Annotated in this window: 58 protein-coding genes and 3 pseudogenes (2 of these 61 only partly in view); 21 read left to right on the top strand and 40 right to left on the bottom strand. The window is 24.6% G+C overall.

The genetic code is table 4. The features are described 5' to 3' along the window. From AAHM98_RS01275 to AAHM98_RS01225, 11 genes are all read right to left on the bottom strand, one after another. Positions 1-1,699 carry the 5' portion of a hypothetical protein gene (locus AAHM98_RS01275; RefSeq protein ID WP_342276701.1) on the bottom strand. It extends 506 nt beyond the left edge of the window, so only the first 1,699 of its 2,205 coding nucleotides appear in the window; it begins with the start codon at positions 1,697-1,699; its stop codon lies beyond the left edge, outside the window. Position 1,700: 1 nt separating this feature from the next. Next, positions 1,701-3,398 (bottom strand): hypothetical protein, encoded by a 1,698-nt coding sequence (locus tag AAHM98_RS01270; protein ID WP_342276700.1) that lies wholly within the window; start codon positions 3,396-3,398, stop codon positions 1,701-1,703. 14 nt (positions 3,399-3,412) lie between these two features. Beyond that, on the bottom strand, positions 3,413-4,600 hold the full coding sequence (locus AAHM98_RS01265) for a hypothetical protein (protein ID WP_342276699.1): 1,188 nt from the start codon (positions 4,598-4,600) through the stop codon (positions 3,413-3,415). 15 nt (positions 4,601-4,615) lie between these two features. Further along, positions 4,616-4,999, bottom strand: a complete 384-nt coding sequence (locus AAHM98_RS01260; RefSeq protein WP_342275836.1) for a hypothetical protein — start codon at positions 4,997-4,999, stop codon at positions 4,616-4,618. Continuing rightward, positions 4,999-5,256: a hypothetical protein gene (locus AAHM98_RS01255; RefSeq protein ID WP_342275837.1), complete on the bottom strand. Its 258-nt coding sequence runs from the start codon at positions 5,254-5,256 to the stop codon at positions 4,999-5,001. The genes AAHM98_RS01260 and AAHM98_RS01255 overlap by 1 nt, the downstream gene beginning before the upstream one ends. Before the next feature lie 2 nt (positions 5,257-5,258). After that, positions 5,259-5,471 carry a hypothetical protein gene (locus AAHM98_RS01250; RefSeq protein ID WP_342275838.1) on the bottom strand — a complete coding sequence of 71 codons (213 nt, stop codon included), beginning with the start codon at positions 5,469-5,471 and terminating at the stop codon, positions 5,259-5,261. Positions 5,472-5,489: 18 nt separating this feature from the next. Next, positions 5,490-6,302, bottom strand: coding sequence for a hypothetical protein (locus AAHM98_RS01245; protein WP_342276698.1), 813 nt, complete (start codon positions 6,300-6,302; stop codon positions 5,490-5,492). A 13-nt stretch (positions 6,303-6,315) separates the two neighbouring features. Further along, positions 6,316-6,552 (bottom strand): hypothetical protein, encoded by a 237-nt coding sequence (locus AAHM98_RS01240; protein WP_342276697.1) that lies wholly within the window; start codon positions 6,550-6,552, stop codon positions 6,316-6,318. Between the two features lie 2 nt (positions 6,553-6,554). Next, positions 6,555-6,848 carry a hypothetical protein gene (locus AAHM98_RS01235; protein WP_342276696.1) on the bottom strand — a complete coding sequence of 98 codons (294 nt, stop codon included), beginning with the start codon at positions 6,846-6,848 and terminating at the stop codon, positions 6,555-6,557. Positions 6,849-6,852: 4 nt separating this feature from the next. Beyond that, positions 6,853-7,275 carry a hypothetical protein gene (locus AAHM98_RS01230; protein WP_342276695.1) on the bottom strand — a complete coding sequence of 141 codons (423 nt, stop codon included), beginning with the start codon at positions 7,273-7,275 and terminating at the stop codon, positions 6,853-6,855. 155 nt (positions 7,276-7,430) lie between these two features. Next, the gene (locus AAHM98_RS01225) at positions 7,431-7,940 is read right to left on the bottom strand and encodes a hypothetical protein (protein WP_342275842.1); all 510 of its coding nucleotides are present in this window, start codon (positions 7,938-7,940) and stop codon (positions 7,431-7,433) included. Between the two features lie 415 nt (positions 7,941-8,355). Between AAHM98_RS01225 and AAHM98_RS01220 the strand changes: the two genes are divergently transcribed. From AAHM98_RS01220 to AAHM98_RS01120, 20 genes and pseudogenes are all read left to right on the top strand, one after another. Continuing rightward, complete coding sequence (locus AAHM98_RS01220; protein WP_342275883.1) at positions 8,356-8,892, top strand: IS1595 family transposase; 537 nt, start codon at positions 8,356-8,358, stop codon at positions 8,890-8,892. Positions 8,893-9,438: 546 nt separating this feature from the next. Continuing rightward, entirely contained in the window at positions 9,439-9,627 is a 189-nt protein-coding gene (locus tag AAHM98_RS01215) for a hypothetical protein (RefSeq protein WP_342276694.1), read from the top strand. A gap of 70 nt (positions 9,628-9,697) precedes the next feature. Next, entirely contained in the window at positions 9,698-10,180 is a 483-nt protein-coding gene (locus tag AAHM98_RS01210) for a hypothetical protein (protein ID WP_342276693.1), read from the top strand. Positions 10,181-10,386: 206 nt separating this feature from the next. Then, the gene (locus tag AAHM98_RS01205; protein ID WP_342276692.1) at positions 10,387-10,566 is read left to right on the top strand and encodes a hypothetical protein; all 180 of its coding nucleotides are present in this window, start codon (positions 10,387-10,389) and stop codon (positions 10,564-10,566) included. 188 nt (positions 10,567-10,754) lie between these two features. Next, positions 10,755-11,699, top strand: a complete 945-nt coding sequence (locus AAHM98_RS01200) for a hypothetical protein (RefSeq protein ID WP_342276691.1) — start codon at positions 10,755-10,757, stop codon at positions 11,697-11,699. Positions 11,700-12,173: 474 nt separating this feature from the next. Further along, positions 12,174-14,093, top strand: a complete 1,920-nt coding sequence (locus tag AAHM98_RS01195; protein ID WP_342276690.1) for a hypothetical protein — start codon at positions 12,174-12,176, stop codon at positions 14,091-14,093. 351 nt (positions 14,094-14,444) lie between these two features. After that, positions 14,445-15,407, top strand: coding sequence for a hypothetical protein (locus AAHM98_RS01190; protein WP_342276689.1), 963 nt, complete (start codon positions 14,445-14,447; stop codon positions 15,405-15,407). Between the two features lie 71 nt (positions 15,408-15,478). Continuing rightward, complete coding sequence (locus tag AAHM98_RS01185; RefSeq protein ID WP_342276688.1) at positions 15,479-15,613, top strand: hypothetical protein; 135 nt, start codon at positions 15,479-15,481, stop codon at positions 15,611-15,613. A gap of 170 nt (positions 15,614-15,783) precedes the next feature. Next, the gene (locus tag AAHM98_RS01180) at positions 15,784-17,397 is read left to right on the top strand and encodes a hypothetical protein (protein ID WP_342276687.1); all 1,614 of its coding nucleotides are present in this window, start codon (positions 15,784-15,786) and stop codon (positions 17,395-17,397) included. A gap of 14 nt (positions 17,398-17,411) precedes the next feature. Then, positions 17,412-18,446 carry a hypothetical protein gene (locus tag AAHM98_RS01175; RefSeq protein ID WP_342276686.1) on the top strand — a complete coding sequence of 345 codons (1,035 nt, stop codon included), beginning with the start codon at positions 17,412-17,414 and terminating at the stop codon, positions 18,444-18,446. Positions 18,447-18,593: 147 nt separating this feature from the next. Further along, the gene (locus AAHM98_RS01170; protein ID WP_342276685.1) at positions 18,594-19,331 is read left to right on the top strand and encodes a site-specific DNA-methyltransferase; all 738 of its coding nucleotides are present in this window, start codon (positions 18,594-18,596) and stop codon (positions 19,329-19,331) included. Positions 19,332-19,370: 39 nt separating this feature from the next. Then, positions 19,371-19,838 (top strand): hypothetical protein, encoded by a 468-nt coding sequence (locus AAHM98_RS01165; RefSeq protein WP_342276684.1) that lies wholly within the window; start codon positions 19,371-19,373, stop codon positions 19,836-19,838. Positions 19,839-19,855: 17 nt separating this feature from the next. Beyond that, the gene (locus tag AAHM98_RS01160; RefSeq protein WP_342276683.1) at positions 19,856-20,161 is read left to right on the top strand and encodes a hypothetical protein; all 306 of its coding nucleotides are present in this window, start codon (positions 19,856-19,858) and stop codon (positions 20,159-20,161) included. Positions 20,162-20,374: 213 nt separating this feature from the next. Further along, the gene (locus AAHM98_RS01155; protein ID WP_342276682.1) at positions 20,375-21,586 is read left to right on the top strand and encodes a plasmid recombination protein; all 1,212 of its coding nucleotides are present in this window, start codon (positions 20,375-20,377) and stop codon (positions 21,584-21,586) included. A 1-nt stretch (position 21,587) separates the two neighbouring features. Then, on the top strand, positions 21,588-23,645 hold the full coding sequence (locus tag AAHM98_RS01150) for a VirD4-like conjugal transfer protein, CD1115 family (RefSeq protein ID WP_342276681.1): 2,058 nt from the start codon (positions 21,588-21,590) through the stop codon (positions 23,643-23,645). 413 nt (positions 23,646-24,058) lie between these two features. After that, positions 24,059-26,127 (top strand): annotated as a pseudogene (locus AAHM98_RS01145) (type I restriction endonuclease subunit R). A gap of 65 nt (positions 26,128-26,192) precedes the next feature. Then, on the top strand, positions 26,193-26,831 hold the full coding sequence (locus tag AAHM98_RS01135) for a type I restriction endonuclease subunit R, EcoR124 family (protein ID WP_425289590.1): 639 nt from the start codon (positions 26,193-26,195) through the stop codon (positions 26,829-26,831). A gap of 27 nt (positions 26,832-26,858) precedes the next feature. Continuing rightward, a complete protein-coding gene (locus AAHM98_RS01130; protein WP_342276678.1) occupies positions 26,859-28,412 on the top strand; it encodes a type I restriction-modification system subunit M in 1,554 nt (517 codons plus the stop codon). Then, on the top strand, positions 28,405-29,571 hold the full coding sequence (locus AAHM98_RS01125) for a restriction endonuclease subunit S (RefSeq protein WP_342276677.1): 1,167 nt from the start codon (positions 28,405-28,407) through the stop codon (positions 29,569-29,571). The genes AAHM98_RS01130 and AAHM98_RS01125 overlap by 8 nt, the downstream gene beginning before the upstream one ends. Before the next feature lie 207 nt (positions 29,572-29,778). Continuing rightward, on the top strand, positions 29,779-31,032 hold the full coding sequence (locus AAHM98_RS01120) for an Mbov_0401 family ICE element transposase-like protein (protein ID WP_342276676.1): 1,254 nt from the start codon (positions 29,779-29,781) through the stop codon (positions 31,030-31,032). A 219-nt stretch (positions 31,033-31,251) separates the two neighbouring features. On the opposite strand, the gene ribF is transcribed toward AAHM98_RS01120, so the two are convergent. The 24 genes from ribF to AAHM98_RS01000 form a co-directional block, all read right to left on the bottom strand. Then, a complete protein-coding gene (gene ribF / locus AAHM98_RS01115) occupies positions 31,252-32,193 on the bottom strand; it encodes a riboflavin biosynthesis protein RibF (protein WP_342276675.1) in 942 nt (313 codons plus the stop codon). After that, the gene (gene truB / locus AAHM98_RS01110; protein ID WP_342276674.1) at positions 32,117-33,064 is read right to left on the bottom strand and encodes a tRNA pseudouridine(55) synthase TruB; all 948 of its coding nucleotides are present in this window, start codon (positions 33,062-33,064) and stop codon (positions 32,117-32,119) included. The genes ribF and truB overlap by 77 nt, the downstream gene beginning before the upstream one ends. Positions 33,065-33,072: 8 nt before the next feature. Further along, complete coding sequence (gene topA / locus AAHM98_RS01105) at positions 33,073-35,031, bottom strand: type I DNA topoisomerase (protein ID WP_342276673.1); 1,959 nt, start codon at positions 35,029-35,031, stop codon at positions 33,073-33,075. A gap of 213 nt (positions 35,032-35,244) precedes the next feature. Beyond that, entirely contained in the window at positions 35,245-35,514 is a 270-nt protein-coding gene (locus AAHM98_RS01100) for a hypothetical protein (protein ID WP_342276672.1), read from the bottom strand. A 141-nt stretch (positions 35,515-35,655) separates the two neighbouring features. Next, positions 35,656-35,841 carry a hypothetical protein gene (locus tag AAHM98_RS01095; RefSeq protein ID WP_342276671.1) on the bottom strand — a complete coding sequence of 62 codons (186 nt, stop codon included), beginning with the start codon at positions 35,839-35,841 and terminating at the stop codon, positions 35,656-35,658. A gap of 84 nt (positions 35,842-35,925) precedes the next feature. Further along, a complete protein-coding gene (locus AAHM98_RS01090; RefSeq protein WP_342276670.1) occupies positions 35,926-36,192 on the bottom strand; it encodes a hypothetical protein in 267 nt (88 codons plus the stop codon). A 116-nt stretch (positions 36,193-36,308) separates the two neighbouring features. Continuing rightward, positions 36,309-36,461, bottom strand: coding sequence for a hypothetical protein (locus AAHM98_RS01085; protein WP_342276669.1), 153 nt, complete (start codon positions 36,459-36,461; stop codon positions 36,309-36,311). A 1-nt stretch (position 36,462) separates the two neighbouring features. Continuing rightward, complete coding sequence (locus AAHM98_RS01080) at positions 36,463-36,612, bottom strand: hypothetical protein (protein WP_342276668.1); 150 nt, start codon at positions 36,610-36,612, stop codon at positions 36,463-36,465. An 821-nt stretch (positions 36,613-37,433) separates the two neighbouring features. Beyond that, positions 37,434-38,396 carry a hypothetical protein gene (locus AAHM98_RS01075; RefSeq protein ID WP_342276667.1) on the bottom strand — a complete coding sequence of 321 codons (963 nt, stop codon included), beginning with the start codon at positions 38,394-38,396 and terminating at the stop codon, positions 37,434-37,436. A gap of 120 nt (positions 38,397-38,516) precedes the next feature. Then, positions 38,517-39,137 (bottom strand): leucine-rich repeat domain-containing protein, encoded by a 621-nt coding sequence (locus AAHM98_RS01070; protein WP_342276666.1) that lies wholly within the window; start codon positions 39,135-39,137, stop codon positions 38,517-38,519. 139 nt (positions 39,138-39,276) lie between these two features. Beyond that, positions 39,277-39,603, bottom strand: a complete 327-nt coding sequence (locus AAHM98_RS01065) for a hypothetical protein (RefSeq protein WP_342276665.1) — start codon at positions 39,601-39,603, stop codon at positions 39,277-39,279. Position 39,604: 1 nt separating this feature from the next. Further along, complete coding sequence (locus AAHM98_RS01060) at positions 39,605-40,291, bottom strand: hypothetical protein (RefSeq protein WP_342276664.1); 687 nt, start codon at positions 40,289-40,291, stop codon at positions 39,605-39,607. A gap of 427 nt (positions 40,292-40,718) precedes the next feature. Further along, positions 40,719-41,114, bottom strand: a complete 396-nt coding sequence (locus AAHM98_RS01055) for a hypothetical protein (protein ID WP_342276663.1) — start codon at positions 41,112-41,114, stop codon at positions 40,719-40,721. A gap of 24 nt (positions 41,115-41,138) precedes the next feature. Next, a complete protein-coding gene (locus tag AAHM98_RS01050) occupies positions 41,139-41,369 on the bottom strand; it encodes a hypothetical protein (RefSeq protein WP_342276662.1) in 231 nt (76 codons plus the stop codon). Then, a complete protein-coding gene (locus AAHM98_RS01045) occupies positions 41,359-41,547 on the bottom strand; it encodes a hypothetical protein (protein WP_342276661.1) in 189 nt (62 codons plus the stop codon). Before AAHM98_RS01045 ends, AAHM98_RS01050 begins: the two co-directional genes overlap by 11 nt. A 416-nt stretch (positions 41,548-41,963) precedes the next feature. Beyond that, complete coding sequence (locus AAHM98_RS01040) at positions 41,964-42,998, bottom strand: MSC_0882 family membrane protein (protein WP_342276660.1); 1,035 nt, start codon at positions 42,996-42,998, stop codon at positions 41,964-41,966. 20 nt (positions 42,999-43,018) lie between these two features. Further along, on the bottom strand, positions 43,019-43,324 hold the full coding sequence (locus AAHM98_RS01035; RefSeq protein WP_342276659.1) for a hypothetical protein: 306 nt from the start codon (positions 43,322-43,324) through the stop codon (positions 43,019-43,021). A gap of 141 nt (positions 43,325-43,465) precedes the next feature. Next, positions 43,466-44,668, bottom strand: coding sequence for a prolipoprotein diacylglyceryl transferase (locus AAHM98_RS01030; protein WP_342276658.1), 1,203 nt, complete (start codon positions 44,666-44,668; stop codon positions 43,466-43,468). Between the two features lie 229 nt (positions 44,669-44,897). Beyond that, a complete protein-coding gene (lepA, locus tag AAHM98_RS01025) occupies positions 44,898-46,703 on the bottom strand; it encodes a translation elongation factor 4 (protein ID WP_425289597.1) in 1,806 nt (601 codons plus the stop codon). A gap of 112 nt (positions 46,704-46,815) precedes the next feature. After that, on the bottom strand, positions 46,816-47,403 hold the full coding sequence (locus AAHM98_RS01020; protein ID WP_342276656.1) for a hypothetical protein: 588 nt from the start codon (positions 47,401-47,403) through the stop codon (positions 46,816-46,818). A gap of 106 nt (positions 47,404-47,509) precedes the next feature. Beyond that, complete coding sequence (fmt, locus tag AAHM98_RS01015; protein WP_342276655.1) at positions 47,510-48,457, bottom strand: methionyl-tRNA formyltransferase; 948 nt, start codon at positions 48,455-48,457, stop codon at positions 47,510-47,512. A 384-nt stretch (positions 48,458-48,841) separates the two neighbouring features. Continuing rightward, positions 48,842-50,599, bottom strand: a complete 1,758-nt coding sequence (locus AAHM98_RS01010; protein WP_342276654.1) for a DUF2779 domain-containing protein — start codon at positions 50,597-50,599, stop codon at positions 48,842-48,844. Positions 50,600-50,626: 27 nt separating this feature from the next. After that, positions 50,627-51,238: a hypothetical protein gene (locus AAHM98_RS01005; RefSeq protein WP_342276653.1), complete on the bottom strand. Its 612-nt coding sequence runs from the start codon at positions 51,236-51,238 to the stop codon at positions 50,627-50,629. Between the two features lie 18 nt (positions 51,239-51,256). Further along, entirely contained in the window at positions 51,257-51,538 is a 282-nt protein-coding gene (locus AAHM98_RS01000) for a hypothetical protein (protein ID WP_342276652.1), read from the bottom strand. A 168-nt stretch (positions 51,539-51,706) separates the two neighbouring features. Here AAHM98_RS01000 and rpsT point away from each other — a divergent pair, with 168 nt between their 5' ends. Then, a complete protein-coding gene (gene rpsT, locus AAHM98_RS00995) occupies positions 51,707-51,967 on the top strand; it encodes a 30S ribosomal protein S20 (protein ID WP_342276651.1) in 261 nt (86 codons plus the stop codon). 51 nt (positions 51,968-52,018) lie between these two features. Here the strand turns inward: rpsT and ilvA are convergent, their stop codons facing one another. From ilvA to AAHM98_RS00975, 5 genes and pseudogenes are all read right to left on the bottom strand, one after another. Beyond that, on the bottom strand, positions 52,019-53,269 hold the full coding sequence (gene ilvA, locus AAHM98_RS00990) for a threonine ammonia-lyase (protein WP_342276650.1): 1,251 nt from the start codon (positions 53,267-53,269) through the stop codon (positions 52,019-52,021). Between the two features lie 202 nt (positions 53,270-53,471). Next, a pseudogene (locus AAHM98_RS08985) lies at positions 53,472-53,621 on the bottom strand (transposase); the annotation flags it as partial. Positions 53,622-53,916: 295 nt separating this feature from the next. Next, positions 53,917-55,359: a hypothetical protein gene (locus AAHM98_RS00985; RefSeq protein ID WP_342276649.1), complete on the bottom strand. Its 1,443-nt coding sequence runs from the start codon at positions 55,357-55,359 to the stop codon at positions 53,917-53,919. A gap of 39 nt (positions 55,360-55,398) precedes the next feature. Then, positions 55,399-56,310: a DNA polymerase III subunit delta gene (gene holA / locus AAHM98_RS00980; protein ID WP_342276648.1), complete on the bottom strand. Its 912-nt coding sequence runs from the start codon at positions 56,308-56,310 to the stop codon at positions 55,399-55,401. Positions 56,311-56,335: 25 nt separating this feature from the next. Then, a pseudogene (locus AAHM98_RS00975) lies at positions 56,336-57,671 on the bottom strand (ComEC/Rec2 family competence protein); it runs 127 nt beyond the window's last position.

The following is a 57,671-nucleotide window of genomic DNA, read 5'->3' as shown; positions in this document are numbered from 1 at the left end:
TTCACATAAAAATTAAATATTTACTACTTCCATTACTTTTAAGATATGCTCATGAATAAGCAACTCTATATAAAGTATTTAATTTAAAATTATATTCAATATTTTCATTTTCATTACTAATAGTACCAACTGATTTTCATGTAATAAAATTTAATTTATTAATTTTTTCATCAATAAATTTTTTAACAAATTTAGTAGGTGGAATATCTAATTCTCCGGTAAATTGTCCATTTCCTAATTCATTATATTGTAAAACTTTATAAGTAGTATCTTCTTTAATTAAAGTTAATTTATCTTGTTTTTTATCTATATTAGATTTATTTTCATTAATACCACCACTAATTGTTTTATTAGTAGTTTCTAAATTTTCGTCATTAATATTTTGTTTTTTATCTAATAGTTCATTAGTTTCTTGTTTAGTATAATAGTTATCATCATTATTAGTTTCTGCTATAAATTCAGTTGGAGTGCCAAAACCTTGATATTCATAAACTTCAATAATAACAGATGTATATTGATGATTAGTTGCACCAGACTTATCATCAACATCTATAAAAAACTTAAATCCTAAATAATTGTAAAATAATGATACTATAATATTTTCGTTGATAATTAATTTATCAATTATAATAAATTCTTGTGGTTTGCTAGATTGTATTGGAGGATAAATTAAGGTTTTTGTTAGTTTATTAATTCTATTATTATAGTTTCCATTATTAATATAAGAAAAGTATCAAGAAACAACATATCATTTATCTTGATTAATATTATGGTTATTTGTTTTCGTTCATAAAGGACTTGTTTCAATATTAAATCAATTATTTTTAATACTTTCAATTTCTTTATTTGCTAACTTAATATTATTTTCATTACTAGTAATACGTTTTTGTTGTTTAGCAGAAAAATCAGCAGTTGCAGCATGGGTAAAATCATTCTCTTGTGGATTATTTTGTAATGCTTCGGGTGGTAATGTACCAATTTCACTTGGTCAATTTAAAACCATTGTTTCAGTTTCGGGGTCATATTCAGTTGCTACATAACTTTTATTTACAAGTTTAGTAACTGCCCCACGAAATACTTCATGTTCATTTTTGCTTATAACATCATCATATAATTTTATTTGTTTAGTTAATGTAAAATCATGATTATCTTTATCACCACTAATTCTTTGTTCTTTTTCATTATCAATTAATTCATCTACTTGATTTCTTGTATAAAATGTTTCTAAATCAATTTTATCAACAGCAATTTCTTGTTCATCATAATTCATTAGTATTTCTTTTAATTGCGTTAATTGAGATAGAATTTTCATTCTACTTGGTGCTAAATCTCACACATTAATTGTTGGAATACTACTAGCACTAAATTGTGTACCATTATTAAATTGAATATTAGCATCAACATTAAATTCAATTGGAGTACGATTAAATACTCAATGTTCCACCATTACATAAACCATATCTCTTAATGTTTCTTGAAGTAATTTATCTTTAAAACTATCAAAAGGAAATTTATATAAAATAAAATTAATATAAGCATTAATATCATTTTGTGCGCGAATAGCAAATGTAGTAAATCATTCATTAGCGTTTGGTCATGTATTTACATATTGTTGTGGAGTGTCATCAATTGTTCCAGTTAATGGATATCACTTATTATAATTTTCTAAACTAATACCAGTTCAAAGTTCTTTTATCATGTTATCATTCCTTAAAAAATGCTTTTTTATAATGTTTAGTACGTTTTTTAGTTTTTCTATGTGCTATATGTATAATTTCTTTTTGTAATTTTTTCTTACCTTTTTCAACCACTTGACTATAAGCAAATTTTTCTAAATGATGTAATAAACCAGTACCAAACAACGTATAAACTCCAAATTTTAAACTAACACTTTTAAAAGATTTAGTAACATTTTCCATCGGATTATTAATAACATTAATAACTTTATGATAAGTTCTTACTATTCTTAATATTTCGCGATGTACCTTAAAAGCATCTCTTATAATCTGTTGAACAACTGGTGGAGCAAATGCAATTGTTTTTAATCATTTATTAGTATTAACTCCATAACCAATATATCAACCACTATTTCAACGATATCAATGAAAAGGATGTACTTGTGTAACGAAAGTTTCTGCTTTAATAATAGTATCAATAACAACAAATGGTTTATATTTAGGATTACGATGATAAATAGTAATAGCACATTTATCTAGTGATAATGGTTGAATTTTACATCCCATAAATACTGGTGAATTTAATGGAATTAATTGTGCATGTTTAATTGCTTTTTTCTCAGTACTAGTAAATAAATCACTTGCTTTTTCTTTTAATTTATTAATTTTTTCGATTGCTTTTTCTTCTAATTGTTCAAATTTTTCTTGTAATTTATATATCTTTTCACGTAATTTTTCAAAATAAGGTGTATCTTTTCAAAATTTATTTAATCCTGTTCTTAAATAAAATCTAATGTCAAAGTATTTAAAAGTTTGATTTGTTTTTAAAACAAGTTTATGAATAACACTATTTTTAAAATTGAACTTAATAGCATTAGCACGAATTTTTTGTAAATCTAAAATTAAAGTTTTTCCATATCTATTTTCTGCATGTATTGTATAAACTAAATTTAATCAATCATGTTGGTTCATTTTTAATACTTCTTTTAAATCAGTATTATATTTTTTTAAAAAATTATTTGCTTTTTCAATATCTTTAATTTTAAATTTAGGAATTAATTGTGGACTTAACTTTATTAATGTATTTTGTAACAATAAGTAATCTTTTAACTCTTGTTCTTCTAATTTTTTAAAATTATTATGAAATTGTCTTTCTGCAACATAACCTAAGTTTTGCAATATTGTTTCACGATTAGGTGCAACTGAATAGTTAAATAAATATCGTTGTTTACCAATAATTTTATCTGTTAAAATTTCTTTACCTGTTACTTGATTAATAACATCTTGTAAATTTTTTGCTTCTTTAATGCCAATTTTTTCTAATGTTTTAGTTTTTTGTGCTAGTTTAATAAATTTAGTAGTACGAATACCACGAGTAATTTTATTAAGTCCGGCAAACGCTGGTAATATATTAAAAAAAGTATTTAATTTTGTTACATTTCCTTTTAAATAATCATAAACTTGATTTATAGTAAAATCAGTTGCAAATTCAATACTTGTTGCGCTAATACTAGCAAGCAAGTCACTTGCACCTAATCCAAGTGCTAGTTCTTCACTTAAACTACCAGTAAAAGGAGCAAGTGCAACTGCTATTACTTGTACACCAATCATTTCTAAAATTTCTCATCATAAACTTTTATTTTCTTGTTGTTTACTTATTCTAGTATGTTTTGGTTTATTTATGTTTAAAATTATAGCAGTGCTAGTAGTACCAATTGGCATAGTATTAATTTTCCTTATTTAAGATTAATTTTAATAGGATTTGTTGAACCTTTATAATTTGGGTCATTTATATTTGTTCTAATAATTACATATAAATCACCAGTTTTTTGTTTATTATTACTTATAATATTTTTACCTTGGTCATCACTAAAATATTTAATTGTAGGAGTTTCTAAACTTGGATTTAAACCATTAATTACTTTTGTATATAAAATATTTGTGTCTAAATCTCTATTATTTTTATCTGTTCTTGCCGTAGTATCTAATGTTAAATTTGTAATTTTAGATTTTAAGTCAGTTTTTACTTCACTTTTAATTACACCACACATCATTCAACGAGATGTTGTTTCTTTTTTTGACATATAAGGAATTGATTGACCCAATACTTCACCACCAACTTTATATGCTCTACCAACTTTACCGTCAGTAATCTCTTGCACATAAACAACTGTATTTTCTAACATATATCTTTTCATTGCTTTTGGTGTTGCTAAAATAAATGACATAATTTCATTTTCATTTTTATCATTAGTAAATGTCATATAATCATCAAGTACAATTTGACATAATACTCCTTTTACATATAAATCATTACCGTTTAATCTTAATTGTTGTGCTAATTGATTATCAGTAATTATTCCTTTATTATCTGCTAAATAAACTAAACTATCATAAAGATTATTAGTAATAAAGAAACGAGAATTAGCACCATTTCTTAATTGAAATAAAGTATTTCATGCCGATAACATTGCTTTTAAATAACCAATTGGAGTTGTATCATTAATTAATACCTTAGTAGCAAATTGTGAAATTACATTAGTGTCATCACTTGCTAATTTATCTGTTAAATCATTTGCAACTTCATATTGCATAGTATCTAATAAATTTTGACCATTTTCTGCTAATAAATCAACAGCTGCAATAGTTTCACCTGCAACGTATAATTTTTCAATAATTTTGTCAATTTTATCAGTTTGAGCATAACTAATATCAAGTCTTGTACTTTTATCATTTCATTCAAGTACTTTAATTTTAGGGTCTTTTGGTAATTTAATAATGAATTCAATTTTAGTAGAATTAACCATTTCAATAGGAAAAAAACTTGCTCATGGACTATTTGATTGTTTAAAAAATTCAATAAATTCAGGAGCTTCTACTAATTTTTCTGTATTATTTAAGTTTGTTTGAATATTTACTGCCATTTTAATTTTCCTTTTCTATAAATAATTTTTCTTTTTATAATCCAATAATGGATTAATTTTTGTTGGTATTTGGTTATTAATAATTGTTTGTTGATTACCACCAGTATTCAGTGGTGTTCTTAACACTGGCTGTTCTTTAATTAATTGTTTTATAGTATTTTCTATTTCTTCACTTTTAGTATCTTTTGTTTTAAACTTTAAATAATCATGAAATTCTTGTTTAATTTGATATTTATTAAAAATATTAACCATTTGTTGTTCTTTAATTTCTTGATTAATTTTATTTAATTTATTTTCTGCTTCACTAATTTTTTGATTAATTTCATTTTCTTGTTGTTCTTGTTCAACATTATTTTCAGCTAAGTTTTGATTTACTATAGTAGTTTCATTTTCTAACATTATGACACTTCCTTACTTACATTTAATATTTTACTTTCATCTAAATTAAATGGAATTGCCAAAATTTGATAATGAATAATTTCACGATTAGAATAGCCAATTTTAGCAACTACTTCTTTAAATCTTAAATGAAATAATGTTGCTAATTCTAATGTTTCAAATGATTTATATTTCATATCATCACTTTGATTAGTTTTATACATTAACAAATAAATTTGTTTCATGTTAGTAGTCATTCCAATTTTATTATTTTCCATAGTTATTTCACCTCCTTACTTTTTCCTTTTTCCATAAGTTTTTCTAATTTTATTTGTTGCTTATTTAACTTATTTTCTTGTTTTGTCATTTTATTATAAGAACGTATATGTTTTGGAGTTGTAATATATTTTTTTAAAATTACAATAATTTCTCTACAAATTAATGTTCCTACAGATGTTCCAATAATAATTAATTCATGTATAAATTCTTTCATTTTATATTTCCCTTCCTTTTATAAATGATAATAATTTTCATCAAAAGTTAATTGTGCATTAATATTAACTTCACTCATATCACTACCATAACTATTAATACTTGCATTATCATTAATAAGATTTGCTATTTCATTTGTAAATGAAGTTTCTTGCATTTCAGTATTATGATGTGTAATTTCCATAGGTAATAAATTATGTATAATTTCACTAGCACCCGCTATTATTGTAGGAATAGCATAAGCATTATTAAAATCATTATTAATACCCATTGCTACACCAGTTGAAATTAAACAACCACCAGTTGCCATATTTCAAATCTTTCTTATACTCTCAAAACGATTAGGTATTAATTCAGTAATTCCACTAATAAGGTTTGAAATACCATAAGCATTTAATGAAATATAAGTATCTCAATCTATTAAATTATTAAGATTGTTATTTTCATTCACCATTAATGGTCATGGTGGTGTTTCTGTGGTAGTAGTTGGAATTGGAGTTGTCGTAATTGGTAATGGACTAGGATTTGGATTAATAGTAGTATTAAAAAACTTAGTATAATTTGCTAATCCAATTGTTCCTAAACCTAATAATATTTTTTTAGAACTATTAATAACTTTATTTCTAGTAGTTGGTCTTTGATTTAAATTTCATATATCTAAACCTAATTTTTTACCAAATAATAAACTATTAATTGAACCTAATATTGGATTACCTATTAATTGACCATAATAAGCACTGGTTCCAATCATTGCTAAAATTGGACTTATACCTGTTCTTATTAATTTTAATAATGTATAGTTATTTGTTTGTGGTGTTTCTGTATTTGACATATTTTTCTCCTTTTTAATTTCCTTGTTTTTTAATTCAAACTTTAACTCATCCTTTATAGACTTCATTATCGCCAACTATTAAAGCTTCATTATCTTCAGGGTCAGAAATAACTATATGTTTTGATTTAACATTAGGATATTTCATTAGAATAATTGCTCTAATATCATTATGTGTATGAAGTGCCTGCGGAGATGGTGATAATATTTCAATTTCATCTTTATTTCCAAATAAAGTAGGTAGTATAATCATATTTATTCCTTTCATTTTTTAAATCATTTAACATTAATGGAACAAAATGCACGATTTTTTGGAATATTTAAAGTATTAAAGATTTGTCCAGTTACCATAATTTCATCATTTTTGTTTAATAAAATACATCGTTTATAAAGTTTTGGATTATTAAAAATTAAGGTAATATAGTTTAATCCATTTCATTGACCACGAACAGTATAATATAAATCTTTATTACCTTTCTCATGATATTTTGCTTCTATACTGTTACTAAGTTTTACTGTTAATTTAATGTAATTCGCTTTATCTTTCATTTTTTTAGTTCCTTAAATAATATTGAATATGCTTATAAGCATATTGTTCATGTTTTGTTAAAATGATATTTCCTTGATAATTTTCTATTTTACTTTTATTTTTTGGTTCACTTTCTTGATAATCTCAATTTATAACATCTTGTACTAGTACCATTAAAGCACCAATAACTTTTGGAGTTGCTAATGGATTAGTTAATAGTTGTTTTGAAGTTAAAAAGAAATTTTCTACAATAACTAAGATTTTTTCATTTTTAAAATGTTGTTTAATTATTAAAAAGTATTCTTTAAATAGATTTTTACTTTCTAGAACAGTTTTTGTTTTAAATGTTTCATTAAAAATAATATTATTAGTTTCATTTGAATATATAACAATTCCACTTGTACCAATACCCGCGGGGTCAATACCAATAATTAGTTCATATTTCATGTTTTTTCTCATAATGTAAAACCAGAATTGTTTATACTTGGGTCTACTGATAATAAGTAGTTATTCATTATTCAAATTCTCCTTGTTCTAATTCTATACACATACAACCATAATCACGTTGACAATAAAATTTATTCATTATTCAAATGATTTTTTTAATTAACATAAAATGTATTTTTACTATGAGTATTAATATCTTTATATGGAGTAATTAAATAATTAGTGGGTAAATCATTATGATTGTATTCAATAATCTTGTATGCTTTATTATTTTCAACTCATTTAACATTGTATTTAAAACATGAATTAATAATGTTTGTTTTTGGGTCTTTTATTTCTCCAATAAATCACCCATTATGTTCTTCATAAAATGTAAGTTCTTCTAATTTAATTTTATTAATATAATATTCTTTTTTAGCAGGGGGTTGATTAATAGTTATTTTTTGACTATTAATATATGGTTTTAATAATTCTTTTAATTCCATACCAATTAATTCTTTTTTAATATTTTCTAAATTAAAAACTCAATATGTATATTTATCATCAACAATAAAACTATTATTTTTAATCATTCAATTTGGAACAGATAATTTATATTCGCCATAATTAATCATAATAGAATTTGATTTTTCAGTAATTTGTTCTTTTTGAAATTCTATTTGCATTTTAACAATCCTTTCTTTTTTTTATATATCCTGTCGCTATAAGCGTAAAGGATATATATGTTATTTATTTTGTTAACACTAATATAATTAATATTCGGACTTCTCCCCACATGTACTTGTGGAGGAAAAAATGAATTGAAATGAATTCAACAGAATATTTCAAACTGAAAAACAATGTCTTGCATATATAGCAAGTTTGAAACAAAGCAAATGTATTAGGTGTTCTAGTTTTAATTTGAATACTTCTGATTTAAAAAGAATGAGATGTTTGAAATGTCATCAAACATTTAGTATTCTCACGGGCACTATATTTTCAAAGTCCCAAACGTCTTTAATATCTTGGTTTTATCTCATCTTTAGATGAATAAACACCAAACATGGAATTCCATCAACTGATGTTGCAAAAGAATTGGGAGTGACCTTGAAAACAGCTTGAAGAATGGGTCATAAAATCCGAAGTGCCATTGCTAAACAAAAACCTCAATTCATTGTTGAAGGGATAGTGCAAATAGATGAAATGTATCTTTCACATATGGGTTTTAAAAAACAAGGAAGATCCTTGTTAAACAAAACCTTGATTGTTGGCATTTATCAAAAAACAACCAATAATTTAATTGTGAAAGTATTGAAAAACGCAAACAGTAAAAATCTTTTGCAGTTTGCAAGAAACCACATGTCTTCAAAGTGTGATGTACATACTGATTTGTGAAAAGGATATCGCGATTTGAAATCGGTTTTCACTAAGCATGAAACAGTTAACCATCAAAATGGCTATGTTTCAAAAACTGGTGTAAATACCAACCAAATTGAATCAGTATGAAAACATATACGAAGAACATTTAAAACACATATCAAAGTTGCAAAACATCATGTTCATTTATATGCAAAAGAATCAGCATATAAATTCAATAACATACCTAGTTTTGAAACTGTAATGCTATGTTTGATTTAAAACTGTGGGGAGAAGTCCGTAGATAGGCTTTTCTCAGCATTTATGTGATAAAATTTAATAGTACATAAAGGGAGAAAAGCCTTAATATTTTCTAGAAAAACTGGGCTCGTAAATAAATTGTAAAATTTTGAAAAAAATAAAACAGCATCTGCTCACTGAAAGTGGCAGTGCTGTTAAATAAAGAACTAATTACAATACGTCCCCCAAACGGGTCTATATACACTAGTTGCCAATCCGCTCCCACCCCAAGGATTACCATTATTCATGGTTAGTATATTTTGTTAGGTATCACTCCACTTTTTATTTCAACATGCAAGTCCACATGCTAGCCACTATTTTTAACAACTGTGTTATGGTTCACTATTTTATGTCCCTAGCACGTGTTGATAATAGTGATAAAGACTGTTATAAAATTTGCAAATTTTACAATTACAAAAAAAGACGATACTTATTTCTCGTCTTTTTGAAAAGGGTATTTTATGAGTTTAAAAAGTAATGAGTCTTTTAAAGATAAATTATTGATAATAGAATAATTACTACGTAAGTTTGTTACGCCTCCTTGAAAATTTTGGTAAAAAAGAAATTTATCTTAATAAAAAACAAGATATAAAAACCAATATTAAAGATTTAAGTAAAACAAAAAATGTGGCAAATAAAGTTAATATTCATAATTTCAAAAATGATTTAAAAAATGCAAAAAAAGACTTTAAATCAAAAACAAAAAAGAATAAATAATCATAAGTAAAAAACACCTGACAAATTTTCTAAATACGGTATAATTTAATTAAAAGGAGTGTGATAAATCATGTGATTATGACGATTATTAGGTGGCGAAGTCAACTGAGAGCGCGTTGTCAAAATGCAAAACAGAGAACAGTTAAGCGAAATTAAAGCAGCAATTATTCATGCTCTTGGTGCAGGTTCTAATAACAATGCTTTATATATTGACAGATCAAATGATGATGACAAAAATAATGTCATGTGAGTATTAGAAAAGTTTGGACGAAATGTCCCAACAACCGCTAAATACCCATTTTTAAAACAAGTTGATGGTATTGGCAATTTACATCAAAAAAATAAAAACATAAATCAGTCAAAATGAGATCAAGCATGAGAATGATACGACGCCTACAAAAGCGGAGCAATTCCTTTTCTAGAATATCGGATTAAGATTAGAGAACAAGACTTAGTTCGTTATCCTGATGCATATTGGCAAAAAGAACTTGATAAATTAAAAAAGGAATTGAAACCATTAAAAAACAAGAACAACAGAAAAATAGATTATTAGATTTACAAGAAACAGCAACACATTATGGTGTTCCAACACGAGAAATTAAAGAAGCAATTAAAGATAAAATATTTGATAAATCAAGTGTTGATGTAATTGTCCAAAAAATAACTAAATTAATTGAGACGGAAAAACATAATAATATAAATAATAATGATTTATCACTTGAAAATGAAAACTTACGCTTAAAAAAAGAAATCTTAGAAATGGAACTAAAATTAAAAGGTTTAAAACCAGAAATAAGTTGTAACCAAGACAAAAAAGTATTTAGCGAAGCAACTAAAAGCAATTTAGATTTAAAAGATGAACTTATCGAAAAAGAATTATATAAAGATCAAAGCGAATATGAAAAATGAAAAAACATTTGGGAAATTAAAAATAAATAAATATAACTGCAAAAATAAAACAGACAATATTAAAATTAACAAGTCAAATGAAAATGAATAAATTAATAAAAATAATATAGATTAAAAACAGTAATTAAAGTAAAATTGCTGTTTTTTTTATTTTGTCAAAATAGAAAGGAAAATAAAAATGGATGAAAAAACTGCTTAGTTTGTTGACGATATTTTCGTTGTCTTGTGCAAACACAATGACATTAATTAGTTGTGGTAATATTGCAAATAATAAACCACACTTACCACCTAATTTAAAAAATGATTTAAAAGTTAATTTAAAAACCAATATTGATTTAGAAAAAAGATACTTACCCCACCCTGTTTTAATCCAACAGCGAGGATATAAAGGAACTTTCTTTAATCAGTACAAGACAGATACAATCAAAAATTTAACTAATGCCTTTTTAAGGCAAACAGATAATAATTTATCAATTAAATTTAAAACAGAATTTAGTACTTACGAACAACAAAATTATTTGAAAATAGAACAACAAAAATATTGGAAAAATTTACTTAATAATATTTGTCAACAATACCAAGATAATTTAAAGCAATTTATTTTATTATTTTATAATTTTGTTGCTAATATTTGAAATAAAACAAACATAAATGAAATTTTAAGGAAAATAGAAATTAAAAATATCATTGATGGTGATACTAATGTCTTAGGACAAACAAATAATCACCAAACTATTTTCATAAACAAAAAGATTTTATCTTGTGCGTTTGAAAAAACAATAAATAGTGAATGATACAAAGGACAATTTACAACCAATAACTTTTTTCATATTTTAATCCACGAATTAGGGCATATCTTTTATTTTTATGATTGAGAAACAATTAAAATCAATCATATTTTTTATTTAAAGCAATTTTTAGCACAAAAAATTAATAACTTAAATAAATTTGCAGAACTAGACAAAGAAAAAGTTTTAAAGATATTTGCCAACAGTAATTATGGATTGAGCGATGATGACGAGTTATTGGCAGAGGGATTTGCATATTGGTTATTAACGAAACAAAATATGCAAACAAAAACATGAGAATTTTGAAACGAATACTTGACAAGTTATTTACCACAAATAAGAGATAAAAAAGAAAGGAAGTGTAAATGATGTTAAACAATATAATCGGAATGGTGGGAACCATTGCTGTAATCGGTTTGCTTGGTTGTTTATGAAAATTTCTTGGTATTAAATTGCAAAAAATGAAAAAACAAATTGAGTTAACGAAATATAAAAAAACTTGCCAAATAATATTATATGTTAGTATAGGTTGTTTTGTATTGTTTTTGTTAGTAATTGGATTGTGATTTGGTTTAATATATCCAACTTTGAAATAGAAAGGAGTAAATTTAATGAACTGAAAAATTGAACTTATAACAATATTTGTACTATTTACTATAACTATTTTATGACAAATAATAACTGGATTTATTGTGTTTAAAAAAGAAATAAGTGGGTAAAAAATGCTTACTTTATTAATCTCACCGCTATTATCTTTTATTTTTGGTATTTTAATTATGAATATTATAAAAATTATTTTATGTTTTATTTCTTAATCAATACTAGTAAACAGAAAGGTGGTTTTTTGATATGAAAAAAACTATATTGGTGCCATTGTTATTAACAGCCACAATCGGTATAAGTGAACCACTTATTTTTAAATCAACCATCAATGATAATTATTTGATATCAAAGCAAGAGAAAATTATTAGCAAAAATGCAAAGAAAAGTTTTAATCCAACAGCGCCGAGTTTTACAAAAAATATTAATTGAGATAATGATATTGATGTCGAAACAAACGGAACTTGGGGTGGCGATTATACAGAAAAAGTAGAATCAGCATATTATTATGTTAATATACTGAATTATGCTGATAGTTGAAATGATTTTAAAAATAAGTATAAACAGATTCAAATAGATTTTGAGGGTTATGTTGATCATAACCAAGCAGCAAAAGTTGATTATAATACTTATCACTATATAAATCTAAGTCAAATAAGTGGCATAGCAAAAACATCGCAGATTTTTCATCACTATCAAGGTTATACCCAAAATGAAGAGTGAGGCTGAGCAGATGTAAGATATCAATTAGAAAATAATAAACTTAAAATTGATTTTCTAGTTTATGCACGAGCTAAAAACGGATGAAATTCAATGAATACATGAGCTAAAACATGATTAAAAGTTAATAAACTAATTTTTAATACAAGTTTTAGTTTTAATGATATGAAAAGTAATTTAACAAGAGAACTAAATAAAGAAGTTAAATATTATTATATTATTGATAATAATCCACAAAGTTCTCATAATTGAAACCAAATTAAAGAACAAATGGATAACAAAATCAAAAAAGCACTAAATGATAATAATGATACCCAAGGATGAATTGAATTTTTAAACCCAAATTATCAATTAGAAAAAAGGAACAATAATTATTATCTTAAAACAAGCTTTAATATTGAAAATTACCAAAATGGCAGTTCTGAAATATGAGAATTTAAAACACCTTTAAATTTTGATAGTGATTATAATATTGTTAATGCCAAAAATAGAATAGAAAACGAGTTAAAGCAAGCAATCATTTATCAAAGTGATACATCAACCAATATTTTAGATAAAACTAATTGAAATGCAATTAAAACTATCTTAGATAATAAAATATTTAATGTTTTAAGCAAAAACGGAAACATAATAGAATGAAAAAAACTTATCAATCCTGATTATGCGTTAATAACAGATAATAATTATTATCTTAAAACAAGTTTTAATATTTTTAATCATTTAACAGAACAATGAGAAAATTGAGTTTTTAAAACAAAACTCAATTTTTCATTAAGTGCGAAATATTGAAAAAGTAAAATTCAGGAACGGATTTTAATAACGCCAGGAAAAATTAGTGATGAAAAGGGCATTGAAATGATTAATGATGTTGAAGAAGTTATCAATAATGGTGAGGGAAAGGAAAATAAATATAATAAAGGAATAATAAAATATCATAAAACAACATTTTTTCAATATATTGAACCAAAAGAAAACAACAATGATCCTGATTATGATATCGTTAAAATAAATGGGGTTAATTTAAACGCTGTTAATGGTTTATACACATATACTTTTGATGATAAAGAAAAAGTTAATAAATATGAAATTGAAATTATCCACAGGCCAAACCCCAAAATTGAGGGAGATATTGGAGGTAATTTTAAGTTAACCATTTTAATTGAAACAATTACCCCATCATTGCAATTAAAATTAATGGGATGAGGGCCAAAGAATATTGACTATGAAAAACTAACAAATGAATTTATCAAAGACCCTAGCAATGAAAATAAATCAATCAAAAACCCTAATTATGATAAAGAAATTAATAAAGAAACAGGGACGAAAAAGCAATTAATCTGAGTTCGACATCAATCTAACACCCCCTTTCCATTAGATCCAATTGACAAAGATGGAAATTTAATAAAAACTAGTAATATTAATGATTATGATATCGGTTATTTAGCATAAGCAAGTGCAGTCGGAGCTGGTTTTGAAAACTTTTACAATAATGACAACATTGAAAAATTTACTCGTTATTTATCAAATGAAAAGTTAAATACTAAATTCGAAAATGGTTATCAATTAGAAAAAAACAAAACTAGTGATGTTAATACCAGTGCTGGTTGATTTCATTTTATCATTCAACAAAAACGCTTTAATGATTTAAATGGAAATACCCAAACACCATTTTATCAACACAAATTTATCTATGTTGATAAAAATAAAAGTTCAAATTATCAGTATTTTTTAAATTCAGTTGATAGTAAAGATGCGAGTGATTTTTGAAATACAACACAAGGAAGACATCTAAAAGATTACATGATTAACTATAAAAAGTGAAACACAGACAATGATTTAGCAAAATTAAATTATGAAGCAGTGTTATCATATTGACGAGACTATGTTTCAGATATTCGTAATCATTTAGCAGTCAATGAAAGTATCAATAATTTTAAGTCGCTAAATGATTTAAATATTAGTGCTTTAAAAATGAATGCCAAAGATATTAAAACTATTAGAGATAAAATTAATAAATATGTTTGACAAGAAATAAATAAAATCAGTTTATTAGCAATAATAAACAAAGATTATATTATTCAAATATATAAAAATCAGCAATGACAAAAATTAACTGATGATGATTTAATTGAACTAATAACTAATCAGCAAGAACAAACGAAAGCAACAATTATAAGAATTAAAGCACTAAATACATCAACGATACTAATCGGGGAAACAAACCAATTTAAAGTTATTAACAACTTAAATTATGATGAAAGTAAAGTCATTGATTTAAGTAAAATTAAGTATCAAAATCAAGAATATAATTTTAAAGATAAAACAAAAGATAATATTTTTAATAATTATATTATGGAATATATTAAACAAGGTTTTAAGATTAATAAATTAGATGAAATATTAGTGCTAGATGTTGATTATCAAATATCATTGCAAGGATTAAATGGTAAAAAAATTAACATTAATGATAATGAATTACAGGAATTTATGGAAAAAATCAAAGAAAATAAAGGTGCTGAGTTAAAAATTACTATTTATGCTTTGGATAATAGTTTAAAAGTTATTGGGAGTGGTTCATATAAGTTAATAAATAACCCAACATCAGAAAATGCCCCTAGCAAACCGAATGAAATTCTCCCAACAGAGGGAATTATACCTAACATTCCCAATAAACCAATGAATCCCAATAATCCCAATGGAAATAATGGGAATGGAGAGAATAATAATCCAAATATAAACCAGAAAAACCAAACAAACCAATAAACCCCAATCATAATGAAAATAATGAAAGTGGTTGAAAAAAGTTCTTTAAAAAACCAGTTAATTTATTTTTAATGACTTTGATTAGTTGTGGGATAGTTGGTGGGTTTATAACTTGAATTATCATTAAAAATCAATTAAATAAAAAAATTGGGGGCAAAATAGAAAATAAAAAAAGTAAAAACAAAAAGAAAATAAAAAAACAATAAATAATATCTATTTGTTCCCCTTTTATTTAATACCCTTATTACGCATTTTAAGGGGCAAATTAGCAATGAAAGTTATTTCATTATATTTAATATTTATTATAAATATAAAAATAGTTTTTAAAACGGCATTTTAAATGTCGTTTTAAATTTAAAAGAAAGAGGTGCAAAATATGAAAAATGTAATACCAAAAAAACTAAAAGATGCCAAATATCGTTTTTGACGCAATATAACAATAACAGATGTTTTAATAATTGCCGTTTGAGTTGGATTAACAATTATGTTTATATTTGGTTTTCAATGAAAACTATGAATAAAATTATTATCATCATCAATAATGATTTTAATTAGTTTACCACTAATTATTACAAATAAAAAAACTAATTTAAAAGGATGACAATGCTTATATTATAAAATAAATTACCTATTTAGTTGTAAGAAATATAGTAAAAACAAAACAAGTTTACTGGTGCCATATAATAAAGTTATTGGTAATAACTTTATTACAACTCACGGAATTTTAAAAGGTACTTTAAAAAAGACTCTAATTGGAGCAATTCAAATAAAAGGATTTGACATTACTTTATTAAGCGGTGAAGAGCAAATATTAAGATTACGAGATTTGCAAGATGTTTTTAAATTTGCTAATTTTCCAATAACTTTTTTAAAGTTAGAATTACCATTAAATTTTGATGACAACATTAGATATTTACAAAAACAAATTAATAAAACGCAAATCCGTTATAAAGACAAAGAAATTAGTTTTAATCAATTTGTAAAAATTACAAAAAAAATTAAAAATAATATTGCTTTTTTTAAAAAAGAATTAATTAAAATAAACGATGAAATAAAAACCGAAAAATGTTTTTTTATTTTTGTGTACGGAAATGGTGAAAAAGATTTAAATGAAAAAATATTATTTTTAGAAGATAAATTATATAAAGGAAAAATTAATTGTAATATTTTATCTAATTATGAAATAACAAAAATCTTAAAATTAATGTGAAATCCATATAAAAAACCATTAAATAAAACAGATTTTAATAAAAATAAAGATAATTTAGCAAAATTATTGCAATTTAACTACCTAAATATTAAAAAAAATTATTTTATAGCAAATGATTTATATTATTCAATTAATACAATTCAGGACTATCCTTTATTTATTAACGATTTATGAGGGGCTTGTTTATTTTCAAATGAGCAAACTATTATTTGAAATATAAATCCTTTAAATTATGATGAAACAAAAAAAGCAATCAACAGTGCCATTCAAACAACCCAAACACGACAAGTAATGACAAAATCATATGTTAATACAAATGAAAATAACTATGAATTAGAAACATACTACCATTTAATTGATGAGGTTAATGGTGGTGGTGAATTATTAAAAAATGTTAATATTTTATTTTTAAATTATGGAACAAATAAAAAAACATTATCACAGGCACAAACACGATTAACAAAAGCATTAAAAGAAATGGATATTAAACCTAATCCATTGTGATATCAACAATTTAATGGTTTAAAAGGTTTTATACCCTATAACAATAAGGTCATAATAAAAAAATATGGTCGAGAAATGCCAACAAGTACCCTGGCAGCATCTTTTCCATTTATTGATAGTGGTTTACATGATAAAAAAAGTATGTGATTAGGGACAAACAATATGGGAAATGACGTGTTGTGAGATCAATTTAAAACAACAAGTAAAAGAACAAACCACAACATGTTTATTCTCGGTACAACAGGAATGGGAAAAACATATTTGTTAAAAAAATAATAAATCATCATATCATGATGGGTCGTAAAGTTATTGTTATTGATCCTGAGCGAGAATACAAACCATTATGTGTTTATTATGATGGAAATTGAATTGACGCAGGAGATGCTTCGATAGGAAAAATAAACCCCTTACAAATTTTATATAATAACTTTATTGATGAATTAGAAAATACCAATTCATCGCCCCTATCAAATCATTTAAGATTTTTAGAACAATGATTCAAAACGCTTTATCCTGATTTTAACGGGCGAGAAATTAATTTATTAACAAAATATTTGAAATTATTATATCACCAATTTAACATTACAAATAATAGTGATATTAACAAAATAATAAACAATGATTTTCCAATTATGAGTGATTTTTATGACTTATTAGAAAAAGAATATATTAATAATAAAAATCAACTTTTAAAAGAATTTATGGATTTAATAGCAACCGATTTTTTAAATGATGGAAAATATCAAGCACTTTGAAATGGATATACAACGATAAAATTTAAAAATAATTTTGTTGTTTATGATGTTTATAATTTGTTTGACTTAGACGACAAAAAAACAAACGCAGCACAATTAATTTTAATGCTAAATATTATCAAAAAAGAAGTAAAAGAAAATCGTTTCAAAGATAATAATGAAATAGTGATAATTGTTGATGAAGCTCATTTAGCAATCGATAAAGATAATCCAGTTGCTTTAAATTTTATGTACCAAATGACAAAAAGGATTCGGAAATATAATGGTGCTTTGGTTGTGGCAACGCAAAATATCGCTGATTTTGTAGAAAATGAAACCGTTTTAAAGAAAACAACAGCAATTATAAATAATAGTCAATATTCATTTATTATGGGATTAAAACCCAATGACTTAGAAAAAGTAATTAATTTATATAAAAGTTATGGGGGATTAACATCAGCAGAAAAAGACTATATTGCTCGTAGTGTAAAAGGACAAGGACTATTTTTTGTTTCAGGATTTGAAAGATATCGTATTGAAATCCAAGCAATCAAAAAAGAAAAAGCCGGATTTGGAAAAAAAGATAATTAAAATAATGCAAAAATACTTTAAAAAATGATTAAATTTAGTTATTTTTTTACAAAATTTTAATAAAAAAATAAAGAAAATGTTTATTTTTGTCTATTTTTTAAAAATAGCAAAGAAAACATTTTTTATTTTAGAAAGGTGGTGGTGTTAATGATATTTAAGACAAATTTAGGAAAATTAATAAATGGTGATGCTTTATCTTTTGTCAAAACATTAGAAAATGATAGTGTTGATTTAATATTAACTGATCCACCCTATTTATATAATTTACCAAAAAGAAAAAACGAGCAAATAAATGAAAATAGGATATCAAAAAGTATTAATAAATACATTAATGCTATCTATGATAATAATCTACATAATTCATTTGATATAAATACTTATTTAGATGAGTTTTATCGAATTTCAAAAACTAAATTTATGTTAATTTGAATGAATAGATGACAAATTAAAGATTATTTAGATTGAGTTTATAAAAATAATATGAATTTTGATTTTTATTTATGAGAAAAAATAAACCCAATGCCAACTAATAATTTTATTTTGCAAGATAAAGAATATTGTATGATTATTTATTCTAAAAAGCACCCAATTCCAAATTATCAAAATAATTATGAAAATAAAAAAACAATATTTAAAAATTCAGTCGGCTCAGCTTATAAAAAAACAGAACACCCAACAGAGAAACCACTAAATATATTTACTGATTTAATTCAAAAATATAGCAAAGAAAATGATTTAATTTTAGATTGTTTTTTAGGCAGTGGTACAACCGCATATGCTTGTGAACAGTTAAACCGAAAATGAGTAGGTTGTGAAATGAATAATAATTATTTTGCAATGATACAAAAACGATTAAAGAAAATACAAATTAAATTTAGTTTTTAAAAAATGAATAACTTTCAATTAATTAAAAAAATAAATTATATGGCAGTTTTAATTGCCATGATGGTTGTATTATCGCAAACTATGCGAATCCAAATTATTCCAAGAACAACAATTCCATTATTTTTAATCCCTATTTTTCTAAGTGGATTTATCTTAAATTGATATTGGTGTTTATTAGTCGGATTTATGGGCCATTTTTTATCTGATTTAACATCATGAGGTTTTACTTTGGGATCATTATGTTTAAATATTGGCACAAGTTTATTGGCGATTTTAATTAAATTAATTAATTGAATCAAAATAAACCATATTATTAAAATTATTTTAATTTTATTAACAAACATAATTATTTATCTTCCGATTGATTTTATACTTTTTTGATTAAATTTAGGTGTTTTAAATATAGAACAAATAATTATCGGAATATTAATTACAAATACAATATGCTTGCCAATATTTTACTTATTAACATTAAAAATTATAAAAAGAGTAAAAATAATTTTATAGAGAAAGGAACTATCAAAATGAAAGAAACAGAAAAATATATAAGTTATCAAATTATGACAAGTAATTTAATTTTCACAAAACCTTATTATGATAATAAAGGTAGTAAATGAATTGAGCTAATGATAAAAGATTTATTGTATCCTTATGCAAGTATTAATATAAATAATAAATATTGTAATTTACAATATAATAAGGAATATTGCTTTATTTTAATTTTTAAAAATCAAAACTTTTATACAAAATTAAAGATGGCAAAATTGAGGGTGAGGTTAATTGAAAAAAACTGCACCCTTTTTTGTTGGTGATGGATAAACAATGTTTAATTAAAAAAGCTGAGAAAAAACAAATATACAAAGAAAATTTAAAATATTTTAATGGTAATAAATTTCCAAAAAAAGATAATTAATTAGATAGAATGAAAATGAAATTTTTGATATATTTTGGCAAAGCCAAAATATATACTGAGTGGACTTTTGGCTTTTTAAATTTAACAAATTTTAAAGGGTAAAAATTTCCAAAATAAGGAGGAATAAAATATGGAAAAAGAATATAAATTTAAAGCAGTGGTGCGAACTGAAACATATAAAAAATATCCAAATGGTGCCGTTGATAAATTAATACGGCATAATTTTAGAATTAAAATACCTGAAAATGTTAATCCTGAATTTACAAAATATAATTTTTATTATGTAAATGGTATAAAAGAAAAAATCACTAATAATAAAGCTTTTGAAATTACAAAACAAAAACGAAATGAAATAATGAAGTTATTAGAAAATGATTGAGACAAACAACAAATTAAATATAGTAAAGCACAAAAAACAAGTTTTGAAAATCATTGTAATAAATATACTAATTATGTAGATACACTTTTACCATCAACACGACAAGAATGATTTGAAAAAATGGGGATATGTAAATTTACAAATATTCAAGTATGAGATAAAGAAACAGGAACAAGAAAAATGGGCAAATTAATGCCTGAAAGTATTAATTGAAAAAAGTTAAATGAATGAGTTAATATTGAAATAAATTTTATGAAACAATGAATGAAAAATAATATTAAAACAGATATGGGATATTTGTATTCAGCAGTTCATATGGACGAAACAACACCCCATGTTCACTTTGATTTAATTCCAATTAAGAAAGTTTTTTCAAAAAAACTTAATGAAGAGCGATACATAATTAGTAATAACAAACTTTTTGGCGGTAGTAATCGTTTTTTTAAAGGAAAGCAAGAAGATGACTTATTAAAAAAGTTGCATGTTTATCATGCTAATTATTTAACAAAAGCAGGTTATGAAATAGAACCTGGTGAAATTGGTGGTAAAGGTAGTTATAATGCAATGAATTTTCGACAAGTTAAAGAATTTGAACGAAATAAGTTAGAAAATGAAATCAATAATATATTTAATGAATACAAGTTTACCAAAGACAATATTAAAGAATTTAACAAAATTAAAAGTATTAGTGATGATTATCATTGTTTAATTTATGAAATTAAACAATATTTAAGATATGAAAATAATTTTACAGATTATGAAATAAACCAATTAACTAAATATTTAGATTTAGCAGAAAAAATGAAATACTATAAAATTATAACTACTGTTGCTAACCCAAAAACAGTAGATTTTAAAAATATGAGTTTAATTGAACAAGAATTTAATGAAATGGTTTTTAAAATCAATCCGATTATGCAAAAAGGTTATGATTTGGTGAGCAGTTTAGAAAGAGAGCGATAATATGTGAAATAAAATAAAAAAGAAAAAAATAAGTTTATTAATTGGTTTATGTTTTATTCCAATAACTTTCATTTTTTGTTTAACATTATTTGGAATAGGTTATTCAATTTTTATTAATTGAAAAAATATGACTGAATTTATTACTGAAATTAAACAATTTAAAATATTATTATGATGAAATTATATAATTAAAACTAAATATGGATTATTAATAACTATTGGATTAAGTTTGGGATTTTATTTCTGATTTTTTTATTTTGTTTTATTTAGTAAAGTAAAGAATAAGGAAACTGCAATAAAAACAACCGACAAAATAGATTTTGGTGATAGTAAATGATTAAGTATAAAAGAAATTGATGATATTAGTGATAAAGTTAATATTAAAGATAATTATAAAAATACTGGTTTTGTTTTTAATTGTAATAAAAACAAAAAAGATTTATTGTTTAATTTAAAAAACAATATTCATAGTGTTATTGTTGGTTCAACAGCAAGCGGAAAAACACAAGGAATAGTATTACCAACAATTTATTTAAATGGAAAATCAACCACTAAACCAACCATGATTATCACCGACCCTAAGGGGGAATTATATAATTTAACTAATGGATTTTTAGAAGAAAATGACTATAAAATAAAAGTTATTGATTTTCGTAATTTAGAGAAAGGAAATACTTGAAATCCATTAAAAATAATTTATGATGACTTTATTAAAATGCTAATGACAAATAATGAAAAAGAAAAAATAAAGTGAAAAATAAAATATCAAGATAAAATTAGATCACTTAGTCGTATGTTAATTGACAAAAATATTGAAGATGATTTTTGAAATAATTCAGCAAGCATGATTATTCAAGGAATTATTTTGGCAATATTAGAAGATTATGAAGATAAAATAAACAAAAATAAATTAACAATAGAAATTGAAATTTTAAACCAAGAATTATTATTTAACAAATTTAACATGGCATCAGTGGCAGCAATCGCTAGTTTTAAAAAAGATTTAGTTGAATGACTAAATAATCGAAAAAATACCAGCATTGCTAAAATAACAGCAAGCCAAGTTTTAGCTGACAGTAAAGAAAATCGAACACTAGATGCTATTTTAATGACTGTTGCAAAAAGTTTAGAAGTGTTTAATAATGATTTTATTCGTAATTTAACATCACAAAATGATATTAATTACAATGATTTTATCGAATATCCAACTATTTTATACATTATATTTAGCGATGAAAATGATAATTACTATAAATTAGTAGCGATACTAATTAATCAAATTTATCAATTTTTAACAAATAAGATAAGTAAAACAATAGAACAAAAACTAGAAAAACCAATATATTTTATATTAGATGAATTTGCAAATTTAACAAAAATAAACAACATTGAAAAATGAGTTAGTATTTCACGCAGTAGAAATATTTTTTTTCAATTTATTTTACAAGATATTAATCAATTAAAATTAAACTATGGCGATGCAAAAGCAAAAATTATCTTAAATAATTGTGGGATGCACATTTTCTTACATACTAATGATTTAGAAACAATTAAATATTATAGCGAATTATTTGGAACAAAAACAATCGAACAAATTAGTATCAACGAAAATAAAAATAATACTAGTGTTTCAAAAAGTTTAAAAAGTCATCCATTAATGTTAACTAATGAATTAGCAAATTTAAAACAAGGACACGGAATTGTTAAAATATCACGCTATAACCCAATGAAAATAACTTTAAAACTATGAAAAGATTTAAAGTTGTGAGAAAAAACAAAAACAACTGAATTAAAAGAAATTGATTATATTAATTTCAATAAATACTATTTCTATGATATTAAAAATACCAAAAAAGAATTGACAGAAAATACGATTAATGAATTTGCCAACTTAACAACAAAAGAAGTTACAACAAATATTAATAATTTAAAAATACAATTAGCAGAATATGAAAAAACAAATTATAAATCTGTTCAAAATAAAACAATGATAAATTTACTTTTACAAAAAATCAAAAACCTTGAAACAGAATTAATCAAAAGACAAGAAAACCAATAATTATTCTGAAAAGGAATAATTATTTTTTATAAATAGTAAGATTTCACAAAGTGGTCAAGCTGGAACACTAAAAAATAAACGAAGTGGAAGGATATCTGATAAGGTTAATCAACTAATTTAATTAGTACTACATGGGGCAGAAGAGTAGTCGCGAGTGATTAACTAAACCAATGCCTAAGGGAAACTATGCCCAAAAGAGGACAAGCAATAAAGTTATTTAACAAATAACTAGTGAAAAATAAAAGAAAATAATATAGATTGCTTATTTCTCTATCTTTCTCTAACAATTTTAAGTATAATAAAATTAAAATATTATTACTACTTTAATAAAAATTTGTTTTTTTTATTATATATTTATTATATATTGAAAATAATTAAATATTTATAATCAAAATTAGTAGAAAGGTTTAAAGATGGAAAATAAATATGTTAGTGAATCTGAATTAGAAAAAAAGTTTATTAATAAATTAAAAATTGAAGGTTATGAATATATAAAATTAAATAATGAAGAAGATATTAAAACCAATTTTAGAAATCAAATTTTTAATCATAATAAAAATGAATTAAATAATAAACCATTAACTGACAAAGAATTTGAAAAATTATTATTTAAAATTACTGGTAAAAGTACTTTTAATTCTGCAAAAATATTAAGACAGAAAATTACAATTGAGCGTGATGATTTAAAAAAAGTAGATTTAGAATTATTTAATAAAGATAAATGATGTGATAATATTTTTCAATTTACTAATCAATTAACAATAAAAAGTATTTTTCAAAATAGATATGATATAACAATTTTAATTAATGGTTTACCTCTAATACAAATTGAGTTAAAAAAACCAGGAATAAATTTTAAAGAAGCTTTTAATCAAATTAATAGATATAAAAAAGAATCTCATAAAGGATTATTAAAATTTATTCAGTTTTTTATAATTTCTAATCTTATAGATACTAAATATTTTTCAAATAATGATGGCAATATTTTATTTGAAAATTCTTTTTATTGAACTGATGAATTAAATAATAGAATAACTAATTTATTTGATTTTACTAAAAATTTTTTAAATAAATGCCATGTTAGTAAAATGATTGCAAGATATATGATTATTAATGAAAGTAAAAAAATATTAATGATAATGAGACCTTATCAAATTTATGCAGTTGAGAAACTTATTAAAATAGCAAGTGAAACTAATAATAATGCTTATATTTGACATACAACTGGATCTGGAAAAACTTTAACTTCTTTTAAATTAAGTCAAATTTTAAAATATATGCCAGAAAAGGAAAAAATATTTTTTTTAGTTGATAGAAAAGATTTGGATTTTCAAACCATTGAAGAGTTCAATAAATTTGAAAAAGATAGTGTTGATTATACTGAAAGTACTTATAGCTTGATTAAAAATATGCAAGATTCCACTAAAAAAATAATATTAACTACAATTCAAAAAATGGGTAATGCTTGTAAAAATGAAAAATATAAATCAATAATGGCTAAATTTAAGAATAAGAAAGTGATTTTTATTATTGATGAATGTCATAGAAGTCAATTTGGAAAAATGTATATTAGCATTAAAAGAATTGTTGAACATGCACAATATTTTGGATTTACTGGCACACCACGATTTGAACAAAATAAATCAGAAGACGGAAGAACGACAGCTGATATATTTCATAAATGTATCCATAAATATCTAATTAATAATGCACTAGCAGATGGTAGTGTTTTAGGTTTTAATGTTGACTATATGGAATCAATTAGAAATAAAAAAGAACCTAATGATGAATTAATTGAAGATATTAATAATGATGAATTATTAATAGATGATTCCAGAATTGACTCTATTTCAAAAAATATAATTGAAACATTTTCAAAAAAAACATACGGAAAGAAATATAATGCCATATTTGCTGTTAAAAATATTAATATGGCAATTAAGTATTATAAAACATTTAAAAATTTAAAACATAATTTAAAAATTGCTTCAATTTTTCATTTGAAGCAAATGAAGATTTAAATAATAAAGATTTTTCTTTTAAAACAGAATTAGAAAAAATAATTAAAGATTATAATTTAAATTTTGATACTAATTTTAATATTAATAGATTTAATGAATATTTCATTGATTTACAAAAGAAAGTTAAAAACAAAGAAATTGATTTATTAATTGTTGTTGATATGTTTTTAACAGGTTTTGATTCACCCACCACAAATACACTATATTTAGATAAATTATTAAAATATCATAAATTAATCCAAGCATTTTCACGAACAAACAGAATTGTAAATAATACCAAACCATTTGGTAATATTGTTTGTTATCAAACTACTAAAAAAACTGTTGATGAAGCAATTTTATTGTTTTCTAATAGTGCTACTACTGATCAAATATTAATGAAACCATTTGATTATTATGAACTAGAATTTATTAAGTTAGTGAATAAATTAAAAAAAATTATAGTTGTGCTTATGATGTAGGAAATGATGGTGACGAAGTTAAAATTAAAGAATTTATTTTTTTATTTAAAGAAATAGTAAAAATATTGTTAAAATTAGAAACATTTATTGAATTTGATATTAATCAAAGTAAATATAATTTTAGTGAAAATGAATATAATGAATTTAAATCTCGTTATTTATCACTAAGTGATGAAAAAAATAAAAAAGAAAAATTATCTGTCTTAGCAGATGTTGATTTTGAACTAGAATTAATTTATAGTAATAAAATTAATGTTCATTATATTTTAGAATTATTAAAAAAAATAGATTTAAATAATATTAAAAGAAAAGAAAACCAAATTAAAGAAATAAAAAAAGAAATATTAGACTCAACTGATCAACTATTAAAATATAAATCAGAATTAATAAATTCATTTATTGAAAGAGTTATTCCTACCCTTAAAAATACCGCAGATTTAGAAGTAATATATGAACAATTTTGTGATAAAAAATATGAACAACAAATAAATAAATTTAGTAAAAAATATAATATAGATAAATTAGATATTAATGAAATTATTAGTGAATATCGCTTTACTAATCAATTGCCTTCTAATTTAATTAGAGAAAAAATTAATCAACAATATACTGAAAAAATAGCTATTAATAAAAATATCTCTAAAATAAAAGCAAAAAATGAAATAAAAAAAAGAATTAGAATTAAATATAATTGATTTAATTAATAAGTTTGAAAGTTAGGAAAAAATATTATGACAACACATGAAAAACAAAATATACAACAACACCAATTATTTTCTAAGTTATGAGATATTTCTAATACTCTACGCGGGACAATGGAACCATCCGAATATAAAGAGTATATATTAGGATTAATATTTTATCGTTATTCATCAGATAATGTACAATCTATAATAGAAAAGGATTTAAAAATAGAAGGAATTGATTATCGAACTGCTTTAACTAATGAAAAATATCGCAATGATTTTTTAGAAGTTTTATATGATAATGATAGTGCTGGATATTATATTGAACCAGAATATTTATGACAGGAAATAATTAATAAAATTAATATTGGGAAATTTGATATCTTCTTATTAAGAAAAGCATTTAATAAATTAATTGAATCAACAATTGGTCATTCATCAGAAAAAGAATTCGAAAATTTATTTGATTCTGTTGATTTAGATTCTAGTAAATTGGGAAAAACAGAAACAGAGAAAAGTAAAATAATTGCTAAAGTAATGTTAAAAATTAATGAAATTAATTTTGAAATTAATGAATCAGAAATTGATATTTTAGGTGATGCCTATGAATATTTAATTAGTAAATTTGCTTCTGAATCAGTAAAAGCAGCAGGTGAATTTTATACACCACAACCTGTTTCTAAATTATTAGCTAAAATAATTAGTCAAGGAAAAACGGAAATTAAAACTGTTTATGATCCAACATGTGGTTCAGGTTCATTACTATTAAGAGTATATAAAGAATTAAAAATTGGTCATTTATATGGTCAAGAATTAAAAACCAATTCATATAATATGGCAAGAATGAACATGATGTTACATGGTTTAAAGTATAATAAATTTGATATTTATAATGGTGACACATTAGAGGATGATGGTTTTAAAGGACAAGAATTTGAAACAATTGTTGCAAATCCACCATATAGTTCTCATTGATCGGCAAATCAAAATTTTTTAAGTGATGAAAGATTTAGTGCTTATGGAAAATTAGCACCAAAAACAAAAGCTGATTTTGCTTTTATTCAGAATATGATTTATAAATTATCTGATAATGGAATAATGACCGTTGTTATTCCTCATGGAATTTTGTTTAGGGGTAATGCTGAATTAATTATTAGAAAATATATGATTGAAAAGAATTGAATTGATACTATTATTAGTTTACCAGCTAATATGTTTTATGGTACATCAATTCCAACTTGTATTATTGTTATGAAAAAATGTAAAATTGATAATGCTATTTTGTTTATTGATGCTTCAAAAGAATTTCAAAAGCAGGGAAATAAAAATATTTTAACCGATGAAAATATTATTAAAATTATTAATATTTTCAATCAAAGAAAAACTATTGATAAATTTTCTAATTTAGTTGATATAGAAATAATTAAAGCAAATGATTATAACTTAAATATTGCTCGTTATATTGATAATACAGAAGAAAAAGAAATTATTAATATTAAAGAATTACAAGATAAATTAATTAATAATGAAAAAGAAATTCAAAAATTAAATGAAGAATTTAATTTAATGTTAAAAGATTTGGTGATTAATAATGAATAAATCTTTCGTTTCTAAAATTAGATTTAAAGGTTTTAATGAGTTTTATTATAAAACAACTTTTAGTAAGTTTTATAATAAGGCTAAATCTGGAGGAACTCCAAGTACAAAAAATAAAGATTTTTATAATGGAGAAATATCATTTTTATCAATTAAAGATGTTACCAATCAAGGCAAATACATTTTTGAAACTGAAAAAACAATAACTAGAAAAGGACTTAAAAATTCTAGTGCTTGATTAGTACCAAAAAATTCATTAATATACTCTATATATGCTTCTGTTGGGTTTCCAACAATCAATAAAATTCCATTAGCTACTAGCCAAGCTTTTTTTTCTATGGAAATTAATAATTTATATTTTTCGACAGAATACTTATATTATTTATTACTTAAATTTAAGAAAAAAGAATTAAATAAATATATTATAAAGCAAACACAACCTAACCTTTCCAAGGAAATAATTAATCAATTTATTTTTAAAATACCTAATTTACAAGAACAAACTAAGATTGCACATTTTTTTAGCATTATTGATAGAAAAATTGAATTAATCAAAGAACAGTTAAGTTTATTAGAAAAACAAAAACAATATTACTTAAATAATATGTTTGCGAATGAAAAAAGTTATCCAAACATTAGATTTAAAGGATTTAATGATGAATGAAAAAGTAAAAAAATAGGAGAAATATTAAATTATCAGCAACCTACAAAATTTATAATTAAAGATAAAATTGAAATTCGGGGAAAAATACCAGTATTAACAGCTAATAAATCATTTATATTAGGTTATGTAAATGAAAAAAATATCTATGAAAATATCCCAGTTATAATCTTTGATGATTTTACAATGGATATGAAATATGTTAATTTTAAATTTATGGTTAAATCATCAGCAATTAAGATTTTAAAATCTAAAAATAATAATATTAATTTATTTTATGTTTTCAATTTATTAAAAAATCTAAAATTATTTTCTAGTGATCACAAAAGATATTATATTTCATATGTAAGTGAAATTAATGTTTTATTTCCAAATATTAATGAACAAACAAAAGTGGCACATTTTTTTACCATCATTGATAGGAAAATTGAATTAGTCAAAGAACAGTTAAGTTTATTAGAAAAACAAAAACAATATTACTTAAATAATATGTTTATTTAATTTATGGTTTCTATTTGATTTTATAAACAAATAAAAGTTTTACATAATTTTGTGGTTTTTGTAATTGTTTATATTTGATAATGGTAAAGGTATTTAATGCCATCAATTATTTTCTACAAAATTAAAAGCGACCTTGCTGACATATATTTAAAATCATTATATAATTTCATTAATTAAGTTATTAACACTTAAAAGGAGTAAATTTATATGATTTTAAATAGTTTTAAAGATATAAACTTCGTTGAAGAAGTAAACATTGATGTTAATTTCATAGAAAAACAAAAATTAAAAGAAAAATATGAAAACCTTGATCAAGAATTAAGAAAACAAAATTGTAATGGTCAAAATGGTTATATTTTATGGGGGACAAGGAATAAAAAAATGAAAACTCCTTTTGGCGATATCACAATTAAAGCTTCCAGATTCTGTTTTTATGATAAAAAAGAAAATAAATTTAAAACAACAACTTTATTAAATAAAGAAATTGGTTTAAAAAATAATCAAACAATTATTTTAAGTGTTAAAATATCAATCTGAAAAGAAATGGATAGTGCTAAAAGACAAAGAGATATTAGAGATATGTTTCCGAAGTTAAATATATCTAATATGTCAATCACAAATATTAATAAAGAGGTTAATTTTTATAAATTATTTCAAGAGCATTTAAAAACAAAGACAAGAAAAGTAAATGTTCAAACACCATATTTGTATGCTGGAGTTGATGATTCTTTTAGTAATTTAACAAAATATAAAAAAATAGAAAAAAACATGTTTAGAGTAGCATATTTTCATACTGGATATGATGAAATAAAAAGTACTAAAAACAAAAATGTTTTAAGAGATAAAAATATTTTTATTGTAATGAAATCAGTAAAAAACAAATATTATCTTATTCAAAAATATAAAAAAGAATTTTTACATTTTTTACATCAAAATTATAATATTGAAAATTGTAAATTAACTCTTGCGGGTGACGGAGCAACATGAATTCAAAAATTCGCTAATGAAATTGGTGCAATTTATATTTTAGATGAATTTCATTTAATGAAAGAATTGAAAACAATATTTCCTTATCGAAGAAAAAAACTTACTAAAAATTTAACGGATAATGAAAAAATAAGAAAAGAAATTAAAAAATTTATTAATTATATTAATAAAAGAAAAGATGGAATTAAAGTTTATAAAGAAAATTGATATATGGGGTCTTGTACTGAGTCACAAATTTCGCATAATGTAAAATGGTTAAAAGGATATGGTGCTAAATTATATAGTGAAAAAGTTTTTAAAAATATGATTGCAATGAAAATGGCGAAAGAGAATGGTATTAATTTAATTGGGTTTTATCTTGAAAAGATAAATAAAAAACTGCAAAAAGAACATAATTATTATTTTAAAAATAATGATAATTACCAATTTTTAATAAATAAAAATGTTTCTCAACAAGCAAGAGTGTTTATTTAAAAAATCAGAATTATTAAATAATTTTGCGGATTATTATTTTTGGTTTGTAATTTTGTTATTTTCTGTTATTATTAAAATGGTTAAAAAAGATAAATTTGTCTTTTCCTTAGTTAGTTTTATTTTAATAGATAAATATTTATTGAAATAAGACATTACCAACCGAATAATTTATTCCATCTGAGAGATTTGTAATTTTAAACTAAACTTATTAATAGTTTTTTATTGATTTTTAAAATAAGCAATAGTATTTTCTAAATCTTTATGTAACTGTAATTTCAAATCATCTAAACTAGTAAATTGTAAATTATCACGTAATCAAGTCAAAAATTTAACCGTAATTACTTTATCATACAAATCTTGATTAAAATTTAAAAGATAAGTTTCTACCAAAGGTACGTTATTACGTATCATAATGACCGTCATACTTTGATATCACTTATTATCAACGTGGGTTAAGGTTATATACGTAGCAAGCCCAGGGAGCGCATAATTAGCGTTTAACATTAAGTTAGCAGTAGGAAATCCAACACTACGCCCTTCTTTCATCCCATGCACTACTTTTCCCGTAATATAATACTCATTAGGTGCTAAACATAAGTTAGCATTAATGATATCCTTATTTTGTAATAATTGTTTAACAAGCGTTGATGATACTTTATCATGATTTCCTACAAAAACATCATCACATAGATAAACTTGTAATGATGATTGCTTTAATGTTTCAACAGAACCCTGGCCTTGATGTCCAAACCGTACATTAGGATTAACAATAACGCTCTTCACACCACATGATACCAATCATGCAATAAATTGTTGTGGTGATGTTCTTGATAATTCTTTAGTAAATTCAATTTCTAAATAGTAGTTAACACCAAACTCATTAATACGTTTAATCTTATCTTCTTTAGATAATAAAACTTGATTAGCAATTTCATTAGTAACACTTTGTGGTTTCTCATTAAAACTAATAATACACGTTTCATAATTATTAGTTTTAGCAATTGTTATTAGATTATTAAACAATGCTTGATGACCTTGGTGAATACCATCAAAAAATCCTCAACAAGCGATTAATGGTTTATTACTAAGAAGACTTTGAAAGCTCAGATGTTTGATCTTCAAGTTTTGTGGTTTTAATATCTGAATTTTTATTTCTTTCATCGCAATGAAAACCTCGTTGACTAACATATATATTATTATTTTGATAACGATAAATAGCTAAGGGCTGATTAAGAGGACTAACTACTAAGATGAATGGATCCTTAGTAGTACCTTGTACAGATAAAGGCTTACCATCAAGAATATCTTTGGTATTATGAGCAAATATAATGGGCATAATTTCTTTAATCCCATCATAAATACTAATACAATTTTTAGCAACAGTTTCAAGACTAATATTGTCTAAACTAATAGCATTTGCTAATTCAAAACCTGATTGTTGCGTTCTTCGTAAGTAAGTTAAGGTTGCTGAGGTATGTAAAATACGTGCAATATCATTAATTAAAGTGCGAACATAAGTTCCTTTCGTACAAACAACTTCAAATGTAACAATGTCATTATTAATACTAATTAATTTTAAAGACTTAATATGGATTTTACGTTTTGGTAATTCAACAGCAATATTTTTACGGGCATATTCATAAAGTCGTTTTCCGTCAACTTTAACAGCAGCATAAGCAGGAACAATTTGCTCATAAACACGGTTGTTATAAAATTCTAAAGCATCAATAATTTCAGTTTCTTTAAACTTAATATGTGGTTTATTTTCAATAATCTTTCCAGTAATATCACCCGTATCAGTTTTCAAAAATAATTGCATCTTAGCAATATATGTTTTATCACTTTTTAAAATAAAATCACTAAGTTTTGTTGCTTCATTAACAAGAACAACCATTAGTCCTGTTGCTAATGGATCTAAAGTTCCAGTATGCCCGATTTTATCTAATTTTAATCTTTTTTTAATGATTGTCAAACAATCTTGCGACGTCATGAATGACGGTTTGTCCACTAATAATAAATAATCTTTTAACATTTTTCCACCTACTTTATTTCATTGCTTGTGGGTTCTTGATATTTTTCCACGTGTTTACAGTTGGGGTAATTAGTGCATCCCAGAAATTTGCGACTTTGTTTTGATGATTTAACTACCATTCACCCATCAGTACAAATACTACATGGTTTAATTTTAATTTGTTGTTTTTGGATATAACGACATTTAGGAAAGGTAGAACAACCATTGAACTTACCATACCTTCCTGTTCTTTGCACCAATGGTGCACCACAAAGCGGACAATCTTGGTCTAATAAAATGGGTTTAATTTTAAACTCAGTCATTTTAGCAAAGGCATCATCAATCTGTGGTTCAAACTTAGAATAGAAGTCTTTAACCACTTGATGCATTTCAAAATTACCATGGGCAATTTGGTCTAACTGCATTTCAACTTGTGAAGTGTATGTTTCATTAATAATATCATAAAAAAATTCTTGTAGTTTATCGTTTGTTAACAAACCTTTTTCTGTAGCTTTAAATGCTTTATTTTCAATAATCACATATCCACGCTCTTTAATTGTGTGCATAATAGGATTGTAAGTTGATGGACGACCAATTCCTAGTTCTTCTAAGGTTTTAATTAGCTTAGCCTCGCTATAGCGGGACTTGGGTTTAGTAAAGTGTTGTAGTGCATCAACTTTTTGGACTTGAATAATTTGTCCTTGTGCAAATTTCGGCAATTTTAAAATTGCTTCATCATCAAGACTTGCTTCATCAAGTGTTAAGAATCCTTTAAATTTAATTTGTTGACCAGATATTTTAAATTGGTAATTATTATTTTTAAATAAGACAGTAGTATTAATTAGTTGGGCAGGTGCCATTAATGATGCTACAGCACGAAAGTAAATTAGACTATAAAGTTTTAATTGGTCACGATTTAAATAAGTAGCAGCGGTTTTAATATTCATAGTTAAATCAGTTGGTCTAATGGCTTCGTGGGCGTCTTGAACATTTTTTTTATTAGTTTGTTCTTTAGTTTGACCAAGATAATCTTGACCATAAGCGCTAATAATCAATTCTTTAGCACTATCAATAAACTTAGGATTTAAACGAATAGAATCAGTACGAGGATAACTAATGAAACCCGTTAGGTTACCATTAACATTAATCCCTTCATATAATTGTTGAGAGACTAATGTTGTTTTAGCAGTACTAAAATTTAATTGTGTTGAAGCAGATTGCAATAAAGTACTAGTAGTGAATGGATTTAATGAATTACGTTTGCGATTTTGTTCAGTAATTGTTATTACTTCATAATTAGGTGATAATGCCTTTTTAATTTCTGTTGCTTGTTTTTCATTGCTAATTACTAATGGTTCATTGTTATACTTTTCGCAACTTAAAACTAATTGTTTTTGATAAGTTGCTGTAATCGTTCAAAATTCTTCGCTAACAAAACTAGTAATTTCACGTTCGCGAGTAGCAATTAATTTTAATGCTACTGATTGTACTCTTCCAGCACTACGGGAACCAATTTTTTTTTGTAGTAAATTACTTAAACGAAAACCAATAATTCTATCAACCATACGTCGTGCTTCTTGACTACGAACTAATGGTAAATCAATTTCATGGGGATGTTTAAAAGCTTCTAAAATAGCACCTTTGGTAATTTCATTAAATGTTACGCGTGATGATTTATCAGAAGTTAATAAGACTTGGTCTAAATGATAAGCAATTGCTTCTCCTTCACGATCGTGGTCAGTTGCTAAATAGACATGAGTCATGTTTTTAGATTTGGTTTTTAATTCTTTAACTTTAGGCATTTTCTTACGATCGGTTTTATAAATAGGCTCAAAGGTATCTAAGTCAATTCCTAATCCATATTGTCCTTTAATGGCTAAATTACGAATATGTCCATCTGAAGATAATACTAAATAGTCATCACCTAAATATGCTTGTACTGCTTTACTTTTAACTGGAGATTCCATAATTACTAATTTTGATGGCATCTTGTAACCTTCCTCTGTGTTTTAGATTAGTTTTATTTAAAATAACTAGTTTGTAATATATATAAGTTTAACCCGAAAGTCAATATTTTTTTCTGGATATGCATTTTTTATTTGGTAATATGAATGAAAAAAGTGGAAAAATACTTACTTTTATAAATTTTAAGTTCAAGGTTAAATAATAGTATTAATACAAAATTATAAATAAATTAACACTTAAGTGTCAATTCATATTGTTTTAATTAAATTAGAAAACCTCAATTGGATTGATATTTCTTTATCATATGAAGTTTCAGAAAACTTACCATTAATTTCAAAAGTAATATTTTGTTGAAAATTAATGGTAAATAAAGTTGTAGCAGTATCTTCATTTTGGATTACTAATGAGTGATTGACAATTGTCAAACCAATTGAATGTTGTAAAATATAATAAATGCTGGATACATCCGTTGTTGTTTCAAATTTTATATTATTAATTTGATTCATTAGTTGTGTATCATAGTCAACAGTTGCTATGAAATTTAAGTTATTAAATTCTATACTTCTCCTTTGAGTTAGTTTTTTTGATTACTATAATGGTTTTATTTTTCCTACTTTAGGATAGACAACTTGTTGTATATATATTCATTAGATTATGCTTGTGATAGTTATAAATTCATTCAATTGAAAGTATAATTTTCAACCAGTACTAATTTTATTTAAAGTTGATAACTTATTTCAATCTTGCAATACATTTTGACTATCAAGTTTAAGTTCGATTGTTGCTTTGAATAGACAGTTACGATATAAATTAACTTTTTGGACAAAAAGCATATATTCTAAAGCAGCATTTTCACCTAAACTATTAATTAATTTCTTTTGTAAAATTTACTATATACTCCATAATTTAAACTAGATTTACTTCAATTTAATAATATGCACGTGCATTAATCTTTGTACTGAAAAGAAAAAGATACTTCAATCCTTTTCTTCTAAAATTAACCTTATTTTTTCAAGATTTTTTCTTGTGTCAATATCAAAATACTTTTCTGACAAGTCAATAATAATATTATGAGTATTTTTGTTAAATCAATAAAACAAGCCATCAATAATAATTACCTTTAATTTCTTTTGCTTACAATATGTAAATTCATTACGGATAATACTATGATATTTTCTAATCATTCTTTACCTGGTAAAGATTTAGTTTTATTGTAAAAAATGCTTTTTGATTAATTGAATTTAATATTGGATAATGGTTTTTTTAGGATTAAGAACCATAAATTCAATAATATGTTTACCTAATTCAATTTTTGTCATTTTGGTTTTTTACCTTTTCGTTTCTTAATTATTCATTCAACAAATTCTTTAATTTCCAAAAAGACAACAGCGCCTACTCCAACTCAACCAAAAAAGAAAAGAATAATAATGCCAATTATTATTAACATTGGCATTTTATTTTCCTTTTTTTGCAATTCTTTTATCTGCCTGGTCTTCTTTTCTAGCTCTTGCTAAAGGGTTATATTTTGGGTTTGTTCTTCATCTAATAATAATTCCAATTCCAGCAGTTACAAGTAGTAATGGCAATCCGATTCCCAATCCCATTTGTAATTGTCATGCATGAAATTTGTTATTAGCTTGTGCTTGTAAATAATCATGAAAACTATTACCATTGGAAAAATTAATAATTTCGCCTTTTGTTTTTGGTAAAGGTTTTTTAATAAAGTATTAATATTAATAACCATGTAAATTTAATCCACTTTCAGCATTTTTAAGTGCACTTTCAAATTTTTGATTTATATCAGGTAAATTATTATTAGTTCAATCAATTGTGTCTTGTTCTAACTTATCTAATTTTACATATTGTAAAAAATCATTACTTGTTCCATAGTTATTAACATTTGGTGTTCAAGTTATATTTTGTACATAATCACTAAATTTAACACTTTAAATATTTTTTTTAATTTTAATACTTTGAATTTGTTCAGTTGTAGCAAAGCCACGTGAAGCTATGGCAACTGCATCATTAATTCATTGGTCTTTAGTATTATTTACAAACTTTTTATATTCATTAATTCAATTACTATAACTATCTAATGTTGTTAATAAATCAAAATTATCAGTTGAAACATTTAAATCATTAGGTAAATTAATTAATCCATCTTGTAATTTTTGATTAGCAACAGCACTAATTAAACTATCTAATTTGCTTTGATTAATAGCTTTTTTAGTATTACTATCAACATAATCAACATGATCTAAAAATGTCTTAAATCCATCTGTAAAATCATCAGGTACAATATTAAACCCTTTACCTTTGCTTTTAACGACACTGTTAAAAGCAACAGTTATATCACTTTTATAATTCTGTAATCAACCAAGTGCTTCTTGTTTAAATTCTAGTGTAGCTGACTGACTATCAATTTTTACATTAAATACTCGGCTAATTGATTCAAATATTTGTCATCAAATTGCCCATTCAATTTTCAGTTGCTTTGCCCTAATTCTAAATAAGAATCATAAGTAATACCAACCGTATCAACTAAATGTAAGTGATATATACCATTAACTGTGATTCCAATACTTTGACTTAGGTTTTGTTTATTTCCACTTTCAGTAAAATTATTAGTATCATCAACTGTTCCTTGGACATAGTAACTATTTGGATAATCAATTAATACATCATCAAATTTTGAACTTAATGTTGCAGGATGGACATTTCCTACTTTACTTCTCGTTTGGATTATATCACAACCATTAGTATTACCTGAATCAGACGTTAAACCAGTAAGTAAATCTGTATCATCTTTATTTGTTTGATAGTTGATTTTATCGTTATCAATTGAAGTTTTTACTCATAATTTATATGTTACTTGCCCATCTTTCCCACCAAATAAATCAGCATTTTGCTTATACTCATCTTTTAAAGTTAAAATTAGTGTATGTTCACCATTTGTTAAATCAAGGTCTGTTACTGGAATGGTTATGTTTTTACTATCAAGTATTGTTGATTCAATAAAGTTATCTTTGATGCCAATTTTTTGCTCTTTATTATAAACCACGCCACTATAAATTTTATTATTAAAAAATCCATTATTATTTATATTCAATAATAAATTTATCAAGTTTACTACTCATGTACCATGATTTGTTCCTACATAAACAGCCCCATCTGGAGCAACCGCAACAGAAAATATTTCAGATATATTATTAATTTTATTAATAAATGGATTTGTATTATTCTCTCCTTGAACGCTTATTTCTTTATTTGTTGACTTTGATTTAAAGTCATGACTTACATTGCTTGTAAACAATGGTTTTAAACTACTTGCACTAGCTACAGTTACTCCTAACGTACTAATTGCAATCATACTAAATAATTTTTTCATATTTTATTGTTCTCCTTTTTATTTTATACCTTTATTGGTTACATAAGACCCGTTTTACAGTTGTTTAAGTTTCTAAGCTTGTATTCATAAACTCTTTTTCAGCAAATTATAATAAAATATTTACACCGATAATGATGAAAGATCGGAAATATTATTATAACTTAAATCTAATTGTGTCAAATTTGTTAAATTAGATAAATCATTAAGATCAGTAACGTTTGTATTATTAGATAAAACTAATTTCGAAAGAGACTCAACATTAGATAATGAAAAAAATACAGATTTTCAATCATATTTAAATTTTTCACTTATCTTCATATTTGAAACATATAATTCTTTTAACGAAGTAAAAAACATAATTTTACCAATATCACTAACATAATTATCAGATATATTAATTACTATTAACTTATTTAAAACGAGCATTAAATCACATAAATTAATAACTTGATTGTTATTAGCAATATTAAGTGCAGTTAAATTTGAAAAATAATTTAATCCAATAAAACTGTTAACATCAGCATTTGATAAATCTAAAGAGGTTACACTATTAACATCATTTTGATAAATAAAAATACCTTTACTATCATTATGAACAATAGCACTAAATGAAATTTGAATGCGATAAATTAAATTTGAATCACTAATATACTCATTCAAATAACATTTAGTTTCATCATCATTTTTTAGAGATTTTTTTATTATTGTTTTAATCTGTTTATTATAATTTTTATTTTTCAATTGATTACAATAATTATCAGTTTTTATTAATATTTTGATTATTAAAGTTAGTATTTGATAAGACAGTTGCAGATATAATCGTTAAAGATAATGTGGTTAATAATTTTTTCATAATTGCATAAATCTCCTTATCTGAATTTTATAACTTTGATTGGGTAATTAAAGTAGAATAACCGTCAACTGTAAATGATAAAGGTAAATAAATAAACATACTATTTGGATTATAAAATTGTGCTTGGGCAGGAATAGTAGGATCATTAAATTTATCAACACCAAGGAATGGTTGAACATTTGTTTTAATTTCTGAAGGATTAAGTGAATCAGATATTCCTTTAGCAAAAGATTGATTAACTTCTTCATTTTTTGCTAACTCAGTTCACGAAATTAATTCTGTATCTTGAGGATTATTTTTATTACCAAAAACAAAACTACAACCATTTAAATCTAATTGGGTTTTTAACACCATATTAAATACTTGATTTATTTTGCATAACAATATAATCAATTTCTTCTTTATCACCAGGAGTTACTGTTGTAGAAAATTTATCAAATGTCACTGTTTCTTCTGTCAAAATTGCTGATGAAAATGACTCACTAGTATTAAATGTTAAAGTTGTACTTAAACTAGCATTATCAAATGGTATACCTATCTTTTCCTCTACACTTATACTAAGTGAAAAACTTTTAGTAAAAGTGGCACTTACTGTAGCAGTATTTGTTACTGTCTTTGAATCATAATCAACAGTAATGGCATTAGAACCTTTAGAATTATCAATAATGTGTTGTGAAGACATATTAGGATTACCAACTGTTGTTTGAATTTTGCCATTCATTAATAAGGTTCCAATTGGTTGTTCAGTAGAAGTTTTAGCATCTTTAATTGTATTTAATTTAATATTGCTTTTTTGATATACATAATCATCACTTATTCTTTTGATATTTTTAATAAAATCAATAAATGCTTGATTTTTATGAATATAATTTTCTCAAGTTGCTTGTGCTTGATAAGGCACATAATTATTAGTATCATCAGTATCATTATTATTTGTTGCATTTTTTTGATTTGACTTTAAACCATATACAGTAGTTATTATTGGTGTTGCTACTAATCCTGACATAGTTAAAATTGCTAAACTAGTTAATATTTTTTTCATATTATATTTTCTCCTTTTTTTAATTTTAAACTTTTATACATTGTTATATATTGTTTACAATCCACCCTTAATTGATATTAATAGGTAACTTTCATATTTTCCAATTAAGTTATATTATGATAATGTTGATAAGGTATGTATATAAACCCCCCCTTGGTATAATTATTTAAAAATAAAAATAAAACAGGGTTTTTGGTTATTATATTTCTATACGAAGTCAATCTTAATTTCATACAATAACAACTCTATTAATATTTTAAAATAACTCTTTTATCCTGATATAGAAGTATTTTCATAAAGAACTTGCCATTATTCTTCTACGACAGTGTATATAACTTATTTTTGATAAATTTACCTACAAAAGAAAAAACGACAACTACGTTCTATCTAGAGATTGAATAATTTTTCGGGCAACCATATTTATTAATTACTTTCAAGGATTATGAGTATGCATATTTCATGAATAAACAAATAAACCTTTTGCGTTAGTATCTTTAATTTCCAATTCTCAATATTCAGAACCTGCATAACTAATAGGTGTTGCTTTGACGTATCCTACAAGTTTACAATATATACTTTTTAAATCAGAAGATTGTTTTCACTGGAGGGAAGAAAAACTGTTTATATTTGATTTTGATTGTTTATCTGGTGGTAAAGTATAATACATAAATCTAAATGAAATACGTTCAAGAGTATTGTTAAATAAACTTAAAACATGTCCTTCATCTATAGTTAAAAATGTATTATCTTCACAAGCAACAGTCGTAGTTACTGAAGTACCCAATAAGCTTATTATTGAAAAAAAGCTAATTATTTTACGCATAGTTTTCTCCTTTATTAATTATTTTTAATCTAATTGATTAGTAACAACATGTCAATAGGTTCCAGTTTCATATTTTCAAACTTTTGCTTCATTTCTAACATGAATGATATCACCACTAAGATTAGAACTTAATGATAATGGTAAAGAACCCATCATAGCATAATATAAAATAATTTCAGACATACTTAGTGAAAATAGTGTACTAGTACCATCAATAAAATCAAGTTTAGCGCTAATATTTCCACTAAATATCACTATCAAACGTTAGATTTTGACTACTAATAAAACTATTTAAATAGGATAATACTTGAACTTTATGACAAGGAGCAACTAATGTTGAAATACTAGGAGCAATATACTCTATTCCTTCTTCAGCTACAGTAGTTTGTTGCTGTTTAAAATCTATATTAAATGAAATTCCGAATATATCCAACTTAGAAGTGACCCTCTCTTTGAATATTATTATTAGATATTTTAGGATAACAAAAAGTTGATGATAATATTGTTAATAATAACAAGTTATTTTTGTTAATATTCATTTTTTTCTCCCCTATACTTACTTTGCTTCATATACCAAGAAAATTAAAATTTATCTATACTATATGTAATTTCTTTCGGAATTATACATTTACTGGTAAAATAGTTGATTTTACTAGAAAATATGAAACTGGTATGATATCAAATGTCTTAAAATAGACAAATCCGATTTCTTTTTATTTATAAACCCTTTTTTAATCCTTAATATGAAATTATTTTAACACTTTACATTAGTAGTGGCTTCAACACTTAAAATAACAAAATAAGCATTACTTTATAAAAGTAATGCTTATTTTCATAATTTAAAGTTTCTTATGCTCTACGCTTACGACGTTTAACAACGATAATAGGAATAATAATAGCAAATAAAATTAATGTAGCAAAACCAATAACTATTCACATGCAAATGCGATTAATTTTCTTCTTATACTCATTTAATTCTTGAGGATTAATGATTTCATAACCATAATAACTAATAATATTACGTTTACGAAATTTAAATAACACAAAATTAATTACATGAATAGTAAAGATAACGCATAAAACGATTGTTAATGTAACAGCATCTTGGGTAAGTTTAGGTACTTGTACAGTTCAAGATTGAACAATAAATGTTAGTTTTTGTCCACTAATTAAAAACATAATACCAATAGCAATTCCTAAACAAATATAACTACTAATACAAACTCAATTTAAAATAATTAAATTAGTGTGAATTTTACGGTAATTTCTAATAATAAAGTTTGGTGGTAGTAATGAACCTTTTAAAGTTCTTTCAATATATAAATCAACTTCTCTACGTAATGTTAAAAATTCAATAATATTTATTAAAACAATAGCTGCGCAAATAATGGATAAAGGAATCATTAGGACAGGATGAGGAATATATTTAGATTTAGATGTATCTCCAAAGAATAATCCAATAAAAGTAGATGTAACAACTAATGAAGCAAAACTAATTAGCAATAATAGTAACTGTTTTAATTTTTCTGATTTAATTTCACGACTAATTGGTTTAGGAATTTTAAAATTATTTTTAAAACTTACTAATGCCATAGTGTTAAATAAATGTGGTGGTTCGTAATAGGTTGATTTTGGCGTACTGAAACTTTCAATGTTTTCTGATTTTTCTTGTAATGGCATAATATATGAGCTAGTTACTTGTAAATGTTTAGATTCAGAAAAATTATTCACATCAGGTGTATCAATATTATTGTTAATAGAAGGTGGTACAACATTACTAAAATAGGGATTAGCATTAGGTAATTTATCATGCTTATCAGTAGATGATAAATTTTCTTTTTGAATAAACAATTTACTAAATAATTTAGACTTTAATTTTGACATAAATATCACCTACAATATAACTATTTAAAATATTTTTTTGTGCGTTTGATTACATGTTTAGTTGAATAAAACTTACGTTGAATTTTACTAATTTCATGTTCAATTTGCAAAATTTTATCTTCTACTTGATAATCCTTTTCTTCTAGACTTAAATATCCTTTAATAGTCATTCTTTTACGTAAATACATAATTAATAAAATAGCTAATAAAATTAAAAAAATTATTAACGCCAACCCCCCAGCAGCAGCCAAGAAATCTTGTACACGAATTCTAAAACCTAAAAAATTAATAATATTAGGATCATCGGCACTCACTGGTAATAACATTTTTAATCACCTCATAATTGCATTAATATAACTATTCCACTAATATATTATATTAATATTATAACAAAAACCCTTACTTTATTAACTATTATCTATTTAATGGATTATTAAAATTTGTTATTATAATGAAAAAGAATATGTTTAATATTCTTTTTCATATGTTCAACCGTGTGAGCGTAAATATTTAGGAGCAACAAATTGGGCAAGTATTGCAATTACTAATCCAAAACAAGCTACTAATAAAATAATTGTATAATCAAGCGTTGGAAGATTAATTAAAAATAAATCTTGTGGTTCACGTTGTAACTCTAGAATAAAACGAATTATATTTCAACCAAAAAGGTATAATCCAATTTGAACACCAGCATACATCATACGATAATGTTGCGGATTATTAATTTCATAAAGTTTTTTGCTAACAGCACTACGGTGTTTTATTCTTTGTTTACAATCATTAAATCAATGACCCGTAACTTTGAATTCAGGTATTTCTACTAATGCTTTAGTAACAATATTCTCAGGAACTTTATTATAGTAATAAACATCATTTCACATTTTAGTTCATGTTAAACGGTTAGCATCACGATTTTTTTTACTTCAATATTTAGGATTAAATGTTGTAACTGTTCAATATTTAAAGTTTTGACCAAAGTTAAAGTGATATTTATCTGGTTCAACTTTTCATGGTTTTTTACCAAACCATTTACCAAAGTTAGGAACCATAAAGGTAATAACCACTCATAATCCTAAATTACCAAGTGATTCATACAAGAACATAGGAGCACGATAAACAATATGACCGCCTAGCATTTGCGGACTACCATCAATTAGTTTAAAACAGTTATCACGAATAAATGCTGGTAATCATGATAAAGAATCATAACTAACAACTGAACCTAATAACTCATGGTTAAAGAAATTACCTCAACGACCTAAAATTTGACCTAATAAAATATTAGGAATAATACAGTCGCCATAAATCCATAAAGAAATTTTATACTTGCGACCAACGATATAAAAAATTATACCCCCAGCAATGATTCCAAATAAGACGCCACCATGAATTGACATACCACCATGTCAAAAAGCAAACTTACTTCAGAACGGCATAGGATTATTAGGGTCATCTTTTCCTAAGAAACTAGCTCCAAATAAAGCTGCTGGAATAATAAAAACGATTGATCATGTTAAAGAATCAGTAGGAACTCGATAACGACGAAATTTAATTCATGCTCCAATTATAGATGCAAAAATACCTGACATAATAGCAAAAGAATAAACATGGAACCATCCATACGTATCAGTAATGCCGTGGGGTCCAACATAGTCTAGATTTAAGAACACAATATATTACCTCATTTTCAAAAAAAGATTTGTCCTTAATAGAATACCATAACTGATTATCAATCACAAGGTAAATAAAAAATATTAGTACTTATCTTACAGAAGGTTTATTTTCTGCCTATTATTGATAACTAGTATGCTAAAACATTCCATAAAATAGTCGTAATAAAAATATTGTTCTTTTAATTACAAAAAAGGTTCATAACTGAACCTTTTTTGTTTGTTAATTTTATTCTTCATCAATTTTCAAGACAAAACGGAAAGCTTCTGGTGGCAACTCTACATTACCAATTGATTTCATTTTTTTCTTACCTTCTTTTTGTTTTTCTAGTAATTTTCGTTTTCTAGTAATATCACCACCATAACATTTAGCAATAACATCTTTTCTTACTGCTTGCACGGTTGTTCGGGCAATAACTTTGTTATTAATAGCAGCTTGAATGGCAACTTCAAAATTTTGTTTAGAAATTAATTTTTTTAATTTTTCACATAAAACACGTCCTTGAACATAAGCAAAATCTTTATGAACAATAATGGATAAGGCATCAACAATTGTTCCTGCTAATAAAATATCCATTTTTACTAGTTTACTTTCTTGATAACCAATTAATTCATAATCTAATGAGGCATAACCTTTAGAAATTGATTTTAATTTATCAAAGAAATTAATAACAGTTTCATTTAATGGCAAATTGTATGTCAATGTTCTTCTTAAATTATCAGTATACTCTAAATCTAAATACACCCCTCTTTTATCTTGACATAACTGCATAATAGCACCAACATATTGTTCGGGTGTCATGATTTTTACTTTGACGAATGGTTCTTCAATCGATTTAACCGTTTGGGGAGCGGGTCATTTGGTTGGATTATCAATAGTTAATTTATCACCATTAGTTAAATTAACTTCATAAATAACTGATGGTAAAGAAGAAATTAATGTTAAGTTGTATTCACGTTCTAGCCGTTCTTGAATGACATCCATATGTAGTAATCCTAAGAAACCACAACGAAATCCAAATCCTAATGCTTGTGAAGTTTCAGGAGTGAAAAATAATGCAGCATCCGATAATTGAACTTTATATAAAGCATCTTTTAATTCTTGATATTTATTAGTGTCAATAGGATATAATCCACAATAAACCATTGGCTTTAGAGTTTTATACCCTGGTAGTGGTTGCGAAGCAGGATTAGCCACATTAGTAACAGTATCACCAACATGAACATCACTAATGACTTTAATAGCAGCACCAATTCATCCAACCTCACCAGCATATAACACTTGACGTTTTTCTTCTTTGGGTGTACGAACACCAAGTTCAGTGATTTCGTACTCAGCTTTAGAAGCCATCATGCGAACTTTATCACCAACTTTAATAGTACCAGTTTTAATTCTCACAAAAGCCATTACCCCACGGTAGGCATCATAAAAAGAATCAAAGATTAAAGCTTTTAAAGGTGCATTATCGTCAGCATCCTTAGGATAAGGAATATGAGTAATAACAGCTTCTAAAACATCACGAATATTAATTCCAGTCTTAGCAGAAATTAATGGTGCTTCATCAGCTGGCAAACCTAATACTGATTCAATATCCGCTTTTACTTTATCAGGGTCAGCACTTGGTAAATCAATTTTATTAATAACAGGAATGATTTCTAGATTGTTATCAATGGCTAAATAAACATTAGCTAAGGTTTGGGCTTCGATGCCTTGAGCTGCATCTACAACTAAAATTGCTCCTTCACAAGCAGCTAAACTACGTGATACTTCATAAGTAAAATCAACGTGACCTGGAGTATCAATTAAATGAAATAAGTATACATGACCGTTTAAGGATTGATAATGCAATTGAACACTATTTAACTTAATAGTAATTCCACGTTCGCGTTCTAATTCCATTGAATCTAATAATTGTGCTTTCATATCACGAATAGCAACAGCACCTGTTAATTCCAGAATCCTATCTGCTAACGTTGACTTTCCATGATCAATGTGGGCAATAATGGAAAAGTTTCTAATATATTTTTTATCGATACTCATAATATTATGTTTTCACCTATCTTTTTTAAGAATCTTTACTAACAATTAGTATATCAAAAAATATGAAAAAAAGATAAGTTGTGGAAGCAAATATTTTGCGAAATCCTTATTCATTTACAACCCTTGGTTGCTCTTTTTTCAAATAATTAAATTCTTCATCATTTCATAAAAAATTATTACTACGAGACTTAATACGACTTAATTGTCAATATAACATAATGCCAATGATATATAACAATCCACATTGCACACAATCAACTAATAATTCAATAATGGCTAATGCTGAGCCATAGACAACTCAAGTGTATAAAGGATAAATAATAATGATGGGTAATAATGCTATAAAAAATGTTCAAAAACAAGAGTATCAATGTTTATTCATAAATATTCTAATAATGATAAACATTAGAATTCTAATGACAACTGTAGCTGGTAGCATAGTAAAAGAAAAATTACTGGCAATCATCAAGTCAGTTAAAATTCCAGCAACAATTCCGGAAATTAAAAGCATTATTCCTGGAATAAAAGCAGTTAAAGCAATTAGTAATCCATCAAATAATTGAATGATACCACCGTTTAAGGACATAGCAATTCATTTTCCAACAGTTCAGTATGAAGCAAAACCAAAAATAGCTAATAAAGCGCTAACTAATGCTGTAGTACTACAGTACTTAATGGAACGAAAACGATACATAATAGTTTTCCTTTCTTAGGTTTAATTACTAATAACTTCAGTATCTTATTATGACTTTAGTATATCAAAGAACATGAGAAAAAGATAACTCCTTAGCAAATGATTTTTAATTAAATTTTAAACCAACAGCAATCGGATTAGTTTTAGAGCCAAAATAAAATTTGGCATCTAAAGGATTTTTACCTGCTGGTTGAATTATTTTAATAATAATAATATTAGAAGTTGTAGTCACAATAATTCCTAATTTGTTAATTGCAATAATTGTTCCTGCTGGTAATGTTGAATTTTCATTAGTAACTTCAACTTGATGAATTTTGTAAATAACATCATTCAAAATGGTATAGGCAATTGGTACATCATATAAACCACGGACATGACATGAAATTAAATAAGCACTTTGTTGTCAATTAATTTTTTCATCTTTACGAAGAATATTAAAACCAAAAGTAACTTTATTTTCATCTTGCGGTTTTGGGATTAGAACATTATTAACAATAGGTAATAAATTAGTTACTAACATCTTTTTGGCTATGGCAATTAATTTATTAGTTAAAGAGACATAAGTATCAACATTAGTAATTGTTACTGCGTCTTGGATATAAATACCGCCAGCATCCATTTTACTAATCATATCCATTAAAGTAATACCCGTACTAGTTAAACCTTTAATAATGGCTCATTGAATAGGAGCTCCACCGCGTAATGCTGGTAATAATGAAGCATGAATATTTAAACATTTTTGTTTTGGTAAATTTAAGATAGGTTTGGGTAGAAATTGACCATAAGCACAAGTAATAATTACATCAATATTTAACTGTGCTAATGATTGTAAACTATCAATAATTTTTTCTGGTTGGAAAACGGGAATATTAGCAGATATCGCTAACTGTTTAATTGGTAATTCTACTAAAGTTTGTTTACGACCAATCTTACGATCTGGTTGACAGACAACACCTACCACTTCAACTTCATTGTTCATGGTTGTTAATAAAGTTGTTAATATATTTTGAGAAAAAAAAGTAGTTCCCATAAATAAAACTCTAATTTTTGACATCCTTGTTACTCCTTTTTATTTTCTTCTCATAAGTTTTTATTATTACTATTTATTTGAATTTTTAACTCTAAGTTTTCTTTTTGTAATTTTTGATTTAATTCTAATAGTTCATTATTTTGTTTTACTAATTTTTCAATATTACCTTTTTTCTTTTCTTTATTTTTAATGTGATAGTTTGATAAGTATAATATATAATGTATATAACTCAGAGATGAGAATCCTTAAGTGGACATTAGAACCTGTTATGGGTTCTCTTTTTTATTTTAAAATATAAATTTTTCATTCTTCTTTCTTAATTTCTATCAACCTAGGGCATGCCTACTTCAAGTTGCTAAATCTCCAGTAAAATCATTATCATTGGTCTAATCCTAGTATTAATTTATTTTACTTTTTAATATCATTATCTAACTGCGTTTGATATTTCTCTATAATAATTTTAATATGTCAAAATAATACTACCATGCCTAATGTATCACGAGCACAATATTTTAGCATATTATCGCGAAAATTATGATTTCAATTACTTAAACTAATATTATCTTCTACTCTACGACGAAAAGCTTCTGATGCCATATCGCCTTTTTTGATTGTTAAATCTTCATATGAAAAAGCAGGTTCAAAGGCAGGCAAAGTTTTTTTAATTGATAAAGAACCATAAAATTGTTCTTTATAAATTTTAAATCCTTTGAAAAAATCTTGCAAGTCAATGGTACCATCATGAATTTGTGCTAATTGATGTTTGAATTCAGGATAACAAAATGCTAATTTTTTAATTACTGATTTTTCAAAAGATTGATTATAAGCAACATATGTACCTTGACCATGAATTTTAAGCAAATCATGACATAAGTTCTTTGTTAATAAAAAACGTGGGTCATTATTACCATCAGCTAAAAATTCATAGTGAACAATGTTATGATTAGTTTTAAAATCAAAATCAGGACTTAATAAAACATGAATAGAATATTGAAAAGGAATTTGCAGATATGGTGTTGAATTTTTAAATTTAGGAATGGCTGATTTCATAGTTTCAAAGTCATACATATAAACTGGATATTGATATTTTTTGTACTCAATTTTTAAATCAATAAATTTATTGGGGTCGATTAATTTTTCACCATTTTTAATAACATCGTACTGACGTAAATGTAAATCAGACTTAGTTATAAATGGCCAAATTCGTTCATCATTAACTTCTAATAGTTGTTCTTCATAATACCATAGCGCTTTTTTTGTTTTTCGTAAACGATATAATTCAAAAATAGTATTGTGAATAGGAAAGAATTTGAAAATATGAGGGCAAAAAGTTGTATCATTTTCATGGCAATAAGGCGACGTTAAAAATGATATAACAGTCTCTTTATCATCCATTTCCATGATATTACGTAATTTTTGATATTCTAGTTGTAAATTATATTTTAAAAGTTCATCTTGAATTGAATCGTACAAACTAAAACTCTTTTTAGTTTTAGGGCTTTTTTGTCATGTTGTACCATTAGGAATAAATAATTCATCTAAATCCAAAGTTTCTTGGCGAACATAATTATTATTAATATACATAATATGGGTATTAACAATATTAATCCCACATTTAGTTAGTATATCGTATTGATAAAGTAAATCTCACATATGTTCTTCTTTAACCCATGTCACAGCTTTTATTTCAATTAAGTCTCAACCAACATTATTACGTTTTAAGATATCACATTTAGTAATACAACCGTCATATTCAAATCGTGGTTCAAATAAGACATCATATGCTTTGTCATTAATAATTTCCATGGTTTTGATACAATCATAATTTTCTAAATTAAAATTAGTAAACCTACGTTTAAAATAGTCTTGAGCATACTTACCTGTTTCAATTCCATCAGCAATCGTTTCTCCAAGGTAAAATTCAGAATCATCTTCTTGACTATCAAGTGATTCTGAATTATAAAATTGGTCACCTTCGAAATCAAAAATTGTAATTAAATTCGCATTAAACTTGCTACTAGTTTCAGTATGTGTTAATTCTACGAAATTAATAATAGATTTTTCTTCAATTAAACTTTTTGCTAACTTATAATTTTTACCATTTAAAAACCATGAAAGTTTTTGACAAGTACGAAAGTGTTTATAATCATCTTTGTAAATTTTCATAACTTATAACCTGACAAATCTAACAGTTTATTGTTTTTCTTTTCAACCAGAAAATTTGTCTTGCATAGCATTTTTTGGTTTTTCAAAATTTTTAGCACGTTTTTTCTCGGCTTTTTCTTGGATTCTTTCTTGGGCTAAAGCAATTTTTACTGCTCCACTTTCTTTTTTGATAGCAACTTTTTCTTCTGCAGTTTTACGTGACATCTTTACTTTTTTACTGCGTTTTTTTGATAATTGAATACTTTTAATTGTTTCATCTAGAACTAATTCGCGGTTTACTTTTCAAATTGTTTCAAATTCTTTTTTTGAAAGTTGTTTCGTAAATCCTTCAACTTCAAAAGCTTTTGTTGCATATAAGTCATTTTTCTTAGAATCATATAATTTTACTATTACATCAAAAACATCACGATAACGAAATTCTTTGCTACTACGTGAAACTACTTGTTCAAATTCAATAGTTTTATGTTGCAATTGTAATTCTTCGCGCATAAAATTTTTAATAACTTGTTTTACTTCTTTTTGACGACGTGACTTTTCTTCTTTTTTCTTCTTTTTTGATGATATAGTTGTTAAAATAAAAATTATTACAACTACTCCAATTAGGGCTAACATTCATCATGAACTAGCTAATTTATCCATGTTTATCACCTTTTTTATTTATAAATTTTCCTCAATAACTTTTAACAGTTTAGTAGGACTCATGGGTGAAATTGTTAAAATTAAATTTGTATCTTTTTTAATTACAAAATAAAGATTTGTTTTGTTGACTCTAATATATTTATAACTTCTAGTTTCTTCAATATTATGAGATTCACTGATTAATTTTAAGCAATGCTCACGCACTTGCATGTCAGTTAGGTCTTGCAACTTTAGTCTCGTTCTAATGCGGGCAACGCCATGATAAGAAAATTGATAAGGGTTACGATAATAATAACTCATTTTCTACCACCTACTGCCCCTACTAACTTGTTATATTTTCATACAAAAACACTAACATAGTAATTATACTGAAAAAATAAAAAAAATTATACAACATTTAGTATTTTTGTTATAATTATTTCTGTTGTAATCAATTTATAAATTATTTAAATCATAAAGGAGAAAAGAATGGCAAACATTGCATCACAAATCAAAAGAATTAAAACTAACGAAAAAAGAAATGAAATTAATAAAAGCTACAAAGCCAAAATTAAAACTGCTTTTAAGAAAGCAGAAGTAGCAATCAAAGATAATAACAAAACTGCTCCAACTCTTGTTAGTGAAGTATGTAGTTTAATTGATAAAGCTGTTATTAAAGGTATTTATCACATTAACAAAGCTGCTAATAAAAAATCAAAAATCATGTCTAGATTAGCACAAACTAAATAAATTAAAAATAACTGATCAAATTACTGATCAGTTATTTTTTTAATATATATTTTACTTTATTAATAAAGTAAAATTAGAATTTGATTGTCTTATTTCATTAAAAATTTTATTTTTTTGATATTCATCAGATGTATCCATAACAACAAAAATACTAAAGTTACTAATATCTAATTTATTTCGATCAAAACTACTATGAATCTTATAAATGGATGCTCCATTCTTAGTAAGAATATCAACAATTTCATTAATTGTATTATTACTAATTTTTCCATTAACTGAGAATGGTACACGACGATGAGAACTAATTAATGCACTGTTAATAATAGTTCCTAAAGTAGTAATATCAACATTACCACCACTAATTAAACAAACAACATTTTTACCTTTACCAATAATTTTATCAAGTTTACCTGAAAGAAGAGCAGCCACGCTGACAGCACCACTACCTTCAGTTACTACTTTACACTTTTCTAATAAAAATAGCATGGCTTGAGCAATTTCTTCTTCACTAACTGTTACGATTTCATCAACATTATTTTTTAAAATTTTAAAAGTTAATTCACCAATTTGTTTAACAGCAATTCCATCAGCAATAGAACTTTTAGCTTGAATTTTAAATGGTTTACCATTTTTTAAAGCTTGTTTAAATGAATCAACATTTTCAGCTTCAATTCCAATAAACTTAATGTTAGGGTTTTTACTTTTTAAGTATGTTGAGATACCACTTAAAAGGCCTCCACCCCCAATAGGGACTAAACAATAGTCAATATCGTTACCTAATGCTTGCATTTGTTCATATATTTCTAAACCAATAGTACCTTGGCCATTAACAACGAAATTATCATCGTAAGGATGAACTAAAGTTAAACCTTCTTCTTTTTCAATTCTTATTGCTTCTGACATTGCATCATCGAACATAGTACCATGAAGTTGGACAATACATTTAGAACCTCCATACTCTTTAGTAGCTTCAATCTTTGCTAATGGTGCAGTTATGGGCATAATTATTTTTGATTTTAAATTTAAACTTCTAGCAGCTAATGCTACACCTTGGGCATGATTACCAGCACTAGCAGCGATTAAACCTTTGGATTGCTGTTCTTTACTTAAATTAAGAATTTTATTTAAAGCACCTCTGATTTTGAAACTTCCAGTTTTTTGTAAATTTTCTAATTTTAAAAAGACATTATTTCCTGAAAATGATGAAAGTTTATCAGCTTTGATTAAACTAGTCTTAATAACCTTATCTTTGATTTGTTCATACGTTTTTTCAATACTCTCTGCATTTATTAATTTTTCCATGAGTTCCTCCTAAAAGTTATAAAATGTATACTTTTCTTTTTTAAAGATAACTAATACATAAATATATTATCACTTATAACTAACAAAAATATATATTTTTGAATGGAATTGATCATTTTTACCATTGATTCAATTACTAACTAAAAGATTTTGAAAACTAATATATCATTAGGAAAACTTTCTGATTTTTTGTAACTTTTTATAATTGATCGTTTACTGATTCAACAGTATTATTAGTTGTATAAATAATTTTTTTAAATGTTGAAGAATGAGTGATAAAAATCAATAAATTTTATCAATTTTTATACCAAGATTTAGCAATTTGTGGATATTGTTTATTGCATTTATTTTCATGTCTTTTCTCCACATATGTACATATACGGGGATAATTTTCAAATAAAATTTATAATAAGTATTCAATTTCTAATTCACCTGTAATAGTAGTAATGAACACCTATCTTTCATGAAAGTTTTATCACAAAAACTCTGTTTTTTGTATCTACTTTTACTTTAAGTTAAGGCCAATTTTGTTTGTAAATTTAGTTTTAAAGATCATTAATCACACTTAATATGTGGATATAGAAATCCGTAAATAAAAATATCTTGTTTTTTTAAAACAAGATATTTTTATTGCTTAATGTGTTATTTTATTTAAATAAATCGCTACCTTTTCAAAATTTATGACCAGTTTTTACTTTTTTATTATTGTCTTCACTATCATCAAATAATGATGGGTCCATTTCGTATGATTTACCATTAAATGCACTATTAATAGCATTTTGATATTCGGAATTAGCTCTAATAATTTTGTTACGATTAATTTTTGGATTAAGAATGGCAATTACTAAACCAATAGCTAAGGGGGCTACTGCTGAGGCTGTTGAAACATATGCTAAAATTTTAAATGCTTGGAAAGTTGGTAAACCTTTTAATCATGATAAAACTGATTTATCTAAATTATCAGGAATTTTATCACCTTTATCAAGGAAACTAGCAAAAGTATTTTGTAAAGAATTATCTGTTGTCATTAAAATAATATTAGAAACTGAGTAGATAATTCAGAAAATTACCATTATTAATAGAAAATATGATATTCGATAAGTGTCACGTCCTAATTTAGTAGGTTTTAAAATGTAATAAACAAATCCGCCACCAAATAATAATGTAGTAATAATTGAAAAAATAACTGATTGAGCTTTTTCTCCAAAATTATAATCTACTGCATCATTGCCTGCTTTAACAACATGGTTACCTGTTACAAAATATGTCATTATATAAGATACTGTTAATAACACTACTGTTAATAGTAAGAAACCACATAATATTTTTTTTAATAAAGGAATTGATTTTGGCTTGCTTAAATAAGGATAGAATCTAGGATTTGTTGTAGGGTGTTGTGGTAAAACGCCTAATTTTGCTAGATTAGCTAAACTAGCATTATCTAAATTATTAATATTAGACATATTGTTATTTAATTGGTTACCAGACATAGGATTTGGAGCAATGTTGTTATCCATATTAGGAATTGGTAAAGATACTGTTGGTGCAACATTATCATCACTAAAATTATTTAATGCTGAGATTTGGTCATTTAACTGTGTAAATGTCTCACTATCAAATTGTCTAATTCTTTCAAGACTTTCTCTTTCAACAGTTTTACAACTATTAGTGATTGAAACAATCAATAGATTACGTTCTTCTAAAATTTCAATACGATTTTTTTTTGAACTTTTAGTTACACTAAAACTACGATCCATTAAATTAGAAATAATTTGTAAAAATTCAATAGCATACTTTTTGTTGCCTAATTCTTTTAATTCTTTTTCAAGAAAAAATAAATTAGAAATTTGCAATTCTAAAACTTTTATCAAATTTTCATCACTCATAATAGCTTTTCTAACGATTAAGTTAGCCAAACTATTGTATATAGTACTTGACACTTCATAATACAATGCTATATTTACTGTATCTTCTGAATATTCTTCGATTTTTTTATTTTTAATAATCCTTTTTGGTTTATTTTTAACAATAATGTTATCATCTGATGATTTTGCTTCTACTTTATCATCTGGATTTTTGTTACTTTCCATTGTATCACCTCATTATATTGAAACATTTATAATTATATACTAAAAACTTAAAAAAAATAAATCAATTGCAATATTTTTATCACATTTTCCTTTTTTAATATTAGCGTCTAATTCATATAATTTTAACAAATTATTATTAATATGCAAACTATTCATAGTATATTGTGATAATAGCTTAACTTGGAAAGAGGGAATATTTATTTTTTGCGAGATTTGTTCATAACTATGGTTTTGATTAATTAAAATTTTAATATCTCTAATTAACTCTAGTTGATATGCAAGAATATTAATCATTTTTATTTTATCATAATTAATAGTGTTATAATAGTTAAATTGTATTCAAAATTTTTTATAATCTTTTTTTAATAAATAATTAATAGTTTTAAAAATATTATCATTAAAATAATGGGGTATAATGTCTTGTATTATTTCTAAAGTTATTAATTCATTAACATGTCGCAACTTTTTTAGTTCATTAATAAATATATTAGTTTCATTAGGCAAATTTGCTATTAAAAAATCAATAGCAGATTTAGTAATACTAATTTTAAAACTAGTGCATACTTTATTAATAAATAGTTCTAATTGTGTTTTGGTATAATTTTTAACTTTAATAATATTAAACTTATCACTAATACTATTAGCTTTAAAATCATCACTTTGAATTTTAATAATTATCATTATTTTATCACTGTGATTAAGTAAGGCATAGCAAAATTTCTCATCTTTAATCCATTCCCGATATTCATGGTTTTCATCATCAATAACAATAACTTTATTAGTTTCAAAAAGACTGATAGTTTGAATTTCAGAAATAATATTAGCAATAGTAGTATTAAGTAGATTATAACTGCTATAGTTATAATCATTATCTTTATGATGTTTTTTAATTAAAATCTCAATATTTTTTTTAATTAAATATTGATCTTGACCATAGACAATATGAACCATTACTTATACCTCACCCATTATTAATTTATGTTAATGTTATAATATCATAATGTTGAGTGTATATTCGCATAACTATGGTTTTATTTTGTTCTGACGAGTAAACTTTGGAATTAATAAGCAGATTTTCGGTTGGTGCTTCAATATCGCCAGTAAACAAAATTTTAAACTGATAAATTTGTAATAATAAAACTAAACTTTTATTATTTTCAGAAGCATACTTGGTGTTTAAATTATAACTTAAATTATTAATATCATTAAAATTAGCAATCTTATATTGTAATCTTTGATTAGTATTTTCATAAATATTATCAATTTTTAAATGATTTTGTAAATATTGAATATTACTTATATGGTCTAAATCATGATCAATTAAAAACAATGCGTTAATATGAGTAAGACCTTTTGCTGCTAAATAATTAGCGATAGTTGGGTTATTAGGATTTAAATCTTGGGTTCCAGCATCAATCATAATTGTTGATTTATTATAGGGACTAGAAATGACGATACTCATAGCATTACCAACATTAATCATTGTTAACTCATAAAAAGGTTTAATCAAACTACCAACTCATAATCCAGAAATCATAGTACAATTAATAGCAATAATAGTTATAACTTTCCAATTAAAATAACGAAAACAAGTAAAACACAAAACTAACACGACATAATACAATTGTAATACTCATGTATCAACTTGAAAAGTTATAATTCAAACATTAGTCATATTGGTTACATTAACAATGATATTTAATAAATATAAACTAGGTTTAACAATAAAACTAGTAATCGGATTAAAAACTAAATTAAGTAATAATACGACATCATAAAACATAATAAATGGTGTTAATAAAAATGAATAAACAATTGTAAATAAACTAAAGCCTTGATTCTTTTGCCATTGAAAGGGAATAGTAAATAAGTATAAAACAATACTAAAAAATAAAGATTTTCAATATTTATTATAAGTTTTAAATTTATAAATAATGAATAAAATTAAAAAACTTATGCCAAATGAAATTTGAAAACCGACCGTATAAAACTGAAATGGTTGCCAACAAAGACAACAAAATGTTGTAAAACTTAAACTAGAAAGTGGATGAATATTATGTTTGCTAAATTTAACAAGCAAGAAAATACCAGAAAAAATATAGCACGAATAGCAGGAATCGTTCAATTTAATAAATAAATATAAAATAATAAACAAGTAAAAACTAAAAACATTTTTAATATTCTAATTTTAATAATTGCTAATGTTTTGTTTAATAACATAAATAGAAAATTAATATGTAATCCACTAACTACGATTAATGGAGCAATTCCCCATTTTATAAAACTATTATATATTAGTTTACTATCATCAT

The sequence above is a fragment of the Spiroplasma endosymbiont of Nebria brevicollis genome, assembly GCF_964030895.1.
In the GTDB taxonomy this organism is placed as follows: domain Bacteria; phylum Bacillota_I; class Bacilli_A; order Mycoplasmatales; family VBWQ01; genus Spiroplasma_E.
This window is presented reverse-complemented; position numbering and strand designations above follow the sequence as displayed.